The 53591-nt window shown below is 69.9% G+C and carries 68 protein-coding genes and 3 pseudogenes (1 of these 71 running past the window's edge); 17 read left to right on the plus strand and 54 right to left on the minus strand.

What is annotated here, in order from left to right:
- From C1I92_RS33785 to C1I92_RS13145, 8 genes are all read left to right on the plus strand, one after another.
- Positions 1-290, plus strand: a 290-nt coding sequence (locus tag C1I92_RS33785; RefSeq protein WP_158564113.1) for a hypothetical protein, incomplete at its 5' end; no start/stop codon positions are given.
- The gene (locus tag C1I92_RS13120) at positions 287-964 is read left to right on the plus strand and encodes a hypothetical protein (RefSeq protein ID WP_146605122.1); all 678 of its coding nucleotides are present in this window, start codon (positions 287-289) and stop codon (positions 962-964) included. The genes C1I92_RS33785 and C1I92_RS13120, both read left to right, overlap by 4 nt.
- 139 nt (positions 965-1103) lie before the next feature.
- On the plus strand, positions 1104-1589 hold the full coding sequence (locus C1I92_RS13125; RefSeq protein WP_111255111.1) for a hypothetical protein: 486 nt from the start codon (positions 1104-1106) through the stop codon (positions 1587-1589).
- Positions 1590-2046: 457 nt separating this feature from the next.
- Entirely contained in the window at positions 2047-2292 is a 246-nt protein-coding gene (locus C1I92_RS13130) for a hypothetical protein (protein WP_111255112.1), read from the plus strand.
- Positions 2289-2525 carry a hypothetical protein gene (locus tag C1I92_RS13135; protein WP_111255113.1) on the plus strand — a complete coding sequence of 79 codons (237 nt, stop codon included), beginning with the start codon at positions 2289-2291 and terminating at the stop codon, positions 2523-2525. Before C1I92_RS13130 ends, C1I92_RS13135 begins: the two co-directional genes overlap by 4 nt.
- Positions 2522-2692 (plus strand): hypothetical protein, encoded by a 171-nt coding sequence (locus C1I92_RS33790; protein WP_158564114.1) that lies wholly within the window; start codon positions 2522-2524, stop codon positions 2690-2692. Before C1I92_RS13135 ends, C1I92_RS33790 begins: the two co-directional genes overlap by 4 nt.
- Positions 2693-2911: 219 nt before the next feature.
- The gene (locus C1I92_RS33795; RefSeq protein ID WP_158564115.1) at positions 2912-3079 is read left to right on the plus strand and encodes a hypothetical protein; all 168 of its coding nucleotides are present in this window, start codon (positions 2912-2914) and stop codon (positions 3077-3079) included.
- Positions 3076-3375 (plus strand): hypothetical protein, encoded by a 300-nt coding sequence (locus tag C1I92_RS13145; RefSeq protein ID WP_111255115.1) that lies wholly within the window; start codon positions 3076-3078, stop codon positions 3373-3375. The genes C1I92_RS33795 and C1I92_RS13145 overlap by 4 nt, the downstream gene beginning before the upstream one ends.
- Positions 3376-3738: 363 nt before the next feature.
- Here the strand turns inward: C1I92_RS13145 and C1I92_RS13150 are convergent, their stop codons facing one another.
- The 28 genes and pseudogenes from C1I92_RS13150 to C1I92_RS13280 form a co-directional block, all read right to left on the minus strand.
- Positions 3739-3954, minus strand: coding sequence for a hypothetical protein (locus C1I92_RS13150; protein WP_111255116.1), 216 nt, complete (start codon positions 3952-3954; stop codon positions 3739-3741).
- Between the two features lie 178 nt (positions 3955-4132).
- A complete protein-coding gene (locus tag C1I92_RS13155; protein WP_111255117.1) occupies positions 4133-4318 on the minus strand; it encodes a hypothetical protein in 186 nt (61 codons plus the stop codon).
- Complete coding sequence (locus C1I92_RS13160) at positions 4315-4506, minus strand: hypothetical protein (protein WP_146605123.1); 192 nt, start codon at positions 4504-4506, stop codon at positions 4315-4317. Before C1I92_RS13160 ends, C1I92_RS13155 begins: the two co-directional genes overlap by 4 nt.
- The gene (locus C1I92_RS13165; RefSeq protein WP_146605124.1) at positions 4503-4859 is read right to left on the minus strand and encodes a nucleotide modification associated domain-containing protein; all 357 of its coding nucleotides are present in this window, start codon (positions 4857-4859) and stop codon (positions 4503-4505) included. The genes C1I92_RS13160 and C1I92_RS13165 overlap by 4 nt, the downstream gene beginning before the upstream one ends.
- 44 nt (positions 4860-4903) lie before the next feature.
- On the minus strand, positions 4904-5446 hold the full coding sequence (locus C1I92_RS13170; RefSeq protein ID WP_111255120.1) for an ATP-dependent Clp protease proteolytic subunit: 543 nt from the start codon (positions 5444-5446) through the stop codon (positions 4904-4906).
- Entirely contained in the window at positions 5447-6172 is a 726-nt protein-coding gene (locus tag C1I92_RS13175) for a hypothetical protein (RefSeq protein ID WP_111255121.1), read from the minus strand.
- Between the two features lie 89 nt (positions 6173-6261).
- Positions 6262-7002 (minus strand): ribonuclease H-like domain-containing protein, encoded by a 741-nt coding sequence (locus C1I92_RS13180; protein WP_146605125.1) that lies wholly within the window; start codon positions 7000-7002, stop codon positions 6262-6264.
- Positions 7003-7083: 81 nt separating this feature from the next.
- A complete protein-coding gene (locus C1I92_RS13185; protein WP_111255123.1) occupies positions 7084-7749 on the minus strand; it encodes a toprim domain-containing protein in 666 nt (221 codons plus the stop codon).
- A complete protein-coding gene (locus C1I92_RS34890; protein ID WP_233506963.1) occupies positions 7733-8344 on the minus strand; it encodes a helix-turn-helix domain-containing protein in 612 nt (203 codons plus the stop codon). Before C1I92_RS34890 ends, C1I92_RS13185 begins: the two co-directional genes overlap by 17 nt.
- A 16-nt stretch (positions 8345-8360) precedes the next feature.
- Positions 8361-8549, minus strand: a pseudogene (locus tag C1I92_RS35600) (CHC2 zinc finger domain-containing protein); the annotation flags it as partial.
- On the minus strand, positions 8537-8734 hold the full coding sequence (locus C1I92_RS13200; RefSeq protein ID WP_111255126.1) for a hypothetical protein: 198 nt from the start codon (positions 8732-8734) through the stop codon (positions 8537-8539). The gene C1I92_RS13200 and the pseudogene C1I92_RS35600, both read right to left, overlap by 13 nt.
- A 138-nt stretch (positions 8735-8872) precedes the next feature.
- Entirely contained in the window at positions 8873-9292 is a 420-nt protein-coding gene (locus C1I92_RS13205) for a hypothetical protein (RefSeq protein WP_111255127.1), read from the minus strand.
- A gap of 246 nt (positions 9293-9538) precedes the next feature.
- Positions 9539-9724: a hypothetical protein gene (locus C1I92_RS13210; protein WP_111255128.1), complete on the minus strand. Its 186-nt coding sequence runs from the start codon at positions 9722-9724 to the stop codon at positions 9539-9541.
- Positions 9721-9945: a hypothetical protein gene (locus C1I92_RS13215; RefSeq protein WP_111255129.1), complete on the minus strand. Its 225-nt coding sequence runs from the start codon at positions 9943-9945 to the stop codon at positions 9721-9723. The genes C1I92_RS13210 and C1I92_RS13215 overlap by 4 nt, the downstream gene beginning before the upstream one ends.
- Complete coding sequence (locus C1I92_RS13220; RefSeq protein WP_111255130.1) at positions 9942-10190, minus strand: hypothetical protein; 249 nt, start codon at positions 10188-10190, stop codon at positions 9942-9944. The genes C1I92_RS13215 and C1I92_RS13220 overlap by 4 nt, the downstream gene beginning before the upstream one ends.
- Positions 10190-10981 (minus strand): AAA family ATPase, encoded by a 792-nt coding sequence (locus C1I92_RS13225; RefSeq protein WP_146605126.1) that lies wholly within the window; start codon positions 10979-10981, stop codon positions 10190-10192. Before C1I92_RS13225 ends, C1I92_RS13220 begins: the two co-directional genes overlap by 1 nt.
- Before the next feature lie 3 nt (positions 10982-10984).
- A complete protein-coding gene (locus tag C1I92_RS33365) occupies positions 10985-11536 on the minus strand; it encodes an OB-fold nucleic acid binding domain-containing protein (protein ID WP_146605127.1) in 552 nt (183 codons plus the stop codon).
- A gap of 121 nt (positions 11537-11657) precedes the next feature.
- A complete protein-coding gene (locus C1I92_RS13235; RefSeq protein ID WP_111255133.1) occupies positions 11658-12038 on the minus strand; it encodes a hypothetical protein in 381 nt (126 codons plus the stop codon).
- A 3-nt stretch (positions 12039-12041) separates the two neighbouring features.
- Positions 12042-12236 (minus strand): hypothetical protein, encoded by a 195-nt coding sequence (locus C1I92_RS13240; RefSeq protein WP_111255134.1) that lies wholly within the window; start codon positions 12234-12236, stop codon positions 12042-12044.
- On the minus strand, positions 12236-12412 hold the full coding sequence (locus C1I92_RS33805; RefSeq protein ID WP_158564118.1) for a hypothetical protein: 177 nt from the start codon (positions 12410-12412) through the stop codon (positions 12236-12238). The genes C1I92_RS13240 and C1I92_RS33805 overlap by 1 nt, the downstream gene beginning before the upstream one ends.
- Positions 12412-12867: a hypothetical protein gene (locus C1I92_RS13250; protein WP_111255136.1), complete on the minus strand. Its 456-nt coding sequence runs from the start codon at positions 12865-12867 to the stop codon at positions 12412-12414. The genes C1I92_RS33805 and C1I92_RS13250 overlap by 1 nt, the downstream gene beginning before the upstream one ends.
- The gene (locus tag C1I92_RS35290; protein WP_267896743.1) at positions 12860-12988 is read right to left on the minus strand and encodes a hypothetical protein; all 129 of its coding nucleotides are present in this window, start codon (positions 12986-12988) and stop codon (positions 12860-12862) included. The genes C1I92_RS13250 and C1I92_RS35290 overlap by 8 nt, the downstream gene beginning before the upstream one ends.
- A gap of 104 nt (positions 12989-13092) precedes the next feature.
- Entirely contained in the window at positions 13093-13458 is a 366-nt protein-coding gene (locus tag C1I92_RS13255) for a hypothetical protein (RefSeq protein WP_111255137.1), read from the minus strand.
- 157 nt (positions 13459-13615) lie between these two features.
- Positions 13616-14380: a PD-(D/E)XK nuclease family protein gene (locus tag C1I92_RS13260; RefSeq protein ID WP_146605128.1), complete on the minus strand. Its 765-nt coding sequence runs from the start codon at positions 14378-14380 to the stop codon at positions 13616-13618.
- Positions 14377-14664 (minus strand): hypothetical protein, encoded by a 288-nt coding sequence (locus tag C1I92_RS33370; protein ID WP_146605129.1) that lies wholly within the window; start codon positions 14662-14664, stop codon positions 14377-14379. The genes C1I92_RS13260 and C1I92_RS33370 overlap by 4 nt, the downstream gene beginning before the upstream one ends.
- A complete protein-coding gene (locus C1I92_RS13265) occupies positions 14661-15050 on the minus strand; it encodes a hypothetical protein (protein WP_111255139.1) in 390 nt (129 codons plus the stop codon). The genes C1I92_RS33370 and C1I92_RS13265 overlap by 4 nt, the downstream gene beginning before the upstream one ends.
- Positions 15047-15430, minus strand: a complete 384-nt coding sequence (locus C1I92_RS13270; protein ID WP_146605130.1) for a hypothetical protein — start codon at positions 15428-15430, stop codon at positions 15047-15049. The genes C1I92_RS13265 and C1I92_RS13270 overlap by 4 nt, the downstream gene beginning before the upstream one ends.
- A 1353-nt stretch (positions 15431-16783) precedes the next feature.
- Entirely contained in the window at positions 16784-17263 is a 480-nt protein-coding gene (locus C1I92_RS13280) for a hypothetical protein (RefSeq protein ID WP_146605131.1), read from the minus strand.
- A 215-nt stretch (positions 17264-17478) separates the two neighbouring features.
- On the opposite strand from C1I92_RS13280, the pseudogene C1I92_RS13285 reads away from it, so the two are divergent.
- Positions 17479-18081 (plus strand): annotated as a pseudogene (locus C1I92_RS13285) (cyclase family protein); the annotation flags it as partial.
- Complete coding sequence (locus C1I92_RS13290; protein WP_111255144.1) at positions 18081-19703, plus strand: thiamine pyrophosphate-binding protein; 1623 nt, start codon at positions 18081-18083, stop codon at positions 19701-19703. The pseudogene C1I92_RS13285 and the gene C1I92_RS13290, both read left to right, overlap by 1 nt.
- Here C1I92_RS13290 and C1I92_RS13295 read toward each other — a convergent pair.
- Together C1I92_RS13295 and C1I92_RS13300 are read right to left on the minus strand one after the other, a co-directional pair.
- Entirely contained in the window at positions 19697-21121 is a 1425-nt protein-coding gene (locus C1I92_RS13295; protein WP_111255145.1) for an FtsX-like permease family protein, read from the minus strand. The two genes, C1I92_RS13290 and C1I92_RS13295, sit on opposite strands and share 7 nt — an antisense overlap.
- Complete coding sequence (locus tag C1I92_RS13300) at positions 21118-21876, minus strand: ABC transporter ATP-binding protein (RefSeq protein WP_111255146.1); 759 nt, start codon at positions 21874-21876, stop codon at positions 21118-21120. The genes C1I92_RS13295 and C1I92_RS13300 overlap by 4 nt, the downstream gene beginning before the upstream one ends.
- A gap of 181 nt (positions 21877-22057) precedes the next feature.
- Here C1I92_RS13300 and C1I92_RS13305 point away from each other — a divergent pair, with 181 nt between their 5' ends.
- The 5 genes from C1I92_RS13305 to C1I92_RS13325 all read left to right on the plus strand — a co-directional run bounded on the left by C1I92_RS13305 (position 22058) and on the right by C1I92_RS13325 (position 26666).
- Positions 22058-22495 carry a hypothetical protein gene (locus tag C1I92_RS13305; RefSeq protein WP_111255147.1) on the plus strand — a complete coding sequence of 146 codons (438 nt, stop codon included), beginning with the start codon at positions 22058-22060 and terminating at the stop codon, positions 22493-22495.
- 30 nt (positions 22496-22525) lie between these two features.
- Positions 22526-23782 (plus strand): sensor histidine kinase, encoded by a 1257-nt coding sequence (locus C1I92_RS13310; protein ID WP_199521190.1) that lies wholly within the window; start codon positions 22526-22528, stop codon positions 23780-23782.
- Positions 23779-24426, plus strand: a complete 648-nt coding sequence (locus C1I92_RS13315) for a response regulator (protein WP_111255191.1) — start codon at positions 23779-23781, stop codon at positions 24424-24426. Before C1I92_RS13310 ends, C1I92_RS13315 begins: the two co-directional genes overlap by 4 nt.
- Before the next feature lie 106 nt (positions 24427-24532).
- A complete protein-coding gene (locus C1I92_RS13320; protein WP_111255148.1) occupies positions 24533-26086 on the plus strand; it encodes an MFS transporter in 1554 nt (517 codons plus the stop codon).
- On the plus strand, positions 26073-26666 hold the full coding sequence (locus C1I92_RS13325) for a TetR/AcrR family transcriptional regulator (protein ID WP_111255149.1): 594 nt from the start codon (positions 26073-26075) through the stop codon (positions 26664-26666). The genes C1I92_RS13320 and C1I92_RS13325 overlap by 14 nt, the downstream gene beginning before the upstream one ends.
- Here C1I92_RS13325 and C1I92_RS13330 read toward each other — a convergent pair.
- Positions 26642-27535, minus strand: a complete 894-nt coding sequence (locus C1I92_RS13330; RefSeq protein ID WP_111255192.1) for a LysR family transcriptional regulator ArgP — start codon at positions 27533-27535, stop codon at positions 26642-26644. The genes C1I92_RS13325 and C1I92_RS13330 overlap by 25 nt on opposite strands.
- A 73-nt stretch (positions 27536-27608) precedes the next feature.
- Here C1I92_RS13330 and C1I92_RS13335 point away from each other — a divergent pair, with 73 nt between their 5' ends.
- Positions 27609-28208, plus strand: coding sequence for a LysE/ArgO family amino acid transporter (locus C1I92_RS13335; RefSeq protein WP_111255150.1), 600 nt, complete (start codon positions 27609-27611; stop codon positions 28206-28208).
- On the opposite strand, the gene C1I92_RS13340 is transcribed toward C1I92_RS13335, so the two are convergent.
- From C1I92_RS13340 to C1I92_RS13380, 11 genes and pseudogenes are all read right to left on the minus strand, one after another.
- Positions 28171-28896: an AfsR/SARP family transcriptional regulator gene (locus C1I92_RS13340; protein ID WP_146605132.1), complete on the minus strand. Its 726-nt coding sequence runs from the start codon at positions 28894-28896 to the stop codon at positions 28171-28173. The genes C1I92_RS13335 and C1I92_RS13340 overlap by 38 nt on opposite strands.
- Positions 28897-28999: 103 nt before the next feature.
- A complete protein-coding gene (locus C1I92_RS13345; protein WP_111255152.1) occupies positions 29000-30517 on the minus strand; it encodes an OmpA family protein in 1518 nt (505 codons plus the stop codon).
- Between the two features lie 13 nt (positions 30518-30530).
- Positions 30531-31832, minus strand: a complete 1302-nt coding sequence (locus C1I92_RS13350) for a hypothetical protein (protein WP_111255153.1) — start codon at positions 31830-31832, stop codon at positions 30531-30533.
- Positions 31833-31854: 22 nt separating this feature from the next.
- Entirely contained in the window at positions 31855-32361 is a 507-nt protein-coding gene (locus C1I92_RS13355; protein ID WP_111255154.1) for a hypothetical protein, read from the minus strand.
- Between the two features lie 21 nt (positions 32362-32382).
- Positions 32383-33648, minus strand: coding sequence for a hypothetical protein (locus C1I92_RS13360; protein WP_111255155.1), 1266 nt, complete (start codon positions 33646-33648; stop codon positions 32383-32385).
- Complete coding sequence (locus C1I92_RS13365) at positions 33641-35860, minus strand: hypothetical protein (RefSeq protein WP_111255156.1); 2220 nt, start codon at positions 35858-35860, stop codon at positions 33641-33643. The genes C1I92_RS13360 and C1I92_RS13365 overlap by 8 nt, the downstream gene beginning before the upstream one ends.
- Before the next feature lie 59 nt (positions 35861-35919).
- On the minus strand, positions 35920-36138 hold the full coding sequence (locus tag C1I92_RS33375) for a hypothetical protein (RefSeq protein ID WP_146605133.1): 219 nt from the start codon (positions 36136-36138) through the stop codon (positions 35920-35922).
- 75 nt (positions 36139-36213) lie between these two features.
- Positions 36214-37227: a glycerophosphodiester phosphodiesterase family protein gene (locus C1I92_RS35605; protein WP_369124097.1), complete on the minus strand. Its 1014-nt coding sequence runs from the start codon at positions 37225-37227 to the stop codon at positions 36214-36216.
- Positions 37204-38247, minus strand: a pseudogene (locus C1I92_RS35610) (glycerophosphodiester phosphodiesterase); the annotation flags it as partial. The gene C1I92_RS35605 and the pseudogene C1I92_RS35610, both read right to left, overlap by 24 nt.
- 85 nt (positions 38248-38332) lie before the next feature.
- Positions 38333-39010 (minus strand): response regulator transcription factor, encoded by a 678-nt coding sequence (locus C1I92_RS13375; protein ID WP_111255158.1) that lies wholly within the window; start codon positions 39008-39010, stop codon positions 38333-38335.
- Positions 39007-40209, minus strand: coding sequence for a sensor histidine kinase (locus C1I92_RS13380; protein ID WP_111255159.1), 1203 nt, complete (start codon positions 40207-40209; stop codon positions 39007-39009). The genes C1I92_RS13375 and C1I92_RS13380 overlap by 4 nt, the downstream gene beginning before the upstream one ends.
- A 131-nt stretch (positions 40210-40340) precedes the next feature.
- Here C1I92_RS13380 and C1I92_RS13385 point away from each other — a divergent pair, with 131 nt between their 5' ends.
- The gene (locus C1I92_RS13385) at positions 40341-42560 is read left to right on the plus strand and encodes an MMPL family transporter (protein WP_111255160.1); all 2220 of its coding nucleotides are present in this window, start codon (positions 40341-40343) and stop codon (positions 42558-42560) included.
- Between the two features lie 178 nt (positions 42561-42738).
- Here the strand turns inward: C1I92_RS13385 and ftsY are convergent, their stop codons facing one another.
- The 12 genes from ftsY to C1I92_RS13445 form a co-directional block, all read right to left on the minus strand.
- Positions 42739-43917: a signal recognition particle-docking protein FtsY gene (gene ftsY, locus C1I92_RS13390; RefSeq protein ID WP_111255193.1), complete on the minus strand. Its 1179-nt coding sequence runs from the start codon at positions 43915-43917 to the stop codon at positions 42739-42741.
- Positions 43918-44267: 350 nt separating this feature from the next.
- Positions 44268-44558, minus strand: a complete 291-nt coding sequence (locus C1I92_RS13395) for a hypothetical protein (RefSeq protein ID WP_146605135.1) — start codon at positions 44556-44558, stop codon at positions 44268-44270.
- A gap of 151 nt (positions 44559-44709) precedes the next feature.
- Positions 44710-48261, minus strand: a complete 3552-nt coding sequence (gene smc / locus C1I92_RS13400) for a chromosome segregation protein SMC (protein WP_111255162.1) — start codon at positions 48259-48261, stop codon at positions 44710-44712.
- Between the two features lie 46 nt (positions 48262-48307).
- Positions 48308-48526, minus strand: coding sequence for a hypothetical protein (locus tag C1I92_RS35615; protein WP_111255163.1), 219 nt, complete (start codon positions 48524-48526; stop codon positions 48308-48310).
- Between the two features lie 154 nt (positions 48527-48680).
- Positions 48681-49541, minus strand: a complete 861-nt coding sequence (mutM, locus tag C1I92_RS13410; RefSeq protein WP_111255164.1) for a bifunctional DNA-formamidopyrimidine glycosylase/DNA-(apurinic or apyrimidinic site) lyase — start codon at positions 49539-49541, stop codon at positions 48681-48683.
- On the minus strand, positions 49525-50262 hold the full coding sequence (rnc, locus tag C1I92_RS13415) for a ribonuclease III (RefSeq protein ID WP_111255165.1): 738 nt from the start codon (positions 50260-50262) through the stop codon (positions 49525-49527). Before rnc ends, mutM begins: the two co-directional genes overlap by 17 nt.
- A 22-nt stretch (positions 50263-50284) precedes the next feature.
- A complete protein-coding gene (gene rpmF, locus C1I92_RS13420; protein WP_046771403.1) occupies positions 50285-50488 on the minus strand; it encodes a 50S ribosomal protein L32 in 204 nt (67 codons plus the stop codon).
- A gap of 2 nt (positions 50489-50490) precedes the next feature.
- Entirely contained in the window at positions 50491-51093 is a 603-nt protein-coding gene (locus C1I92_RS13425; protein WP_369124096.1) for a YceD family protein, read from the minus strand.
- 76 nt (positions 51094-51169) lie between these two features.
- The gene (locus C1I92_RS13430; protein WP_146605136.1) at positions 51170-51820 is read right to left on the minus strand and encodes a F0F1 ATP synthase subunit B family protein; all 651 of its coding nucleotides are present in this window, start codon (positions 51818-51820) and stop codon (positions 51170-51172) included.
- A 30-nt stretch (positions 51821-51850) separates the two neighbouring features.
- Positions 51851-52330, minus strand: a complete 480-nt coding sequence (gene coaD, locus C1I92_RS13435; RefSeq protein ID WP_111255168.1) for a pantetheine-phosphate adenylyltransferase — start codon at positions 52328-52330, stop codon at positions 51851-51853.
- Positions 52331-52345: 15 nt separating this feature from the next.
- Complete coding sequence (gene rsmD / locus C1I92_RS13440; RefSeq protein ID WP_111255169.1) at positions 52346-52909, minus strand: 16S rRNA (guanine(966)-N(2))-methyltransferase RsmD; 564 nt, start codon at positions 52907-52909, stop codon at positions 52346-52348.
- Between the two features lie 4 nt (positions 52910-52913).
- On the minus strand, positions 52914-53591 hold the 3' portion of the coding sequence (locus C1I92_RS13445; RefSeq protein ID WP_111255170.1) for a magnesium and cobalt transport protein CorA. 297 nt of this gene lie beyond the right edge of the window; the window shows 678 of its 975 coding nt (coding positions 298-975); the start codon falls outside the window, past its right edge; its stop codon occupies positions 52914-52916.

Below are 53591 nucleotides of genomic sequence, written 5' to 3' on the forward strand. Positions count from 1 at the left end.
ACCCCACTCCCCATCCCGTCCCCGGCAGCGTCGCCATCGCCACCGTGCGGGTGGCAGACGCGGTGTACTCGAACGAACTGGTCTACCGGTTCTTGAGCGGCTGGGCCGCTATCGAACTCGGCTACAACGACCTCGCGGATGACGAGGTCACAGACGTTCAGCGCGCCGTCGTCGTGACGGAGGCGGATGTGGAAGACCTGCTGGGCGACTGGGATGACCAGTGGCCGGACGAGGCGTACGAGTACTTCCGCGAGTGGTTCGCCGCGAAGCTCGAAGGCGGTGCTGCGTGAAGGTACTCAACCCCACTCTGAAGATCTGCCAGTATGAGGAGTGCCGGCGTCCACTGGTGCAGAAGGACTATGAGGGCGCTTACAAGTTCAAGAAGCGCAAGTTCTGCTCGCCCGAGTGCCATCAGAGTCACCGCACCAAGCCGCAGACCAAGGTCTGTGAAGAGTGCAAGGCGACGATCTTCCGCAACAAGATGAACGCCGCCGATTGGGCGGCGCGAAGGTTCTGTTCCAAGAAGTGCCGATTCGCCAAGGGTCCACGCCCGGAGGATGAGAAGGTCTGCACGCTGTGCGGAGCTTCGTATTCTCGCGGTAGGCGCTCCATCGTGGACTTCACGGCACAGAAGTACTGTGGGCAATCCTGTGCTGCCATCGCACTGCGCAAAGAGGACCCGCCTCCGCTGGCGGGTCCTCACGTCAAGTACGACATCAACACCCCACCGCCGTGCTTCCTGAATGTTGACTTCTTCGAGCACGAGACTCGCCTGAAGCAGTCCATTCAGTACAACAAGGCTGGACCAGCGCGTGAGGCCAAGATCTCAACGCAGATGGACGAGATCAGGGATCGTTGGTGCCTGAACTGCCCGATCCTCAGCGAGTGCGAGGTGTGGGCCAAGGAAGAGGGCTACTCCGGCATTGCCGGCGGACATTGGTTCGCGGAAGGGGAAGCACAATGAGCAGCCCGACACTCGCCCGAGCGCTTCAGATTGCTGATGAGCTGGACAGGTTCGACGTACGTCCACGTGAGGTGATCTACGCGCTACTCGCAGCCGGGCTCTTCCCGGCCGAATCTCTGCCAGTAGAAGGGGAAGCACAGTGAATAAGAAGCAAGCTGAGGAGACCTGGAAAGAACTCCGTGAGCACTTCGTCAACGCGGAGGCGCTGATCAAGAAGATCATCGACAGCAAGGCGTGGGAGCCGCTTGGCTACGCGTCGTTCGCTGAGGCGTGGAACGACCGCATGGCTGGAGTGCGTCTGGCCACTGACGCAGCTCGGGCGTACGTGGTGTACGCCCTCTATGACTCTGGTCATACGCCGGACGAGGTTGCCGGGGTTGTGGCGGGCGTCTCCTTAAGTGGTGCTCGTCAGCTCGCCACGAGCAAGGCGGCGGGTACCCCGCCCGAGTTCGCGAAGACCTGGGGCCGCACGATCAACCCGGAACCAGAAACGCACCCGATCATCATCCGGAATATCCCCAAGGCGCTGTTCGAGCGTTACGAGGCCCTGGCCGCCAAGCATGACTCCACGCTAGAGAAAGAGGCGGCCAGGGCCGTACACGCGCACTTCGAAGCTCTCAAGTGAGGCACGGCACGGCGACGGGGTACTGCTACCACGGATGTCGCTGCGACGAGTGCACGGCAGCTAACGCCGCCAAAGTTAGGGAGTACATGCGAAAGCGACGCGCCCGAGATCCGGACGGCGAGCGAGAGCTGAAAAGGTCGCGTGAGAAGGGGCGGAGGCTTAGGCGGCCGGATGCGCTCTCGTTTAACTGGAAGGCGCGCTGGGCTGATCAGCCTGGGTATCTGCGCAGGCAAGGCCGCGCCAAGATGGCCCGAAGGCAGGAGGCCACCAAGGTACGAGCAACGCACCAAGCGATGCCTTGGACCGAAGCGGAGGATCTTGTCTTGTTGCGGCCGGACTTGAGTGTTATCGATATGGCGTTCGCCCTTGGGCGTTCGTACCAAGCCGTGGTGTTGCGGAGGTTCCGGCTTCGCCAGAAAGGGTTGCTTTGAAGCAGTTAGCGGATGAGCGCCGCCGCATGGCGGCGCTGCTGGACCAAGACTGGAGTGAGGACCTGGACTCCCTTGTGGACCAGGTCCTCAGTCTTGCGTACCAAATGAGGGACGAACGCGAAGAGCACGGGCTGCTCTTCTCCCAGGACGGCCTCTGGTTGGTCGTGCGTGGGTTCACCACGCCCCTACAGGCAGAGCGCTGGGGTACCAAGGCCGGCCTTGAACCTGGGCAGGCCGTGCTAGCCATTATCAAGACAGGAGATCAGGTGTGAGCGTGTTTAGTTATGAAGACATCAGTGGTAACTCGATGGAGATCTACGAATACTCGGATGACAGCGGAGACCTTCGAATGGAGGTTCACAACGGTGGCTACGAGTCGGCAGCCATCGAGCTTCCGAAAGAACCCGCTGTGATCGATGAGCTGACTCGGGTTCTGAACAGCAACCGCCGAAAGCTCACCGGGAAGGAATACCTCGACTACATTTTCGGACGTGGTGGCAAGTGACCGGCATCAAGTACTGCATGTGGTTCGACCAGGCGGGCACCTTCCGTGCCTGCAACCTGATGGCCAGACCGGACGACGATCTGTGCGCCACGCATCGTGGCCACGTTGATGCGCAGTTGCGCATGTTCCTGGTGGCCTACGATCGGGAGATCAGCAATGGACACTGAGGAGTGGGAGCCGGGAGACCCGGTCCACGGTGAGATCTATGACCCCGGGGTTCCTGGTATCGATCCGGTCTATCACCCGTGGGGCGGTCAGAGTGTCGCCGTTAGGCGCTGGATGTTCCAGCTCATTGAGGACCATAACGACGCCCTCTGCTTGTGCGGCACCAGCCACTGGTGCCCGCCTGGCAATTCAGCTATGACCGTGAGATTCAAGGAGGCAGCATGATCGAGGACCCCATTGTCCTAGCCCTGGAGGCGGAGGAGGCTCGCTACGACGAGTTGGCCGAGCGCATCCACCTCTACTATCACCTGGACGCAACCATCGACTCCGATGTCAAGGAGTTCGCTGAGCTGCGCAGGGTACTCGGGAAGGACCGTGAGGCAGCATGACGGAACCACTGTCGGAGGATTGGCCACTGATCGAGGTCAGCCCCGAGAGCCAGGCAACCGGCGAGGCCGTGTACATCATCAAGGCGGTGGACGGGAAGCGAGTGCCGGCCTTCACCCTGAGGCTTCGCCCTCGGGATGCGGGGCGTGTGCGAGCGGCGCTGCGCGCCGGCTTCGCTCAGGTGTGGGACGAGGGCTACTCCGAGGGCCACTGGGACGGTGAGCATGCGGATGACTCCCGGAACACTCCAAGTAGCAACCCGTACCGGCCCCTTGATCACACCGACAGCCCGAGCTAGCCTCTGTGGCAATCTATGCGCGGGGGGCGCTGATGCGACGCATCAAGGACACCAACCAGCAGGACACACAGAACCCGGAGTGGCCGCTCTTCCTGATCAGCCCTGACTGGCTGCACGGGAGACAGGCGTACCACCTCACAGCCCCGGACCGAGACCTACCGGGCATGCCGCCCTTCTGGCTCACGCCGAAGGAGGCGGACCACGTCCGCTCCACCATCCGAGCTGGACTGTCTCAGGCGTGGGTGGAGGGACGTAGCGGAGGGTGGCGTGACACGCCACTGACGAACAACCCATACAAGTAGGCACAAAGAGAAGCCCCAGCCTCCCTTGCGGGAGAGCTGGGGCCTTTTGTGCGTTCTGGGCTTAGTCGTCTGTGACGAACGAGTTCTCCCAGTCGAGGTCCGCTACGTGCTCCTCGCCCAGCTCTTCGCGAATCAGGTCCTGGGCCCACTTGAGCTTGTCTTCCTCACAGCAGTGGTCGAAGGAAAAGCTCTTCTCCTTGCCGTCCATCTGGATCACGTGACCGCAGCAGCCAGTGTCGCAGCCGTAGAAGGCGTGGTAGACAACGACCTTGCTCATGCTCAGATCCTAACCTCGGCATTGCTGGCAAGCTCCAGCACCTCATACGCCTGAGCGTCGCTCAGTGCCCCGTATTCGTACTCCAGTAGTTGGTGCACCTCGTGTACCGAGAGGCGCTCCAGATACTCACGTACGACGCGTGAGGCGGCTCTGATGAGGTCTTGTGGGGTGAGGGTCATCAGTCCGCCCTCAGTCGGTCAAAGTTCGGCTGGGTCGCGGCTTCTCGCTGAATCAGAACTTCTCCAGGCCCGTAGCCCTCGTTCACATCAAGGACCGTTCCGATGCAGTCGCAGCCCTCGATAAGGACCACGGCGCTCCGGTCCTCCACGTTGAGCAGCGCCTCGATCAACTCGCTGACAGTCACTTCTCCACATCCTCAGTTGTGGCGTACGCCAGGTGCGCCGTGGTCACGTCGGTCTCAGCGTTGTACTCGGTGGCGCGGATGACGAACAGCTCACCCATGCGATTGGGGCCAACAACCTGGCCCTCGATCTTGCCCCTGAGGTCACCGGGGTAGTTGAGCTTGGCCCACGATAGGTATTCGTTGCTCACTCCGGCCACTTCCCATCGAGCACCATCAGAGCGATGGCGCTGTAGTTGAGGAGATCGATGAACGAGTCGCGGAGCGACTCATTGCTGGGCTCTACGTCCTTGTCGACCAGGTTGTTGATCCGAGCCATCTTGTCCCACATGCGCACGCGCAGCCCATTGAGCGGGCCACCGGGACTGAGGCTGATGTTCTTGGAGCCGTAGTCGTGGTTCTTGCGGAGGAGTAGCTCCTCAGCCTCGGAGAACACATCCGAAGCGGCCTTGCCGAACTCCGAATCATCCGTCTCCTGGAGGAGGGTGGGCTTCTTCGGAGGCAACGTGTGCCCCAACGCTTCGGCCAGATCCTCGACGGACATGGCCGGCTCCGGGATCGGCTCATGCTGGCAACTCGGGTGGCAGCTCACTTCTTCCCCTCCACGGCATCAACGAACCCATAGCCGAGGGCTTCCTTGGCGCTCAGCCACACTTCCTTGCGGTCGAACATCTGGTAGATCTCCTTGGCCTTCAGCGTGGAACGCTCGGCGTACACCCTGGCGATGTCCATCTGTGCGCGCTCCAGGAACTCGACGTTCTCCCGGTGCCTATGTGTCTTCCCGTACGCACCATTGGCCGTCTCATGCATGTGCAGGTAGGACTGAGCACCGATCACCCTGTGATCGGCGGCCTGGAGCACGACACCAGCCATGCTGGCTGCCCTGCCACGGACAGTGATGGTCACGTGGTGGCCGTCCTTCGAGACGGCCCGCAAGGTGTCGAAGAGCCTCCAGCCGGCCCACAGTTCTCCGCCGGGAGAGTTCAAGTACATCAGCAGCTCTGCGTCAGGGTTCTTCAGCGACCACTTGGTGATCTTCTTGACGGCCTTGTCGACAGAGTCTTCCTCGATCTCCCCGAGGAACGAGCACACCAGCGCTTCAGCGGCAGGGGTTGCAGTCTTCTTGCCCATTCAGGCCACATCCCATCGCGCGTTGTGGTAGTCGTATCGCTCTTCGCCGTGCCAGTCGTTGTGGATGGCTGTCTCGATCTCCTTGGCGCTGGGGCGTCGGCCCGTGTACTCCTCCAGGCCCTTGAGCTGCTGTCCGTAGAACGCCTTGGCGTCCTCGTCAGTGGTGACCTCACCCTCGAAGGGTGTTTGGCCGTTGAGGAACCGACGCATCTTGTCCAGGTAGTAGTTGACCCTCGACCGAGCTGCGTCAGTGCCAATCGATGAGTAGTCCTCACTCATCCAGATAGCGCCCAGGACGTCGAAGTCGAAGCCTCGGTCTGCTGCCTGGAGAATGGCCTCATGCTGGTTCTCGGGCAGGCTGCCGAGGGCAGCCCTGACATCAGCAATGGAAGCTAGGGACTCCTCAGCCGGGTTCGGGTGGTAGTTGACCACCGCCTGGGGCAGAGCAGCCATGAGAGCCTTGCGACTCCAGCGGTACTGGACCTTCTCGTCCCCGTGAGGCGCGCCTGCTGCGCGCCACTCCTTGCGGCAGTACTTCACGCCCAGGCGCACCAGTGTGGTGTAGAGGCCAGGCTTGCCGGCCCTGAACTCCAAGACCTTGGGCTCGTGGGTCAACATCCACGTCAGCATCTCCTGCTGGATGTCGTCCGGGTGAATGCCGTAGGTGCGGGAGAGACTGGCGGCAGCGGCCCGAGCCGTACGCAGCTCGTTCTTGGTGAAGTCCATCTAGAACACCGACCGAATAAGCAGGGTCCAGGACACGATGTCCACGACAACGATGAAGACGATCAGGGTGATCATCAGCTTGAGATTCATCAGGCGCTCCGCAGTTCGACGCCAGCGATGCGCTTGCCACCCTGGAACCAGCTCTTGCACTCTTGGCACTGGTACTGCTGGAACAGAGACACGTTGGTGGCCTTCAGGCCACGCTTCTGCACATGGTCGGAGCCACACTTCGGGCACCCCTCGGTGCCGTCATAGAGGTTCACGTTCGGGTGCGCCGGCAACCACGGCAGAAGCTTCTCGTAGATGGGCTTCAGGAGCTTGACGTCCTGAATGCAGTACCGCTTCATGCGAGCCCAGGCCTTCTCATCCCCAGCCATGCAGTCCAGCCAGAGCTGAAAGCCCTCGTGCTGCACCTTGCCCGGAAGACCAAGCGCCCGACTTACGAACTCCAGCTTGTTCGACGCCAAACGGAACTGCTTCCGCGCGGCCAACATGAGGTCAATCTCCTTGATCGGAGCGGGCGGGCTCATGCCCGCCAACAGGAACTCCTTGTTCATGGTCTTGCTGTCGAAGGCTTTGCCATTCCACGAAACCAGAGCATCCGCCTCATTGATCAGGTCCCATGCGGCCTGGAGCATGGCCTCCTTGCCGTCATGATGGACGGAATGGAACTCCACCTTCTTGGAGTCCGCCCACTGGGCGGCAAAGCAAATGACTTCGCCCGGCTTCTCGATCTGGTTGAGGCCGACGTTTTGCTGGAAAAGGCCCCAGGTGTACGTCGCGTGAGGCGACGTCTCCAGATCCCACATTAGAACTCTGATCTTCCCCACCCCGATTCACATTCGCTAGGTTCGCGCCTTCACATATGGCGCCTGGACTAAGCGTAGCTCATTGTGGCCATAGTATACAAATCAGACCTGAAGAAGAGACCTGAACTCGTCAACACCACGCTCCATGAGAACGCTGTTCACATCAGAGTTCTTAGGCATGTACACTGCACGAGCGTTCTCCACGTCGTTCAGGACCTTCTCTGCGAAGTTCTTGCCAGGGTCATCGCCGTCGGCCAGGACCACAACAGACTCGTAATCCTCGAACAGTCGGAGCCAGTGGCGCTTGCTCCTTTTGGCCTCGTCCTCGTCCCGAGGGTGCTTCATGTTCCACGCCTGGACACCGGGGACTCCTACTGCCGGGAACCCCACCACCGTGGCGCTGATGGCGTCCAGTTCGCCCTCCGTGACATAGAGCGTGGAGTCGGCCGCCCTCAAGGCGGCCACGTTGTACAGGTTCACCTTCTGGCTGGGACCCAGGTACTTGGCACAGTTGGATTCCTTGCAGTCGTGGTCACGGAGACAACGGAACCTCATGTTCACCACCGCACTCGGCGTCAAATAAGGTACGACGAGCCGGCCCACGTAGGACTCGTGCCCAGGGATCGGGTCAACGACGACGCCAAGGAGATAGTCGTCGATCGTAGATCGGTCGTTGAGTCCTCGCGTCTCCAGGTACGGCAGGACGTTGTCAACTTGAGCGTGATACCGAAGCGCCGCCCGCTGAAGTGCTTCACGCTGCATCGACATGCCGCCATGACCTCCCCAGCGCGATGTAATAGACCTGGGTCTTGCTGATCCCAAACTCCAGCGCCAACTCACTGGCGCTCGCCGTGGCGTAGCGACGCCTCATCTCGCGAACGTCGTCCTCGGTGATCTTCGCTCGACCGTGCTTCTCCCCGTGAGCGTGGCGCCGACGCCCCACCGCATCAGCAGTGTTCTGCTTCCTGGTGCCAACCAGGAGGTGTGCTGGGTTCACGCACGGCGGGTTGTCGCACGCGTGGCGAGCGCAGAGCCCGTCCGCCACCCTCTCGCCCTTGAACATGATGAGACTCGCATGGGTGGCGCGACGCTGGAGGCCCTCAAAGAAGAACCTCCCGTAGCCGTTCTTATCCCGGCTCCCAATCCACTCCCAACAGTCGTCCACAACCCGAACTTGGAGCAGGAAGTTGTCAACGACGGTTCGGTGGGAGGAACCTCCCCGAACCCTGGGAAGCTCCCATCCGCCAAGATGGGATAAAACGGCCTCTTCGACCTGCTCCCACGGGACTCGGATCCCCGGCGTCTGCTCGTAGTTCAGCCTGCGCGATCTCGTTAGCGCCATTGAAATCAACCCCCCTATCATGCATGATCAATGTGTACACGTCGCCGCTCAGGTTGCACGAGAAGCAGTGATAGACGCCCTTCTGGGCGTCTACGGAGGCCGAGGGGCTGCGGTCCTGGTGCCCGATGCAGGAGACCTTCTGGTTCCCGTACTTTTCGGGATCGACCTCAACGCCCTTGGTGGCGAGAAAGGCGACCAGCAGGGCGCCCTTGTCTACTTCTGCCACCAGTACCGCCGCCGCTCAGCTTGCAGTTCCAGCTCCCGGACTCGATCAAAGAGGTTCTGGAGCAGGTCGTCCAGCGGACGACCGTGGACCGGGCTTCCGTCGACCGAAACGAAAACCACGATCTTGCAGTTCTCAACGACCTTCTGTAGGTGTTCGTCCACCAACTGTTCGATAGGCTTCGTCATCGGGCCACTCCTCCTCGGGGATCTCTCCTGCGTACTCAGGTACTTGCTTGCACTTGCCGCAACGTTGCCACGGGCCGCCCCAGCCGGGCATGGGCATGATCCAGTACTGACAGCAGAAGCCCCAGACGCTAGGCAGCCTCATGACGCACGCCCCGCCACGAGGCTCTTGACGGCCGCCTCCAGAATCAGCACCCGCGTGTCCAGGTTGAGAGCATCCTCGGGTGACATCTCCGGACCCTGATCGAACTCAATCTGCGTCATTAAGTCAGTGAAGTCAGCGAGTCGAAGAGCAACGATCCACTCACCGACACGCTCCTCCCCATAGCCGTCCGGGCGCCACACGACGAAGGGGGTCTCGTTCTCCCCGGTGTTTCGCTCTGCTTGCTTGAGGGCTCCCGTGAGGGAGCCATCCCTCGTGGCCTTGACCTCTGGCGCCCAGCCGGGCATCCCGTTGATGTCTTTGCCAGGGAGGGAGGCGGCAATGCTCTCCGCGTGGACCCAGCCGTGGTCCCTGAACCACTGGGCTACATCCGCCTGGGTTTTGCGACCCCTGCTCACTCGACTATTCGCCACGTCGGTTCAGTCCTTCGTTCATCAGCTCAGTAAGGTCAGGGTGCTCGTAGCATTCGGCGAACGCGCTCATCCGATAGCACGGATAATCCACGCCTTCGACAGGTGCGTCACAACGAACCGCGTCGCACTCCCTGCATAGGTCACGAGTGAATCCGGGCGGCTCGTCATGGATATAGACGACCTCCCCGCAGTGACAGTGTCCGACGATGTAGTCCTCCGAAACTAGTTCCATCAGTCCACCACCGGAAGTCCACGAACGAAGCGCTCATAGTCCTGCTCGTAAGCCACGGGACCGTGCTCTTCGCAGAGGGCCACGGTCTGGCCAGTCATCCATTTCGTGAACTCGTCCAGGTGGTCACCCAGACGCGATCGGAGTTCGTAGTAGGTCAATCCCAGCGGGCACTCTCGCTCGGTCATGACGCCCTCCAGGCTTCGAACTTCTCAGCCAAGCTGTCGTCCGCTTCCCAGATGATCTGGTCAGTGCGCTCTTCGGCCTCTGCGTCGTCATCCCACTCGGGCTCTATCTCAAGCCAGATGCGCCCCACCCCGGGGGCGCCACAGGCGCCATCCTCTTCAGGGTCTGCGTAGAAGCAGTAGTGACCCTTGCGGCACAGGTAGCCGATCTCGATACGCCTCATGAGCGCAGCCCCTCGATCTCCTTGGCTGCAATGGCCAGCCCACGGAACACGCCCTTAACATAGTCAGGACCCTCAATCGCGTCGTGCTCACGGGCCCAGTCATCGGCCACGTCCCATATGAGGAGAGCGTTCCGCTTGCTGGTGTAGGAGTGGAGTCGCGAGAGGAGGAGGTCGATCTCGTGCTGGTCGACGCCCTCAAGATTGATGTCACTGTCACGCAGAATGTCGTGCTGGTTGTAGCTCATCAGATCCCCAAGTCCTCGAAGCGCATGGACTGCGTGTCATAGCGCAGAGGGATGAATGTCTGGCCGGTCTTGTCGGACGGGCCGAACCTGTTCTTGACGATTGCAACTGGCTTCTCGCCAGCGCGGAACCCTTCGGCAGTGGTCAGAATGACGGCCGGCTTGGCTGCGATCTTGCCCATGATCGCTTTACGCGGAGGGCAAGGGTTGCTCTTCTCGGCCTCACTCGTGTGGTGCAGAACGACCACTGCCGCACTGGTGGTGCGGGCCACATAGGTCAGGGTCTTCATCACCCGGCGCAGCGCGCCGAATTCATCCGCATCCATCTGCTCGACGTCCGTGGCGTTGTCGATGATGAGGAAGTCCGGGAGCCGGCCCCATGCCTCCTCGTGAGCGCTCAGCTCCAGGTCGATCCCGTCCAGCGTGATCTCCGGGTCAAAGCACCAAGAGATGCCGTCCGTGGACTTGATGACCGCCAGCGCCTCGGGGTCGCCCGCCTGTAGGCGGGCTTCCATCTCCTTGACTGGAGTGCCGGACACCATTGCCCCGGTCCTGGACGCGGCCACCAGCTCGCTGCTGTCGGCCGAGAAGTAGATCCCCAGGTGCCCAGCCCCGGCCCAGTTGATGGAGAGCCAGAGCGCGATCATGCTCTTGCCGGCTCCAGGTTCGCCGGCAATCATCGTGACCTCGCCACGCCTGATGTGCGCACCAGCGCGGGCCAGAGAGGGCAGCACAGTGGGCATGGGCGCGCCGCCGGAATCGGCGCCCTTGATGGCTCTCGTCAGACTGCGCACCCTCTACCACCTCTCCAGCGTCTTCATGTTCGTGACCTTCAGGACTGGACTCTCGTCTCGTGTTTCCACCACGCCTCGAACCGTGACCACGGCACCGTCCACGACGTCTCTCGCCACGTCTCCGAAGGCAATTGCGGGACAAGTGCCCTCAAGGTCCTCCAGCGTGAACCGAGCCCAAAGAGAGCCACGGCGGGACGTTGCGACGTCTGCGTCAGAAACCACCCCTGAGACAGAAAGCCATCCTCCCGCTCGACCCTCACGAACATGAGCCGTCGTCTCAGACTTCGGAAGCTGAACGTGGTTGAGAGGGTGGCTGGAAATGTAGAACCGGAGTTCTTCTCGCTCACCGATCAGCCTCTCTCGAATGTCGTCTGGCAGTTCAGGGAACCGAGGCCAGGGAGGGGACGCCAGAAAGGCGTCCCACTCCGCAACCTTCTTTCGCTTTCTGGCCAGGGCCTTAGCCTCTTTAGCGTCCAGCGGTCCGGACTCCAGCTTTACGATCTCCGCCTTGAGCTTCTCCAGATCTTGGCGTCGCTCAACGATGAAGTCCGTCACCGCCAGCAGGCCGCGCCGGCTCACCGCAACCAGAGACCCAGGCCAATGGCAAGGGCGACCAGCACGGCGCCGAACGCGAGGTCAAGGGTCCAGCCCCAGCGCTCCAGCCAGTCGTCATCCATCACGACTCCCAGGGGGCCTTGGCCTTGGCGGGCTGGCTACCGCCAGCCGCGATCTCGAAGTCCTCGTCCGTGGGGTCGTTCAGGACGTAGTAGTTCTTGACCTTGGCCAGGCGACCGAGCACGCTCTCACCGATCTGCTCGCGCATCGCCTTGATGACCACCGTGCTGGTGATCTCAGCGTTCTCGTACGCCTTGCCGGCGTTCGGGCCAGTGAACACGGTGACGTCAGCGAACAGGGTGTCGCGGACCTCCTCGAAGCGGTTCTTGTAGTCCGCCTCGAAGCGGCGGACCTTGAACCCGACCAGTGCCCCGACGTTCTCCTTGGGCTTGAAGAACTCCGCGTTGCCGCCAGTGTTCTCGGGCTTGCTCCAGTCAGCCATTGCTCAGTTCTCCTTCTCGATGCGGTAAGGGTTCTCGCCCTCTTCGGGCCAGTTGTTGCCGGGATGTGCGTCGCGGTAGCCCTCGTCGTAGGCCATGGCCTTGATCTCACGGATGACCGACTCCGCCCACGGGAACGCCAGGCCCTTCTCTGCGATACGCTCGGCAGCAGCGCGCGCTGTCTTCTCGCGCATGGCCATCACGCCGCCTTCAGTTCACTCAAGCGCGCACGAGCGCGACCTGGGTCGTCGAGCACGCTCTCAAGCCAGCGATCGAAACCAGCCTGGGCTTCCTTGTAGGAAATCGAGCCGAGCTGAGCGACGTAGTCGCCATAGCTCGCGCGAACTGTCGCGGTCGTCGGCGTGTAGATGCTCATCACGCCGCCTTCAGTTCAGCAATGCGAGCCTTCACAAGCTCGGTCAGCTCGTCGGTCCACTCGTCCTTGCGCTGCTCGTGCAGCTCGTACATGAACTGCTCAGAGGGAGCGGTCTTGATGAGCTGGTCCAGGGGCGGGTCCTCGGTCTCGGTCTTAGCGGCCTTGGCCTGGGCGGCGAGGCCGCCCTTAGCGCCCTTCTTTGTAGCCGTGGTATTCATTCGAGACGTGCTTTCAGGGGCCGGCTCCTCCGCCTGAGGCCCCTTGTAGCCGATACGCTCAGCGGCGTTCATCATGTAGCGGATCTTCAGCGAGAACTCGATGATGTCCTCGATCAGGCCGATCTCGTCGGCCTTCCGGATCCAAGCCTGGATCTCCTCCGGAGTATCCCCGTGCGGCGTGAGCCACGGGTACTCGAAGCCACCACCGAATTTCAGCGTGGCGTTGCTGTCAGTCATCGATAACCTCATCCACGTGGATCAACGACGGAGCCAGACTGACCCTGTTCAGGATCTGATCAACGATCTCCTCCACGTGCTCGAACTCGACCGGGTTAATCTCAACGGTCACCTTGTACATCTCGCTCCTCCTCGCGAATCCATTCGTCAGTGTCGAACTGCTCCATCGCTTCCTCTCGCGTGAGAGGCCAATCGCCTACGTACTCCTGGAAGAACACGCTGAGGTCAGGCATCCTTCTTACCCGCCTTGTTATGCAAGGGGTCCTCCTCCGCAATCGCCTTCAACTCCGCCTCTTCGGAGGCAAGCCGAGTCTCGAACGGCTCCAGTCTCGTTCGCTCTTCATCCACATCGGGCCACCAGCGCTTCGTCGCTCTGTGCGTGGCCTTCCGCTGACTCCATGAATCCTGGTAGGTCCTGCCCACGTAGAGCAGGGCGCCGTCGCGATCATAAAGTCGATAGACATAACTTGCCCGGTTCATGGCGGGATTGTCCGCCAGGCGCTCTAGGCGCTTCCGTCTGTTGTATTGGCGAGCCCACTCGCTCGCCTTTTTCTTGTTGTGTTCAAGGTCGCGATACCTCTTGAGGTACACCAGGCGCTTGGCGCGGTTCCTCTGTTGGTAATCCTTGACAGACCGGTTCCAGCAGGGCTTACACCGATAGGTCAGTCCGCTGGGCCGACTTCTGTCGATGTAGAACTCCGAGCGGGGCGGGCGCTCGGAACCCTCGTGTCGCTTGTCGCGGCACGCTCTAAGATCCCCCTCCACTACAAAGCTCCTCACCGAAAAATGGACAATAAGAACAGAGTGCGCTCGGCTCCTTCTCTGGGATCTCGCCGTTCGCCACGTTCTCTTTCACGCTCTTGAGCCAGCCGATGGCCTCAAGGGCATTTGCTTCGTCGTACTTCTTGGTGAACACCTTGATGTCCCGGAACTTGCCATCGCGTGGAATGGCGACGAGTTCCAGCCTCTCGACTTCATAGCCAGCTCGATTGCAGAGGTATGCGTATACGTCGGGCTGATACCAGCGCTTGGCGCCCGGAAACCAGCGAAGAGACGCCAGCTTCGTGCTCTTCCAATCGGTGACGACGCCCGGTCTCCACCAGTCGATGTGGCCATCGCCAAGGCCGATCTCGGGAATACCCGGAACGGTGAGTTCCGGAATACCCTCAGCCTTGCCTTCGGCTATCGCAAGGTTCAGGGCTCGCTCGATATGGTCATGCATCGCGGTGCCGATCAGGGCGCCGAGCTTGTCCGTGTTGTGGTTGACGGTTTCCTGGCCGACAAGCTCGAAGAACACCTTCCTCGGGCAACCCATCAACTGCGATGGTCCGATGAGCGTCTGCTGGCTTCGCGCTCTCCCCTCGTCGAGCGCGACCCAAGCGTTGATCAGAATTTGCCGAGTTTCCTCGCCATCCCCAAGTCCGTCTTTCTGGGCTTTAGCCTGCTTTGCAGGCCATTTGGCGCCCCCATGAGGCCTAAAGCCCGAAGAGCTGGGCGCAACCCAAGTGGTCACCGGATGCGCTCGACGAAGGTCGCCTGGACCCCCACGGCGTGGGTCACTGAGTGACAATCCCGGCAGGCCAGTCCATAGCTCTCATAGCGGTCTTTGTGGTATGAGCACCAGAAGACGGAAGTCGGCGCAGCGCAACCACAAGGTCGGCGAATGTGAGCCAGATACTCGGCCTGGTTAGAACACCTGCTGCGAAGGGTGCCGGCGTCGCACGGCTTCTCGATCTCGTGGTTCAGCCAGGCTTCGAGGTCTTCGTTCTCGACCGGCGCCAGTGTCGTAGTGGTCATACCCGAGGCTCCAGGTCTGTGCCCTCGTGCTCCGGAACAACGATCTCTTCCGAGTGGCCGTTGGCCGCGAAGACGATCCTGTCGCCAGGCTTCACGCCCTCAATGGTGCAGTTCTCGAAGCTGAGGTTGAGATCAACCTCGTCACCCGAGGCCTGGGACCAGAAGTGAAAACCGTTGTCCAGGTCCCAGTCCCGGCGCTCAACCCGGTAGGGGTTGTCGTGCTCCTTGGCCCCAGCGATGTAGTCGTCGGCGTACTTCCAGGTGTAGTCCTCGCGCAGGACGACAAGCTCCCGGCCCACCTGAGCCACGACGCCCTTGCGGTCGAAGGAGTCGGTGACGTTGTCGCCCAGTTCCAGGGCCTCGAAGCCCAGTCGGTTGTCGCTCATGCCCGCGCTCCCAGCTCGTAGGCGCGCTTGGCGATCTCCCGCCAGACGGGAGTGCCGCCATTGACGCTAAGGGCCAGGGAGAGCGCCTCGATCTGAAGCTTCTCTGCCTGCTCCCGCTCAGCCTTCTCGGCGTCACGGGCCAGAGCATCGCGGTAAGCGGCCAGATCCAGCAGAAGCTGCTCCAGGTAGTAACCGGAGCTGTAGTCAGCAGGAATAGTCGGCAGGTGGTGCCCGGCCGCCTCCAGCACACGGGCCAGCAGGTCTGCTACCTCGGCATCAGTGGGGTCCTTCACCGTCTCGTCCCATACAGCCTGCGTGCCGGTAACGGTCCGGTGAAACGAGCCACCGCGATTCAGTAGCAACTTACGCTTTGTGGCCATAGTATACATTCACCTCCAAAGAGAAGGCCGACTCTCGTCGGCCCCTCCGGTTTAGGCGGCCTCGCCGGCCGCTCTAGGCTCCTGGTCGTCCAGCGCCAGGACCTCCTCCCACGTCAGGGTTGGCCTCCCCTCGAAGTACCTGTCCCAGAACTCTTCATCCGGATCCTTCCCACCCTGCACTCCACCCTCCCCTGCACTGGGGTCTTGCCGTTCGTCACAGGATCGGCGCGGGAGCCCTAGATTGCAAGGGAGCCAGAGTCACAAACCCTGAACGATTGAGCTGAGGCCAGCCTAGCGGCCACAGTAGACAAACGTCAAGGAGGATCCTGACCAAGATCAACTCGTGGGTCTCTCAGGAGGGCCTGGCGGCCCTCGGCGGCGACAGGAAGATGTGGGTTGCAGGGACTTGACGCCATAGTCTACAATCATGGTGGCGGGTGGGGCTGGGGGTCAGTACTCTTAGCTCTTTACTCTTAGAGCTATGATCATTGGCAAGGGCATTGGCTAAGAACTCTTAGAGAGAGAGTACTTCGTACTCTCTCAGCTCTTTGCTCTTAGATCTATGTCAAGGCTCTAGCTCTAAGAGACAGAGTCCTAGCTCTATGGCACTGAGGTCGGCCTCTACGCAGAGCAGGTACTCCGGCTCCGCCGGAGTCACGGGCGGAGGACTTGGCGTTGGGCTCTCCGTAGGAGGCCCCACCGTGGGACTGGGGCTTGGCTCTGGAGGCTGAGACGGAGTCTCAGACGGCGTTGGCTCTGGCTCCGGTGGCTCAGGCGTAGGCTCTGGGCCTACCGTGGCGCCGCCTGAGGGCGGCGAGTTCGGCTCTTCCGGAGGGTCCTGGACCTGGACACCAGCCCCTGGCGCTGAAGGTCCAGGGGGCGCCCCAGCGTCCCCCGTGGCGCTGGGGCGTGGCTCTAGACCCGGAGTCTTGGGCGGGACCTCGGGGGGCAACGTCCACGGAGCCAAGACCCCGGGCGCTCTTGGTGGGTCGCTGACGACCTCGCCATCGTCGCCGTAGATCTGACCCAGGATCAGCGCTCCGGAGAGTGCGCCGCCCATCATGGCGGCGCCACTGATCCCCGGATGCTTGCGGACCTTGTCGAAGGCCCAGGCTGCGCCGGCCACCAGGCCGCCGCCCTTGATCAGCGTGAAGATCGGGCGCTTCGGCTTGGGGAAACGCCGCTCCTCGATCTCCTCGATCTCCGTCCGGATGTCATCAGCCTCGGACTCAAGCGCCGTCAGGCGCTTGCTCAGTTCGACCAGGCGATCTTGGTCATTCACCTATGGCAAACTACCCCGTCGCTAGGCAAAGTCACCCACAGTGAGGGAATCTTTACAATCCGTGACCATGCTCAGCCAGCGCGCTGAGACTCCTCGACATCCTGAAGGGCCGCCAGCCGGCGGGAGGACTTCACGGTGTCAGCCTTCACGGCCTCCGCTCGGCGCTTGGCCAGCTCCAGGTGCTTGGCCTCCGGCGGGAGGATGGGCACCCTCGGGTCCGGGTGCAGGTAGTGCTCGGGCACCGTGTCCCGGTCGACGTACTTCCAGCCGTCGACCGGGCTGTAGTGAACGACCTGGTTGCGCAGATCTAGCCGCTGGAGCCAGGCGTCCAGGCGCTTCTCGGTTCTCGGCGTGAGCGGTAGCCCTCTCAGTCGCCGCCCCAGGGCGCGAAGCTGGATCACTGTCTCGTCGTGAGAGTGCTCGTTGTGCACCGTCCACGGGACGGTGTAGTCGTGCCTGGGGAGAGACCCTTCGTTCGAGAGACGCGCCCGCCTCATGCGGGTCGCGATGGCAGCCTTCGTCCAGGGCCAGCCGTACAGCTCGGTGGCCATGATTGCCATCTCTCCGTATGTCTTGCCTGACTCGCGCCAACGGCGCAGCTCGGTATCGTCGGGTCCAGGGTTCCTGGGCCGTCCCATAGCTTCCTCCAGGTCGTGGGCGTGCTTGCCTCGTTTGAACACACCTACGACGCTCAGGGTACCGCCTTGGTTTACAAAGACACCAGAGGGAGTGTAGATTCGTCTCAACGCGCTGGTCGCAACTGTGGTCCTGGTACTGGAACAACATCACCACCGGCGAGCACACCGGCACCCACTTCGACGCGCCCGTGCACTGGGTCAGCGGGCAAGACGGCGGCGACGTCGCGCAGGTGCCGCTCACCCGGCTGGTCGCGCCGGCCGCCGTCGTCGACGTCACCGAGCAGGCCGCGGCCGACCCGGACTTCCTGCTGGAGGTCGAGCACGTCAAGGAGTGGGAGTCCGAGCACGGGCCGCTGCCGGACGGCGGCTGGCTCCTGCTGCGCACCGGCTGGGACGCGCGCTCGGACGATCAGGAGGCGTTCCTCAACGCGAACGAGACCGGCCCGCACACGCCGGGCGTCAGCGTCGACTGCGCCCGCTGGCTCGCCGACGAGGCGCCGATCCTCGGCATCGGCGTCGAGACGGTCGGCACCGACGCCGGCGCGGCGCACTCGTTCGACCCGGCGTTCCCCTGCCACTCGTTCCTGCTCGGCGCCGGCAAGTACGAGCTGACGCAGCTGCAGAACCTGGCGTCACTGCCGCCGACGGGCGCGGTGGTGGTCGCGGCGCCGCTGCCGATCGTCGGCGGGTCCGGAAGCCCGGCGCGAGTGCTGGCGCTGGTCGAGCGCTGATGCTGGCCGGCGAGGCGGTCGGCGCGGCCCTGGCGGAGCTGGGGGTCCGGCAGGCCTTCGGTGTGGTCGGCAGCGGCAACTTCCACGTCACGAACGCGCTGGTCGACGGCGGTGCGCGGTTCGTGGCGGCGCGGCACGAGGGCGGCGCGGCGACGATGGCCGACGCGTACGCGCGGATGAGCGGCGAGGTCGCCGCCGTCACCGTCCACCAGGGCTGCGGGCTCACCAACGCGCTGACCGGGATCGCGGAGGCGGCCAAGAGCCGGACGCCGCTGCTGGTGCTGGCCGCCGAGGCGACGGTCCCCGGCTCCAACTTCTACGTCGACCAGCCGGCGCTGGCCGCGGCGGTGGGCGCGTCGTCGGTGCGGGTCGCGTCCGCGGAGACGGCGCTGGACGACGTCGCGCGGGCGTACGCGCTGGCCCGGCACGAGCGCCGCACCGTCGTCGTCAACCTCCCGCTCGACGTGCAGGGTCTGCCGGTCGACGACGGGGCCCGGGTGCGGCCCGCGGCGCCGCCGGCTCCCCTGCCGCCACCGTCGGTCGCCGAGCTCGCCTCGGTGCTCGCGGACGCCCAGCGGCCGGTGCTGATCGCCGGACGGGGTGCGCGGCACGCCCGCGCCGAGCTGCTCGCCCTGGCCGAGGCGTGCGGCGCCCTGCTCGCCACGTCCGCCGTCGCACGGGGGCTGTTCAACGGCAGCCCGTGGTCGCTGGACGTGTCCGGTGGGTTCGCCTCGCCGGTGGCCGCGTCGCTGATCTCGTCCGCCGACGTCATCGTCGGGTTCGGCTGCGCGTTGAACATGTGGACGATGCGGCACGGCCGGCTGATCGGGCCCGGTGCCCGGGTGGCCCAGGTGGACGTCGAGGCCGACGCGATCGGCCGGCACCGCCCGGTCGACGTCGGCGTCGCCGGGGACGCCGCGGTGGTGGCGTCCGCGCTGACGACGGCCCTGGGCGGCGCGCCCCGGCCCGGGTACCGCAGCGACGAGGTGCGGGCCCGGCTGTCCGCCGAGCTGCGCTGGCGCGACGTCGCGTACGACGACTGGGGCGGCGACGGCCGGATCGACCCGCGGACGCTGACGATCGGACTGGACGACCTGCTGCCGGCCGAGCGCGTCGTCGCGGTCGACTCGGGCAACTTCATGGGCTACCCGAGCATGTTCCTCTCCGTGCCGGACGAGTTCGGGTTCTGCTTCACGCAGGCGTACCAGTCCATCGGGCTCGGCCTCGCGACGGCGATCGGCGCGGCGCTGGCCCGCCCGGACCGGCTCCCGGTCGCCGCCCTCGGCGACGGCGGCGCGCTGATGGCCGCGGCCGAGCTCGACACCGTCCGCCGCCTCGGCCTCCCCATGGTCGTCGTGGTCTACAACGACGACGCGTACGGCGCGGAGGTGCACCACTTCGGCGCCGACGCGCCGCTGGAGACGGTGACGTTCCCGGACACCGACATCGCGGCGGTCGGCGCCGGCTACGGGTTCGACGCGGTCACCGTGCGGTCGCCGGCCGACCTCGGCGCCGTCCGCTCCTGGCTGGACGGCGCCCGCGGCCGGCCGCTGCTCGTCGACGCCAAGGTCGCCGCGCCGCAGGGCTCGTGGTGGCTGGAGGAGGCGTTCCGCGGTCACTGACCGCCGAACGGCACCCGCGCGGCGGCGGCCGCGGCGGACCCGGCCGCGACCGCGATCGCCACGGCCATGAGCGCCGGCGCCAGCCAGAGCCCGCCGTCGGGGAGCAGACCCTCGCCGCGCGCCCACGAGAACGGCACGACGGAGGTCAGCGCGGCCGCGAGGCCCAGGCCGGCGCCCAGGAACCCCGTCACCAGGCTCTCGACGACGACCGACGCGCGCACGGTGCGCGGCCGCGCGCCGATCAGCCAGAGCCGGCGCAGCTCCGGGCGCCGGTGCGCCACCGCCGCCGCCCAGGCGTTGACGACCATGATGCCGGCGAACAGCGAGATCATCACGACCACCACGACGTTGAGCAGGTTGGTCACCTCGTCGGCGGCCGCGCCCATCGAGCGGACGTCGATGTCGACCAGCCACAGCGTGCCGATCGACGTGCCGGTCAGCACGATCACCGGTGCGAGCGTCGCACCGAGCAGGTGCGAGCGGCGGGCCGCGTTCGACACGGCGAGCTCGGCCGCCGCGCCGCGGCCGCGCAGCCGCCCGGCGAACCGCCGCAGCAGCAGCGGCGCGGCCACGGCCAGCCCGATGCTCACCAGGACGCAGGCGTTCCCCGCGGTCATCATCGCGTCGTACGGCTCGGCCGACCGGCCGGTGACCGCGACCGTCACGACCGCGAAGCCCAGTCCGTAGAGCACCAGCGCCGCGGCCACGACGACCCGCCACCGGGGCATCCGGTACTCCCGGTCCCGGACGTCGCGCACCGGCCCACGGCTGGCCCGTGCCCCGGCGACGGAGGCCGCCACCCGAGCCACCAGGACGATCGCGACGACGGTCGCGATCAGGGCGAGGCCGCCGCCGCGGAACCGCACGTCGTCGCCGACAACGTCGCCGGACCGCAGCGCGTCCAGCAACGCCCGGGCGCCGAACCACGCCGGGACGGCGCCGAGCCCGGCCGCGACGGTCGCCATGACGAGGGTCTCGCCGCGCACCAGCGCCCGCACCTGGGAGCCGGCCGCGCCGATGGTGCGCAGCAGCACGATCTCCTCGGCGCGCTGCCCGACCGTGAGGCCGATCGTCGACGCCAGCGAGTACAGGACGATCAGCAACCCCCAGCCGCCGACCACGCCGCCCATGATGAGCAGGGCCAGCCGGTCCTCGCCGTCGCTGTACAGCGCGGTCTCGATCAGCGCGGCGAACGGCCCGATGACGGCCGTGCTGAGGAACACCGTCAGCGCCGCGGCCAGGAACGCCGCCGGCCGATGTCGCAGCGACGGCCGGGCCAGCCAGCCGACCCGCCCCAGCCGTCCGCCGGCGGGACCGTCCGGCCGCCGGTTGGCCGGCCGGGTGCCCGCCGGCGCCACACCGGCGGCCGCGCGCCGGGCCCGCTTGCTGGGCCGGGTCGCCGTCCGCGCCGCGCTCATCGGGCCACCGCCGGACCGGCCGCGACGAGCTGGTCGAGGTGGGCGAGCTGGCCCGCGACGGCGTCGACCGTGGGGTGCGCCAGGTGCCCGGCGACCCGGCCGTCGACGAGGAAGACGACGCGGTCGGCGTAGGCGGCGGCGACGGGGTCGTGCGTCACCATGACGATCGTCTGCCCCAGCTCGCCGACGGCGGTGCGCAGCAGGCGGAGGATGTCCTTGGCGCTGGCCGTGTCCAGGGCGCCCGTCGGCTCGTCGGCCAGCACCACGGCCGGCGAGGTGACGAACGCCCTCGCGATCGCGACGCGCTGCTGCTGGCCGCCGGACAGCTCCGCGGGCAGATGGGCGGCGCGCCCGGCCAGCCCGACCCGGTCCAGCAGGGTCCGGACCAGCTTCGGGTCGGCCTTGCGCCCGGCCAGCCGCAGCGGCAGCGCGACGTTCTGAGCGGCCGTGAGGTACGGCATCAGGTGGAAGCTCTGGAAGACGAAGCCGATCCGCTCGCGCCGCAGCTGCGTGCGGGCGTCCTCGTCCCAGAACGTGACGTTCTCGCCGTCGATCAGCACCTCGCCCTCGGTGGGCCGGTCCAGTCCGGCGACGCAGGACAGCAGCGTCGACTTGCCGGACCCGGACGGGCCCATGACCGCGGTGAAGGACCCGCGGGCGAAGTCGAGATCGACGCCGTCGAGGGCGCGCACGCCGCTTCGCTGGTCTCCATAGACGCGGGCCAGCCGGCGTACCTGTACGGCAGTGGTGTCCATCGTGGTCTCCGTTCGTGTCGATTGACCTCGACGCTACGGATCACCGCAGGTCAGGAGCCATACAGCTGGCTACCGACGTGGGGTGGAGAAAAGTCCACCCGGATCGGGGACCCAACCGGATCGAGGCCGGGACCGCGGCTCCGTAGCGTCGAAGACACCCGAACGAGCGAAGGAGAACACCATGGAACTCACCGATCTGACCCGGCACCTGCTCCGCCCCGACACCGTGCCGGCGAGCGCCGAGGACAGGACCCGGGCGGTGGCCGTCCTGACGCGGCCCGGCACCGGGCTCTCGGACGACGAGCTGCGGGCCCGGACGGCGGCGGTGCACGAGGCCGCCACCCGCAACGACGTCTACCTGGCGCTGGAGGGCCTCGGCGCGGGCGTGCCCCCGTGGGGCGTCACGATGGCGCTGCGGGTCGCGACCGGTGTCTGGATCGCCATGACGGCGGTGCAGATCGTCGTCTGGCTGGCGATCGGGATCGGCTCCGGCGGGCTGGACGTGCCGTGGTGGCTGTACTCGACGGTGGGCGGCGCCGGCGTCGTCGCGGCCCTGTGGTGGACGAACGAGTCCTACCATCGTGGTCCGGGCCGTCGACCTACCGGCGCGGTGGCATGAGGCGCGACGACGGCGGGCGGAGGTGATCCGGTGGTGGACCACGCGGGCGGCGGGCGGCCCTCGGGCCGGCCCGCCCCGGCCGTGGCGCTGCCGCTGTTCCCGGTCGACGTGCCGGGCCTGCTCGAGCGGCTCCGGCTGACCGCCGTCGCCACCGGGACCGCCGCGCTGGCCGTGCCCGCCTGGATCCTGCTGATCCTGGCGATCATGGCGGTGCCGCTCAGCGTCATCGGCATCGGGCTGTGGATCGCGCTGATCGTCGTGCACGGCACGGCGACGCTGGTGAACGTCCTGCGCACGATCGCCGAAGGGCTGCTCGACACCGACCTGCCCGACCACCCCGTCGACGGACCGCGGCGCTCGCCGCTGCGGCTGATCGCCACCTGGGTCCGCGACCCGCGGCGCTGGCGCGAGCTGGCGCTCGTCGGGTTCGCCGCGACCGGCGGGCTGGCGCTGTCGCTGCTCCCGGCCGGGCTGCTGCTGTCGTTGCCGGTGCACGGCACGATGCTGCTGGTCGACGGCGGGTCCGTGTGGCCGGTGTTAACGGTGCTCGCCGTGCCGATGACGGCGCTGTGGTGGGCCGGCACGCCGTGGCTGGTGCGGGCGCGGGCACTGGCCGACGCCGCGATCCTCGGCCACTCGCAGACCCGCCGGCTGGCCGAACGCGTCGTCGAGGTCGAGAAGACCCGGGCCGAGCTGATCGACCACTCCGCCGCCGAGGTGCGGCGCATCGAACGCGACCTGCACGACGGCGCCCAGGCCCGCATCGCCGCCGTCGGCATGAACGTCGGCCTGGCCGAGCGGCTGATGAGGACCGACCCCGCGGCCGCCGCCGAGCTGCTGCGCGAGGCGCGCGAAGGCACCGTCTCCGCCCTGGAAGACCTGCGCTCCGTGGTCCGCGGCATCCACCCGCCCGCACTGGCCGACAGCGGTCTGACCGGCGCCGTCGAGGCGCTCGCGGTGGCGCTGCCGGCGCCGGTGACGGTGACGCTGCGGCTGCCCGAGCGGCTCCCGGCCCCGGTCGAGTCGGCCCTCTACTTCGCCGTCGCCGAGTGCCTGGCCAACGCCGTCAAGCACGCCGCCGCCACCCGTATGTGGGTGACCGGCGTCGCCGAGCCCGGCCGCGTCCGCCTCGTCGTCGGCGACGACGGCCGCGGCGGCGCCGACCCGCGCGGGTCCGGGCTGGCCGGCATCGCGCGCCGGCTGGCGGCGTTCGACGGGACCGTCGCCGTGGAGAGCCCGGCCGGCGGCCCGACCACCGTGAGCCTGGAGGTGCCGTGGCAGAGCTGAGAGCGTTGATCGCCGAGGACCAGGCGCTGCTGCGCGTGGGGCTGACCCGCATCCTGGAGTCCGACGGCATCGAGGTCGTCGACGCGGTGCAGGACGCCGCCACGCTGGCCGCGGCGCTGGCCAAGGACGACTTCGACGTCGCGATCCTCGACGTCCGGCTGCCGCCCACGTTCACCACCGAGGGCCTGACGGCGGCGACCATGGCCCGCGCGTCGCGGCCGGCGCTGCCCGTCCTGGTGCTCAGCCAGCACGTCGAGCCGATCTACGCGCGCGACCTGCTCGCCGACGGTCAGGGCTCGATCGGCTACCTGCTCAAGGACCGCGTCGCCGACGTCGACGGCTTCCTCGCCGCGGTCCGTCAGGTCGCGGCCGGCGGCACCGTGCTCGACCCCGAGGTGGTGGCGGGCCTGCTGACCAGCCGTCCCGACCCGGTCGACCGGCTGACCGAGCGCGAACGCGAGGTGCTGACGCTCATGGCGCAGGGCCGCTCCAACGCCGCCATCGGCGCCCGCCTGCACGTCTCGGAGGGCGCGGTCACCAAGCACATCAACAGCATCTTCACCAAGCTAGACCTGCCGCAGGCCCCCGACGACAACCGGCGTGTGCTGGCCGTCCTGGCCTGGCTCGACGGCGCCGGCGGCTGACCCGGTCCCCCACCGTGACGCAGCCCACGTAGGCGGCCGGTTCGATTTCGAGACTGACGGGTCTAGCATCTCTCATATACGGAACCCTCCAGTCTCGGAAGTGCTCATGACGCTCACACCGCTCGACACCGAGTCCGCCGCCCTCCCCGACCGCGCCCACCGCCGCCGGTGGGCGACGCTCGGGGTGTTGTCGCTGAGCCTCGTGCTCATCGGGATGGACACGACCGTCCTCAACACCGCGATCCCGACCATGCAGCGCGACCTCGGCGCCACCGCCAGCGAGCTGCAGTGGATCATCGACGCCTACACGCTGGCGTTCGCCGGGCTGCTGCTGACGGCCGGGGCGTGGGGCGACAAGTACGGGCGCAAGCTGGCGCTGGCCGCCGGGCTGATCGTGTTCGCCGGTGCGAGCGTGTGGGGCGCGACGGCGAACGACCCCGGCACCGTCATCGCGGCGCGGACGGTCATGGGCATGGGCGGCGCGCTGATCATGCCGAGCACGCTGTCGATCCTCATCGACGTGTTCCGAGACCCGGCGGAGCGCAAGCGGGCGATCGGCGTATGGGCGGCGATGGCCGGCATCGGCATCGCCGGCGGGCCGGCGGTCGGCGGCTGGCTGCTGGAGCACTTCTGGTGGGGCTCGGCGCTGATGATCAACGTGCCGGTCGCCGGCGCCGCGCTGCTGCTCGGGTTCTGGCTGATCCCGGAGTCGCGGGACCGGCGGGCGCCGCGGCTGGACCTCGTCGGCGCGGCGCTGTCGTGCGCCGGGCTGGTCGCGCTCGTGTGGGCGCTGATCGAGGCGCCGGAGCGCGGCTGGACCGACGCCGTCACCCTGGGCGCGATCGCGGCGGCGCTGGCGATCCTGGCCGGCTTCGTGCTGTGGGAGCGCCGCCACCCGCACCCCATGCTGCCGGTCGAGTTCTTCCTCGACCGCCGCTTCAGCGTCCCCGCGATCTCGATCACGCTGGTGTTCTTCGCGATGATGGGCGCCGCGTTCTTCCTCTCCGTCTACCTGCAGACGGTGCTCGGCTACACGCCGCTGGAGGCCGGCCTGCGCATCCTGCCGCTGGCGATCGGCCTGGTCATCGGCGGTCCGCTCGCCATGGCGGTCGCGCAGCGGGTCGGCGAGAAGTGGCCGACGGTGTTCGGGCTGGCGCTGCTCGCGGTGTCGTTCTGGATCTTCACGGGGACGACGGTCGGCAGCGGCTACGCGCCGCGCGGCCTGACCGCGACGATCGTCATGGGGTTCGGCATGGCGTTCGCGATGGGCCCGGCGACGGAGTCGGTCATGGGCGCGGTGCCGCGGGCCAAGGCGGGCGTCGGCTCGGCGGTCAACGACACCGTCCGCCAGGTCGGCGGCGCGCTCGGCGTCGCGGTGCTGATCTCGGTGCTGAACTCCGTCTACGCTGCGCAGGTGGACGACGCCACCGCACAGTTGCCGGCCCAGGCCGCGCACGCCGTCGAGGACAGCATCCAGGGCGCCTACGCCGCCGCCGGCGAGCTGCCCGCCGAGCCCGCCGCGGCCCTCGTCCACGCCGCCGACGCCGCGTTCGTCGACGCCATGACCACGACGACCGCCGTCGCCGGGATCGTCGTCCTGGTCGGCGCGCTGGTCGCGCTGCTCTGGCTGCCCAGCCATGCCCGTGATGAACAGGACTGACGAGCCCCGCCGCGGCCGTCCCCGGGACCCGGAGGCGGACCGGCGCATCCGCGAGGCCGCCGCCGGCCTGCTGCTGGAACGCGGCGTCGACGGCATGACGGTGGACGCGGTGGCGGAGCGGGCCGGTGTCGGCAAGGCGACGCTGTACCGGCGCTGGGCCAGCAAGGACGAGCTGGCGCTGGCGGCCGCCGAGACGCTGTTCGCGCTGGAGGTGCGGGTCCCGGACACCGGCACGCTGCTCGGCGACCTCACCGAGGTCTACACCGACATCCTGCGCCTGGCCGGCAGCGACGACGGCCGGGCGTTCTTCCGGCTGGCCGCGACGGAGGCCGGCCGCGACCCCCGCGTCGGCGAGCTGTACCGCGCCTCGCTGGCCACCCGGCTGGCCGAGTCCGGCGCGGTGTTCGACCGCGCGATCGACCGTGGCGAGCTCCCGCCCGACGCCGACCGCCAGCTGATGTTCGACTGGTTCGCCGGGGTGATCGTGCTGCGCATCCTCACCAACGTCGCGCTCCCCCGGCCCGAGGACGCCGAGACGCTCGCGCGCACGACGATCTACGGCTTCGGCGCCCGCAGCTGACCGGCGGCCGCCGCGACGACGGCGTCGGTGAGGGCGGTGAGCAGCGGCGACGCCAGCTTCCAGCGCTGCCAGTAGAGCGGCACGTCGAGGTGGCGGCCGGGCGCGATCTCGACCAGCCGGCCGTCGTCGAGGGGCGCGCGGGCCATCGACTCGGGCAGCATCGCCCAGGCCAGGCCGAGGATGGTCGCGTCGGCGAACCCCACCGACGACGGCAGCACGGTGGCCGGCGGGTCGACGCGGCGGCCGGCGAGCTCGCGGGCGAACCGCGACTGCAGGGCGTCCTTGCTGTTGAAGACCAGCGTCGTGGCCATGCCGAGCGCCGCCGCCGTCGGGCCGTCCGGGAACCAGCGCCGGGCGAAGTCCGGCGTCGCGACGCCGAGGTAGCGCATCCGGCCGAGCGCGCGCACGCTGCAGCCCTGGACCGCGCGAGGATCGGCCGTGACGGCGGCCAGCACGGCGCCCTCGCGCAGCAGCGTCGCCGAGTGGTCCTGGTCCTCCTGGTGGATCTCGAACCGGGCGCCGCGCTCGCCGGCCAGCCCGGTCAGCGCCGGCAGGAACCACGTCGCCAGCGAGTCGCCGTTGACGGCCACCGCCAGCCGCACCTCGGCGTCGTCGGCGGCGAGCCCGGCCAGCGCCTCGCTCTCCAGCAGCCGCAGCTGCCGCGCGTACCGGGCCAGCACCTGCCCGGCCTCCGTCGCGCCGGTGGGCCGCGTCCGGGTGACGAGGACGCGGCCCAGCCGCGCCTCCAGCGCCTTCACCCGCTGGCTGACGGCCGACGGCGTCACGTGCAGCCGGCGAGCGGCCGCCTCGAAGCTGCCCTCGTCGACGACGGCGGCGAACGCGCTGAGCTGGGGGAGGTCGATCCGCATCATGAAGCCATGCTAATGAAGGCGTAGAAACTTTAGCTGGTCTTCGGGCGGCGACGACCCTAGCGTCGAGGGCATGTCCAGTGCCGCCGTCGGGTTCGTCACCTCGCTGTCGCTGATCGTCGCGATCGGCGCGCAGAACGCGTTCGTCCTGCGCCAGGGCGTCGCCCGCCGGCACGTCGTCCCGGTCGTGGCGGTGTGCGCGGCGGCGGACGCGCTGCTGATCGGCGCCGGGATCGCCGGGCTGGGCGCCGCGCTGACGGCGCGCCCGTGGGCGCTGGACGTCGCCCGGTACGGCGGCGCGGCGTTCGTGCTGGCCTACGGCGCGCTCGCGGCGCGGCGCGCGCTGCGACCGTCGTCGCTGGTGGCCGGGAACGGCGCGGCGACGACGGCGCGGGCGGCGGTGCTCGCGTGCCTGGGCTTCACGTTCCTCAACCCGCACGTGTACCTCGACACCGTCGTGCTGCTCGGCGCGCTGGCCAACCAGCACGGCGACGACGGCCGCTGGCTCTACGGACTGGGCGCGATGACGGCGTCGGTGACCTGGTTCACCGCGCTCGGGTTCGGCGCCCGGTCGCTCGGCTCGGTCTTCGAGCGGCCAGGCGCCTGGCGACTGCTGGACGGGCTGATCGCGCTGGTCATGGCCCTGATCGGCGTAGGCCTGCTGGTGGGCTGAGCAGCGCCTCGATCGTCTCGGACGGATCGACGCCCAGCTCGTCGGCCAGCAGCCGCCGGTACTCGCCGAGCTGGTGCGAGGCGACCGAGCGGTTGCCCTCGGCCAGGTGGGCGCGGATCAACGCGCACCACGCGGACTCCCGCAGCGGCTCGGCCGCGATCGCCCGGTACGCCACGTCGATGGCCGCGCCGAACCGGCCTGCCGCGGTGAGGCGGCGGCTGAGCGCCTCGAGGGCGTGGATGCGCAGCTGACGGTGCCGCTCGCGCTCCAGTTGCAGCCAGTCCTCGTCCCAGCCGGGGAGGATGTCGTCGGTGAGCAGGTCGGCCGAGTCGGGCAGCCGGTCACGGCCGGACGGGTCGAGCAGGCCGCGCGCGAGCCCCGCGCTCTCGGCGAGGTCGACCCGCACCGACGGCCGCAGCTGGAGCTCGTCGCGGCCGCTGCGAACCAGGCCGGCCGGGAGCTGGCCGATCCGCCACAGCGCCGTGCGCAGTCTCGCCCGCGCCTGCGCCTGCGGCACCCAGCCCCACAGCTGGCCCGTCACCGCGTCGCGGCGCTGCGCACCGCCGTTGACGGCGAGGTAGGCCAGCAGGCGCCGCGGACCGGCGGGCAGCGCGACCGGAACACCGGCGACGAGGACCTCGAAGGCACCGATGACGTGCAGGTCAGCAATCTGATTCACCGCAGCCATCAGCGACACCCCCCGTTTCGCCGGACCCACGCGATGGCTCGCGGATCCGGCTTAGTCACTGTTGTACTCGCATGATCGCGACTCGCCTAGGGTGTGCCCGCGCCTACTCCAGGAAGTCCTCCGCATAACAGCTGTAGATGCTCGCCTGATCCTTCAGCCGGTCGATGATCCACGCGTTGAACTGCTTGAAGGCCTTCGGCAGCGCCAGCAGCCCCAGGCCCCACTCGGCGCCGGAGGCGTAGGCGATGATCTGGCTCATCTTCACGATGCCGCCGGCGATGTCCTCGTCGAGCAGCCGCAGGTTGGTGGTGAGCCGGTCCTCGGGCACCTGCGGGCCGAACAGGTCCGGATGCAGCAGCCGGGACAGCACGCGGCTCCACTCCTCCGGCCTGGGCATCTGGTTGTCGCGCTTGATGAGAAACACCTGGGTGTCGCTGGCGAACCGGTCGTCCATGCCGGGCTGCTTGATCTTGGCCAGCACGCACTTCAGACGCTTCACCGCCTCCGGTGTCAGCGTGGGCGACGACAGCAGCGGCGTGACCCGCACGATCACCTCGTCCAGCACCAGCGGGTCCGGCGGCGGCGTGTAGTCCCGGTACACGGTGATCTCGACCCGGCGGTTCAAGGTGTGCAGTCGGGTCGAGAACGGCCGGTCCTCGCCGTAGCTCTCGATGACGTACTCGATCCGCTCCACCGTGCCGACGGGCAATCGGCCGGCCTGCTGGGCGACCAGCTCCTTGAGCCGGGCCGCCACCGCCTGGGCCCGGCGGCGGCCGAGGTCCAGGTTGTAGGCGCGGGTGCCGACGGGGTCGGTGTGGCCCTGCACGACGATCTTCGTCACGATACGCCGCGAGTACCAGCTGCGGACGATCTCGCGCGCCAGCGACGCGATCAGCCGCTCGTGCTCCTCCGTCAGGGTGGCCTTCGCGAACGGGAAGCCGCGCAGCGACCGCTGGTCCATCGGCGCCACGACCGCACCGACGGTCCGCGGCAGCAGCGCGTACACGACCAGCTTGTAGGTGGCCGCCTGGTCGACCGTCAGCTGGGTGGACAGCCCGGCTGCCGCGGCCAGCGAGCCGGGGGCGAGCTCCAGAGCCTCCTCCAGCCAGCGGTTCATCGTCCACGGCCCGACCGAGACCGCGTCGAACGGCGACACTTTCGGGTACGCCTTCTGGCAGAACCGCTGGAACGCCCGGAGCTTGTCCTGCTCATTGACGTCGAACGGCACCGCCTCGACGACCAGGACGTGCACGGTGCTGCTGGGCCCGGCCTTGGGGAGGTCGGGCAGGTCGACCAGCAGGCGGTCGCCCCAGCCCGGCTCCGCGCCCGTGTTCCCCCGCGCCCCCGCGATCATCCACAGGATCCGTTCGGTCCGCACGGTCACCTCGGCGCTCACCAGCGGTTTGGCCCGCAGCACGTCGGGCAGTTCGGCAAGTGCCGCCGGCGGGAAGGTCCGGGTCAGCCGCGACAGGGCGGGCGCGGCCTGCTCCTCGAAGGCCGGCTCGCCCGGCGCCTCGTAGAGGTGTCCCCACGACTCCTGCTCCCCGGCCGGCTCGGGCGTCGCCTCGGCCGGCGCGAACGGCGACTCCAGGAGGGTGGCGATGAGCGGTTCGCTCGTCATGACGGCCTCCGTCTCAGCCGCGGCCGTTGGTGGCGACGGCGGGCGTCGGCGCCGGGGCGGGCAGCGACGGCACGGGCGGCGGCGGTGCGGGGATGCGCAGCGGCTGGGCGCTCAGGCTCCCGACGACGCCACCGACGGGCCGGTCCTTCACCCGGTCCCCGGTCGCGGACTGCCACAGGTCGATGATCCGGTTCATGTCCTGCAGCAACTGGGCGTTGACGCCGCCGGCCAGCGGCACGTAGAGCGTCTCCGCCTTCTCGCCCGTGTCGAACACGCCCAGCTCGATCGCCCGCAGCATCGCCGACATCAGATCGGCCAGCTCGAACAGCTCGCGCGACCGCGCCGCCGGTTGTAGGCCGACCCGCTGAGCGATCTTCGCCAGCCGGTCCGCCGCGTTGGTCGCGTCGGCTCGCAGGTCGACCACGATCGGCGTGTCGGGGGTCTCGAGGGTCAGATGGAACCAGCTCATGGTGGCGACGTACACGAACTCCTCGCGCGCGAGCTGCCCGCCGCGGCGGCGCATGGCCATCATGTCCTTCAGCGCGGTGCACAGGAACGCCACGTACTCCTTGTCGGTGGCGTTCGGGCCGCTCTCGTTGCGGGCGTTCTCGATGCCGAGCCACACCTGCCGCAACAGCTCGGTCCACTTCTCCCGGAACCCGGTATTGACGCCGCTGCCGGTGTCGGACTTCCAGTCCTGCTCGCCGGCCGAGCCTGGCCTGGCCCAGCGCGCCGGGATCGGGTGCGGGAGGTCCATGCCGAACATCCGCCACATGCAGTTGCGCCGGTTGACCCGGTCGTCCGGCCGCACGGCACTGGTCACGCCGCCGATGGAGAACAGCGGCGGGTCGCGGAAGAACAGCTCCTCGGTGGCCCGCACCCAGCGCAGTCCGCCGGCGGAGAGCGTGTCCAGGGTCTCGCCGGTGACCAGGCGGCGGATCACCTCGGCCAGCACCTCGAACACCCCGGTTGACTCCACGAGGTACGCGTACGCCAGATGGTCCCACGCCAGCCCGCTGGCCTGCGGCCGCAGCGCTTGGCCGCCGAAGACGTCGGGGTCGGTCAGCACCACACCGGACGGCGCGACCTCGGCGCCGGTGGTCACCTGCGGCCGGGGCAGGTTCAGCGTCTCCACGACGTCGGCCGCGCCGAGGAACGGTTCGAGGGTGGTCGGGTCGCCGAACGCGGGCACCGTCCGGGCGCTGTCCCACGCCTCGTCGAGCCAGCGGCTGAGCTGGATCGGGTGGACGAGGAACACGTCCCGGCGGTCGCGGCCGGGTGTCGCGGCGAACAGCTGGGCAAGGTTTCTGAACATGTCGTGGGCCCCCTTCGGCTGGTCAATCGACCGGGGTCTGGGACGGCAGGCGCGGCAGCCGGGGTCCCAGCCGGATCGGCTGGCCGGCGCCGTTCCACACCTCGAGGCGCGCGATGTCCTTGCCGCGGGTGCGGTCGAGCGTGACGGTGCCGGAGGAGCCGGAGCCGCGGTCGATGCCGAGCAGTTCCTGCTCCTTCTCGCCGGCGGCCTGCACGGCCACCCGGGCCGCGGACGGCGGCAGCGGCTGCAGCTCGATCCGTTCCCGGTCCTTGTCCTGGAACCGCCGCGCGCTCACCAGGACGCCGCCCGGCGCGAGCCGGCCGGTCAGGGCGCCGAGCACCCGGTAGTCGAGGACGGCGCGCCGCTGGGCCGCGGAGGCAGGTCGATCCCCGTCGCCGCGACCCCGGCCGTCGTGCGGCTCGTCCGAGTGCCGGGTGATCGCGGTGGCGACGTCCTGCAGGGCCCGCACGAACTCGCGCAGCGTCGCCTCGGACGGCAGGCCGCCGTCCGGTGGGCGGTCAGCGGACATGTCGATCTCCTTCTCCGATGGTCAGGCGGCCCGCGCGGGCGCCTCGGGCGAGAGCCGGGCCAGCCAGGCGAGCACGGCCCGGCGGTGGGCCGCGCCGTTGACCGGGTCCGTGAGCGGCCGAATCGCGAGCCAGGCCAGCACGGTCAGCGGCTCGCGGCGGGCGAGGTACTGCGAGGTCAGCAGCGACGGCCCGGCCCGGCGGGCCAACTCGTCCAGCGTGGCGGGCGAGCGGCGGGCCGGGTCGGCGAGCGCGGACAGCGGCTGCCCGCCGAACGCCGCCATCGGCCGGCGGGTGCAGACCCGCACGATGTCGTCGAGCGCGTCGACGCTCAGGCGGGCCAGGCCGGCGATCTCGGCCGGCGCCCGTTCCGGCGGGTGGCGGCGCGCCCATGCCTCGGCCAGGCCGTCCCACGGACCGGCGCCGAACCAGCTCCGGCACAGGGCCGCGTTGACGATCACCCTGATCCACGGGAACGGGTGCGGATCGCCCGGTACCGCCGTGTACACCGCGGTGGTGTCGCCGTCGACCACGTTGGCCAGCGCCGGCACCGGCGCCCAGCCTGCCTGGGCGAAGGCGTGGACGTCGGCCGCCAGCTCGCTCGACCAGCCGCGCCATGCCTCGGCCAGCTCGCGTGACCGTGGCGCCAGCGCCGCCGCGAGCGCATCGGCCAGCTCCGCGTTCCAGCCGGTCAGATGCCCGACCTGATGGCCGCACTCGTGCAGGATGGCGGTCGGATAGCTGAGGTTGTGGCGGGTGAGCTTGATCGCCGCGACGGGCGACGGGCTGGTCCGGTCCCAGAGCCGGACGTCCGCGCGCAGGATCGCCGCTCCCAGGCCCTTGTCGAGGTAGACGACGGCCGGTGGCGCCGCGATGCCGAGCCGGCCCAGGATGACGTCGAGGCTGTCGCCCGCGATCACGTCCAGCCCGCGCAGGACGGCGGCCAGTGCCGGGTTGGTGCGCGAGCCGACGGCGTCACCGTAGAAGTCCAGGATGGTCTCGACCTGCAGGTAGCGGCGGCGCAGCGCGAGTACCCGGCGGCGCACCGCGCCGCTGTCGTCGCCGCGGGTCAGGGCCGCCGCGCACTGCGCTGCCTCAAGCGAGAGGTCAGCGACGGCGGCGGCGAGCCGGTCGCGCACCCGCATGCGCAGGTACTCCTCCAGACCCGCCCAGGCGGCGGGCGAGGCGATGGTGTCCAGGTCGGCCAGCGCGTCGGCGGCGTGGCGCCAGTGCGCGATCTCCGCCGCCAGCTGCACGCGCTCGGGCTCGGCCGCGGCGGGCTCAGCCATGGCGCAGCCCCGGCCGGATCGCCAGTACGGGTGTGCCCGGTGTGCCAGCCTCGAGGGCGGCACGCCCGGCGAACGGGAACGTGAACGTGAGGGTCAGCCCGGCGGCGGGGTCCTGGGCGGCCCGCGCCAGGGTCGGGCCGGCGGCCGGCAGTTCCTTGGCCAGCGCCGTGGTCATGCCCTCCGCCAGCGCCTCCGCCAGCGCGCGGCGGCGCTCGGGCGGCATGGGGCGCGGCGTGTTCAGGGCGCGCGACCGGCCCAGCCGCTGCGTCAGCCAGTCCCGGGCGGGCGACCCCAGGAGCCGCCGGACGGCCGCGACGACCTGCGTGTGCGCCCGGCGGTCCAGCTGCGTGGCCAAGGCGTGCGCCGTGCGTTCACCGATGCGCAGGTGCACCCGCAGCCGCGGCGCGGGGCCGCTCAGGTCGACGCGGACGGCCAGCCGCCGCACCCGCCGCGCGCGCCCCGGGCGTCCGGGGACGACGACGCGGAAGAACCGCTGCCCGGGCGTGGCGGGAGCGCCTGGGCGTGCGCCGCCGGTTCCGAGGGCGCCGGCCGCGCCGGCTCCGGGCCGGCCACCGAGTGCGGGGCGCTGCAGCAGCGTGCCCGCCACCTGCGGGGTCAGCTCGCCGAACTCGTCCGGCGACAGCGTGCCGTCTTCGCCGGCGGCCGCGGCCAGGTGCCCCCGCAGCGTGCCCGGCATCGCCTCGAACAGCTGCACCTCCACCTCGGCCGGCCAAGCGCCGACGCCGTCGTCGAGCAGCCGTTCCTCGAGCGTCTCGTCGCCGCTGACAACGATCGCCCGGGCCGCAGGGCGGCTGAGCAGCACCCGGTACGGGTGCGTGTACGCGCGGTAGCGGTAGCGCGGGCGCGGGCCGCGCGGCATCATGATCCACCCACCGGCCTCGGGCTCGGCCTGGTCCTCCCCCAGGTCGGCGCGGAGCACACTCGGCGGCAGGTAACGGGCGGCCGCCTCCGCGAACGCCTCCTGCACCTCGGCGGCGACGCGGACGTCGTCGGCCAGCGACTCCGGTGGCAGCGACACCACCTGCCGCACGGTCTCCTCCAGCGTCGACACGAGCGCCTCCGACCCGAGCACCGCGGGCTCCTCGTGCTCCAGGCGCAGCAGCCGCAGCCCCGTGTCCGCGATCGGCGGGGCGAGCGACTGCGCCGCCTGCCGGCCGACGAACGGCGCGATGAAGGCGGCCAGCGGCTCGGCCAGCAGCCGCTTGACGCGGTCGCGCCCGATCAGCCGGACCGCGGTGCGCACCAGCGGCATCGCGGCCGTGACGGCGGGGACGAACTGCTCCACCGGCGCGACAGGCGCCTCCCCCGGCGCCGCCGCGGCCAGCTCAGCGGCCAGCCGGACCCGCGCGGCGTCGAGGTCGGCGACCGGGTCCTCCCCGGCGGGCCGGCCGGCGTCGGCGGCGGAGAGCAGCAGGTCCTCGGCTGCCGCCTCGTCGGTCACGGTGAGCGCCTGCGCGTACTGCCGGTCGAAGTCCTGCGCTACCTCGCGGCCGGTCTCCGGCGCGCGGAGGCCGAGCTTGGCCGCCAGCGCGGCCGCCGGCCCCCGCAACGACGCCGGCAGCCGGTTGCGCGCGGCGTTGAGCACCCGCGTGACCAGCGGCTCGACCAGCTTCTTCAGGATGCCGGTGAGCTGGCCGAGGCCGGTGATGCGGCCCAGCACGCCCAGGCCGGTCCGCGCCACCGCGGCGGCGGCACTCTTGACCTTCGCGAAGCCGCTCTTCACCTTGTCGACCAGGCCGCCCAGGAACTGCTCGGCGGCCGGGCTCATCGTGTCCGTGCGCGCCTGCGCCGCGGTCAGCTCGATCTCGTCCTCGGTGACCGACTCCGGTGTGCGGCCGGCGAAGGTCTCCTCGAGATGGTCCAGCACACGCCGCGACTCGTCGAGCAGCCGGGCCGACCACGCCTCCAACTGAGCGTCCCGGTCCGACGCCTCACCGTCCCACGGCGTGGTCAGGTGCACGGCCGCGGCCTCGTCGACCAGCGCCTCGACGGCGTCGTCGAACGCCTCGTCCTCCAGCTCGGCGAGCAGCTGCTCGAACAGCTCGCCGTCGTCGGCGGACGCTTCCAGCCGGCTGATGGAGAACGGGGAGAGCAGCCCGGGCAGCGACGACTCGTCCGCGCCGGGTTCGGCCGGACGCTCGGCCCGCAATGCGCTGCCGGCGAAGGGCGACACCATGGCGGGCGTGTTCATGACGACCTCCAGGGGACGACTACGGCAAGGACCGTAGGCGCCGTCCGTGTGTGTGATCGTCACCGTGGCGTCTCCGGCTCGTCTCCGGTGCCGTGGTCCGGTGCCGGCTCGAGCGCCAGCAGGGCGGTCAGCCAGCTGCCCAGTTGCTCGCTGGCCGCCGCCGCGGAACCGCGCACCAGGCGCCCCTCGACGTCACCGGTCGCCAGCATCCGGACCTTCAGGTCCTCGCCGTCCACCCAGCAGCGGACGACGACGACACACCAGCGCGGACGGGACATACGGCCAGCCTGACGCGGCGGCGTCTGCCGACCGTATGCCCGCCCGTCACGCGCCCCGTCGACGGGGCGGCCCGCTCAGCGCAGGCCGTTGAGCGTCGCCACCTCGATCAGCAGATCCGGGTCGTCGGTGATGATGCCGTCGACGCGCAGGTCGATGAGGCGCTGCATGACCGACGCGTCGTTGATCGTGTACGGGACCACCTTGACGCCCTGACGCTGCAGCTCGGCGACCGACGGCCCGTGGAAGTACGACGGGTCCTCGCGCAGGTACCAGTCCGGCGACACGACGGTGCCCTGGGCCGGGTCGTGCACCTGCCAGTTCGCCGACACCGTCGCGGCGCCCGCCCGCCGCGTCATGCGGCCGAGGTCCTGGATCCGCCACCAGTCGATCCCGTCCGTCCACGGGCTCTTGACCGACGGGTCGTCGTAGGACGCCCGCAGCGAGCACTCGTCGGCCAGTGTCGCGCACTCCGCGGGACCGTACTGCCAGACCAGCGCGACGGTCTCGATGTCGCGGTCGAGCCGGCGGGCGTAGCGGATCGTGCGCCAGTCGAACGACTGGATCGTCGCCCGGTCCACCAGCCCCGCGTCCTGGATCGCGGTCACCAGCAGCCGGGTGAACTCGCGGTACGGCGCCGTGTCGTCCACCAGCGGGCTGATCTTCGTCTCGATGTTGAACCGGATGTCGTCCCGGCCGCTGGCCTCGACCAGGTCGAACACCTCGTCCAGCGTCGGGATCCGGGCGCCCGGCGCGGGCACCTGCTCGGGCAGCTCCGGCAGCGTCTTGGTGCCGCAGTCGACGGTCTTGACCTGCGCCAGCGTGAGGTCACGGACGAGGTCGCCGACGTACGGGTACTCCGGGTCGCCGGGGGTGGCCGGCGCGGTGTCGACGCAGTGCGAGCCGTTGATCGCCCGGTCGTGGGTGACGACCAGCACGCCGTCCGCCGTCACGCCGGTGTCCAGCTCCAGCGTGGAGATCGCCGGGTTGGCCAGCGCGTGCTCGAACGCCGGCAGCGTGTTCTCCGGCCGGTCCCAGCGCCCGCCGCGGTGCGCCTGGACGTCCAGCGGCGACGCGATCGGCTCCGGCAGCTCGAGGCCGCGGCCGGCCATGACGGTGCGCAGCCGGTCCGGGTAGTCCGTGATGATGCCGTCGACGCCGTCGTCGATGAGCTTCTCCATCGTCGCCGGGTCGTCGATCGTCCACGGGACGACCTCGATGCCGTTGCGGTGCGCGTGCCGGACCATCTCCCGGGTCACGTAGGGCCGGTAGTCCGGGTCGTTGACCGAGCCGCCCTGCGGGAAGCCGTGCACCGGCGAGAACGCGTCGGCGCCGAAGGACGTGATCGCCGCGATCGGGTCGTCGTCGAAGTCGTCGATGTCGATGCCGCCCAGCCACGGCGACGCGCCCGGCCGGTCGACCTGCAGGAAGTCGTAGTTGGTGAGCGCGACCAGCGGCAGCCGCGGCGCGACCTCGCCCATCCGCATCAGCGCGCCCCAGTCGAACGACTGGATGGTGACCTGCTTGTCCATCTTCGCGTCGCGGATCTCGGCGGCGACGACCTGCACGAACTGCTCGCGCGGCGCGGTCTCGTGCGGCGCGCCGGCCTCGACCTTCGTCTCGATGTTCAGCATGACGTCGTCGGCGCCGTACCGCTTCACCAGGTCGAACACCTCGCTGAGCAGCGGCATCCCGGCGCCGGGCACGACCTGCTGCTGCGGATACCCGGCCAGCTGCCGCGAGCCGCAGTCGAGCGTGCGCAGCTGGGCCAGCGTGAGGTCCTCGATGTAGCGGCCCTGGGCGTACGGGAACTGCGGGTCGCCCGGCGTGACCGGCGCGGTGTCGGCGCACTTGGCCGGGTTGATCCGCCGGTCGTGGGTGACGACGGCCTGCCCGTCGCGGGTGATCTGGATGTCCAGCTCCAGCGTCGTCACGCCCAGCTGCAGGGCGTTGCCGAACGACGCGAGCGTGCTCTCGGGGCGCAGCCCCAGGCCGCCGCGGTGGGCCTGCAGGTCGAACTCCGGCGCCGGCTCGGCCTGCGCCGGAACGGCGAGCAGGCCGGCGCCCAGGACGGCCGCGGCGAGGGCGGTCCGCACGATACGCATCGACATGGCGCCGATCGTGTCCATGCCGGTTGAACACCACGGGGTGGTCAGGTGACCGCGAGCCGACCGGCAGCCATATACATCACTGGCATCAGGTCACGGGGCGTGCGCTCACCAGTCCGGTCTGGTAGGCGATGACGACCAGCTGCGCCCGATCGCGCGCGCCGAGTTTGATCATCGCCCGGCTGACGTGCGTCTTCGCCGTCGCCGGACTGAGCGACAGCGCGTCGCCGATCTCGGCGTTGGAGAGGCCGGTGCCGACCAGCGCCAGCACCTCCCGCTCCCGCTGGGTCAGCACGCCGAGCCGGTCCTCGGCCACCTGGTACGCCGCGCGGGCGGCGGTGAACTGGGCGATCAGCCGCCGGGTGATCTTCGGCGCGAGCAGCGCCTCGCCGGCGGCGACGACGCGGATCGCGTGCAGCAGCTCCTGCGGCCCGGCGTCCTTGAGCAGGAACCCGCTGGCGCCGGCCTCCAGCGCGTCGAACACGTACTCCTCGGTGTCGTACGTGGTGAGGATCAGCACCTTGACCCGCTCCAGGCCGGGGATCGCGGCGATCCGGCGGGTCGCCTCGATGCCGTCGAGGTCGGGCATTCTGATGTCCATCAGCACGACGTCCGGGCGCGACTCGCGGCAGCGCTCGATCGCCTCCGCGCCGGTCGCGGCCTCGCCGACGACGTCGATGTCGTCCTCGACGTCGAGCAGCACCCGGAAGCCGGCCCGGACCAGCACCTGGTCGTCGACGAGCAGCACCCTCACCAGGTCGGTCATCGGGTGACGGCCTCGACGCGGTGCAGCGGCAACCGGGCGCACACGCGGAAGCCGTTGCCCTCGGGGCCGGACTCGAACGAGCCGCCGAGCAGCTCGCAGCGTTCCCGCATACCGGCCAGGCCGCGGCCGGGCTCCACCGGCGGCCCGGCCGGTCCGGACAGGTCGCCGCCGTCGTCGGCGACCTCGACCCGCAGCTCGCCGTCGCCCAGCTCCAGGCCGACGGTGACCCGGGCCGGCCCGGCGTGGCGGATCACGTTGGTGATGCCCTCCTGCACGATCCGGTACGCGGCCTGGTCGACGGCCTCCGGCAACGAGCCCGCGGGCACCGAGCCGGACACCGTGACGTCCAGCCCGGCCCGCCGCGCAACGGCGAGCAGCTCGTCCAGCGCGGCCAGGCTCGTGCCGGGCGCGCCGTCGTCGTCGCCGCGCAGCACGCCGAGGACCGAGCGCATCTCGCGCAGCGCCCGGGCGCTGGTCTGCTCGATCGTGAGCAGCGTCTCGCGGGCCCGTTCCGGCCGCTTGTCCAGCACGTGCGCCGTCACACCGGCCTGCACGTTGATGATCGCAATCGCGTGCGCGACGGTGTCGTGCACCTCGCGGGCGATGCGCAGCCGCTCGGCGTCGACGCGGCGGCGGGCCTCCTCGTCGCGGGTCCGCTCGGCCACCTCGGCCCGCCGGACGGCGTCGGCGGCGATGACGCGGCGGGAGCGTACCGACTCCCCCAGCGCCGCCGCCATGATCGTCGCGCCGATCCGGAACGCCAGCCAGCCGATGCGCTCGCGCTCGTCGAAGTCGGTGGTGGCGAGCCAGACGATCGCCAGCACCCCGAGCGAGTTGGTGAGGAAGACCAGCGAGCGGCGGCCGTCGCCGTGCGCGGCCACCGTGTAGATGGCCACGAACAGCGAGATCCAGCCGGGGCCGTCGGGGTATCCGCCGGCGAAGTAGACCACGCTGATCAGCGCCGTGACCACGAACACCGGAACCGGCCAGCGTCGGCGCACCAGCAGGCTCAGGCCGCTGAGGATCAGCAGCCCGTGGCCCACGACGCCGAGGACGTCGAACGGGGCGCCGGTCGACTCGGGGTCGGCCAAGATCGCCGAGTGCGTGCCCTGCACCTGCAGCAGTGTCACGAAGCCCGAGATCAGCACGTCCTGCGTGCGCGCCGACAGTGTCGGCAGGCGTCGTATCAACCGCTCCATGCCATGGATCGTAGCCAGATGGACCGACGCCCGGCGTCGGCTCGGCGGCGCAGCGGCCTACTCCCGGTGGCGTAGCGGGACGCGCTCCACGGCGGACGACGACGCGGCCGGCCCGCTTCGAGGATCGTGGTATGACGACTACACACAGGCCGGGGCCGCTCGGACGGCTGGCCGGCGTCGCGTTCCGGCACCGTTGGCGGGTGCTGCTCGGCTGGGTCGCCGGGCTGGCCGTCGCCGTCGGTCTGGCCGCCGGCTTCGGCGGCGACTACGAGGTCGACTACTCCAGCCCCGGCAGCGACTCGCAACAGGCGCAGCGGCTGCTCGCGGACCGGTTCCCGGCCCAGGCCGGCGAGCCGGTCGACGTCGTGGTGCATTCCGACACGCCCGTGACCGACCCGGACGTCCAGGCCGATGTCACCGCGCTGCTGGCCGAGCTGCGCACGATGCCCCACGTCATCGCCGTCGACGATCCATACACGACGCCCGGCGCGCTGGCGCCGGACGGGCAGACCCTTCAGGCGCGGCTGAGCCTCGACGTCGACGCGCCGGAGGAGCTGCCGGTCGCCGACGCCGAGCTGATGCTGGCGGCGGCCGAGTCGGCGTCACGGCCCGGGCTCGACGTCGCGCTGGGCGGCGACGCGATCCGGCAGGCGGAGAGCGGCGAGGTGGGCAGCGAGATGATCGGGCTGATCGCCGCCGCCGTGATCCTGCTGGTGACGTTCGGGACGGTGGTCGCGGCCGGGCTGCCGATCGCCGTCGCCGTCGCCGGGCTCGCGGTCAGCTCGATGCTGGCCGGCGTGGTCGCGGCGATCATGGACGTGCCGAGCTGGGCGCCGATCCTGGCGTCGCTGATCGGGATCGCGCTGGGCATCGACTACGTGCTGCTGATGGTGACGCGGTTCCGCGAGTGGCGCGCCGCCGGGCTGTCGCCGCACGACGCCACCGTCGCGACGCTCGACACCGCCGGGCGCGCCGTCATGGTGGCCGGCGGCACCGTCATGATCAGCATGTTCGGGCTGTTCGCGATGGGACTGTCGTTCATGCGCGGCGCGGCGGTGGTGACGATGGTCGCCGTCCTGATCGTGATGGCGGCCGCCGCGACGCTGTTCCCGGCGCTGCTCGGCTTCTTCGGGCACCGGATCGAGCGGTGGCGGCTGCCGATCGGGCGGCGGCGCGGCGCGGTCGCCGTCAGCGAGGGCGGGCACGTCGAGCCGTCGCGGGGCTGGCTGCGCTGGAGCCGCCTGATCGAGCGTCGCAACATCCTGGCCGCCGCGCTGGGCGCCGTGCTGATGCTGGTGCTGGCGGCGCCGTTCCTCGGCGCGCGGTTCGGCTTCCCCGACGCCGGCAACGACCCGGCCTCGCACTCCAGCCGGCAGGCGTACGACCTGCTCGCCGACGGCTTCGGAACGGGCGCGAACGGGCCGTTGCTGCTGGTCGCGGACCTGGCCGGTGGCGGGGCCGACGCCGGCTCGCTGCCGGAGCTGAGCGAGGCCGTCGCCGCCACGCCGGGTGTCGCCGCCGTCCTGCCGCCCGTCGTCACCGACGCCGAGGACGCCGCGCTGCTCACCGTCATCCCCACGACCGGGCCGCAGGACGCCGCGACCGAGGACCTCGTCCACACGCTGCGCGACGACGTGCTGCCGGCCGCGCCCGTGGACGTGCACGTCGGCGGCGTGACGGCCGCGGCGATCGACGTCAACGAGTCGATGGCCGGCGGGCTGCCACTGCTGATCGGCGGTGTCGTGACGGTGTCGATGGTGCTGCTGCTCGTGTCGTTCCGCAGCGTCGTCATCACGCTGACCGCCGCGGTGATGAACCTGCTCTCCGTCGCCGCCGCGTACGGGGTGGTGGCGCTGGTGCTGGAGGGCGGCTGGGCCGGGCAGCTGATCGGCGTCGAGAACGAGACGCCGATGCCGGCCTACGTCCCGATCGTGATGTTCGCGGTGCTGTTCGGGCTGTCGATGGACTACGAGGTGTTCCTGATCAGCCGGATGCGCGAGTCGTGGCTGCGGACCGGCAGCAACGCGCGCGCGATCATCGACGGGCTGGCCGGGACCGGCCGGGTCATCACGGCGGCGGCCGCGATCATGGTGACGGTGTTCGCCGCGCTGGTGCCCAGCCCGGACGTCGTGCTGAAGTCGCTCGGGCTCGGCATGGCGGCCGCGATCCTCATCGACGCGACGCTGGTGCGGATGCTCCTCGTCCCGGCCGTGATGCACGTGCTGGGCCGGGCCAACTGGTGGTCGCCGCGGTGGCTGGACCGGCGGATCCCGCAGCTCTACGTCGAGGGCCGGCCGGAGCTCTTCCTGCCTACGGCCGGTGAGCGGGAGCCAGAACCGGCGCGGACCTAACCGGCGGCGCAAGAAGCCCCGACGCGGGACCGTAGTAGCACGCGCCGGGGCCTCAGCCGGGATCACCGGTGTAGACGCACCTCCCCCGGCCGTCACCCACTCTAGACGCGGTCCCATCGGTGCCCTCAGATCGGGCGAGAGCCGGTCCCCTTCGTGCGTCAGATCTCAGCGCGATCGATCAGCCGAGGATGCCGTCGACGAAGGCCTCGGCGTCGAAGGGCGCCAGGTCGTCGGGGCCTTCGCCGAGGCCGACCAGCTTCACCGGGACGCCCAGCTCGCGCTGCACTGCGACGACGATGCCGCCCTTGGCGGTGCCGTCGAGCTTGGTCAGCACGATCCCGGTGACGTCGACGACCTCGCCGAACACGCGGGCCTGGACCAGGCCGTTCTGGCCGGTGGTGGCGTCGAGGACGAGCAGGACCTCGTCGACCGGGCCGTGCTTCTCGATGACGCGCTTGACCTTGCCGAGCTCGTCCATCAGGCCGACCTTGGTCTGCAGCCGGCCGGCGGTGTCGACGAGGACGACGTCGACCTCCTGCTCGATGCCGGCCTTGACGGCGTCGAACGCGACGCTGGCCGGGTCGCCGCCCTCGGGGCCTCGGACGGTGACCACGCCGACGCGGTCGCCCCAGGTGGTGAGCTGGTCGGCGGCGGCGGCCCGGAACGTGTCGGCGGCGCCGAGCACGACGTCGCGGTCCTCGGCGACCAGGACGCGGGCCAGCTTGCCCACCGTCGTCGTCTTGCCGGTGCCGTTGACGCCGACGACGAGGACGACGGCGGGCCGGCCGTCCTCGAGGTGACGGTCGGTGCGCAGGGCCCGGTCCAGCGACGGGTCGACGAGGGCGAGCAGCTCCTCGCGCAGCAGCGTGCGGGCGGCGTCGGGGTCCTGGATGCCCTCGACGCGGGCGCGGGTGCGCAGGCGCTCGACCAGCTCCTGCGTCGGCGTGACGCCGAGGTCGGCGGTGAGGAGGGTGTCCTCGATCTCCTCCCACGTCTCGTCGTCGAGGCGCTCACGCGACAGCAAGCTGAGCAGGCCCTTGCCGAAGCCGGACTGCGAGCGGGCCAGCCGCGACCGCAGCCGGACCAGCCGGCCGGCGGCGGGCTCCGGGCGCTCCAGCGCCGGCGCCTCCGGCTCGACGGGCGCGAGCGGCGCCTCCGGCAGCTCGACGTCGCGGATCGGCGTCCGCGGCGCCTCGACCGGCGCCGTCGCGTCGTCGCCGACCCCGGGCTGGTAGTCCACCCCGGGCCGCGGCGGCGGCGCCGCGACCTCCCCCCGCCGTCGACGGGGGATCAGGAAGGCCGCCAGGGCAGCGCCCAGGACGACCACGACGGCTACGACGATGACGATGTACTCCACGGCCGCCATCCTCGCACGTTCCCATGATCATCAACCTTTTCGGTCGCCCCGACGACGCAGATGGTTGATGATCATGGGAATCCACAGCCCGCCAACGCGGCGGACGTCGGCTCATGAAGCCGGCATACGTGGGCCGGTGCCTCCGACGGGCGTCGCCACACTCCCCCGTCCCCCTGATAGCTGCCCGTTCTTGGCCGGGACGACGCGGGTCAAGTACGCGCCCCACAACCACAGACCACCCAAGCCACAACGGGCGCGGACTTGAGGCGCGCCGGCCCGGCTAAGACAATCGGGCAGCAGGGGGACGACCAACGGTCGCAGCCCTACAAGCCAACGGCAGCAGCGCGCCGTCAAGCGGCTCGGTGCGTCACCTCGGACGTACCGCCGATCCGGGACACCGCCGCAGAAGGAGCGGGCGCCGGGCGGGCCAGCCGCCGCGCCAACCCGCGGCGCACGATCCGCAGCCGGTGGAATGTGGCCGCACGCCAGTCGTCCAGGCGGGCCACCACGAGGAATCGCCACCGCCGCAGCCGGCGCCGCACCGCCGCCGACTCGGACAGGTGGTAGTACACGCCGACGGCGGCCAGCACGGCCGTCGCCACCATCACGATCGCCAGCATCGCCACGACCACAGTCGTCATGTGACACCCCCGTTGGTCACATCAGTAACATCTTTCACTCTTGCACCACGACGGTAGCGCAGGAGCAACCTCGTCACCCGTATGACGCACGGCGTGTCCGCGGGGTTGCGGGCACGTCGCCGGACCTCACCAGTACCCAGCCGAGCCGAGCTCAGACCGGTTCGGACTCACGAATCCGCTGGGAGATGACGGCCGTGACGCCGTCGCCGCGCATCGAGACGCCGTAGAGGGCGTCGGCGATCTCCATCGTGCGCTTCTGGTGGGTGATGACGATGAGCTGGCTGCGCTCGCGCAGCTCCTCGTAGATGTTCAGCAGCCGGCCCAGGTTGGTGTCGTCGAGCGCCGCCTCGACCTCGTCGAGGATGTAGAACGGGCTCGGCCGCGCCTTGAACAGCGCCACCAGGAACGCGACGGCCACCAGCGAACGCTCGCCGCCGGACAGCAGCGAGAGCCGCTTGACCTTCTTGCCCGGAGGCCGCGCCTCGACCTCGATGCCGGTGGTGAGCATGTCGTCGGGCTCGGTGAGCACGAGCTTGCCCTCGCCGCCGGGGAACAGCCGGGAGAAGACGTCGGCGAACTCGCGGGCGGTGTCCTCGAACGCCGAGGCGAACACCTGCTGCACCCGGTCGTCGACCTCCTTGACGATGTCGAGCAGGTCGGCGCGGGTCTTCTTGAGGTCCTCCAACTGCTCGGTGAGGAACGCGTGCCGCTCCTCCAGCGCCGCGAACTCCTCCAGCGCCAGCGGGTTCACCTTGCCCAGCGCCGCCAGCCCGCGCTCGGCTGCCTTGAGCCGCTTGAGCTGCTGGTCACGCACGTACGGGATCGGCTCGCGCGGCTCGCCGTCCTCGCCCGGCGGGACGGGGACGGGCAGGTGCGGGCCGTACTCCTCGACCAGCGTCGTGGGGTCGACGCCCAGCTCCTCCAGCGCCTTGGTCTCCAGCGCCTCGACCCGCATCCGATGCTCGGCCCGGGCCAGCTCGTCGCGGTGGACGCTGGAGGTGATGTCGTCGAGCTCGGCGGCCACCTCGCGCACGCGGACCCGCTCGGCGGCCAGCGACTGCTCCCGCGCCGTGCGCAGCTCCTGCACCTCGTCGCGTTCGGCGGCGGCCAGCTCCAGCGACCGCTCCAGGTGCCGCAGGACGGCCTGCGCCCCACGCGCGACGGCGGCGGCGACCCGGGCCTCGGCGGCGCGACGACGGGCGGCGACGACGGCGGCCTCGCGGGCCGCGCGCTCCTGCCGGGCTGTCCGCTCCAGGCTCTCGGCCCGGCCGGTCAGCGCCCGGGCCCGCTCCTCGCCGGTGCGCAGCGCCAGCCGCGCCTCGGTCTCGGCCTGCCGCGAGGCACGGGCCCGCTCGGTCAGCCGGTCGCGCTCCTCGGTGGACGGCTCGACGTCGTCGTCACCGGTCTCCTCGGCGGCGGCGAGCCGTTCCTCCATCTCCTCCAGCGCGCCGAGGTCGCGGTCGCGCGCCTCCTCGGCCCGCGCGACGGAGTCAGCCAGCCGCTCGGCCTCCTCGGTGGCGGCGCGGGCGGTGCCGCTGAGCCGGCCCAGCTGCTCAGCGACCGCGGACAGCTCGGCGTCGGACTCGCGCAGCTTGGTCAGCGCGTGCGACTCGGCGGCGGCCGCCTCGGCCCGGGCCCGCTCGGCGGCGGCCAGCTTGCGGCCCAGGTCCTCGGCCTTGCCGGTCACGATGGCCAGCCGGTCCGCCGCGTCGTCGACGGCGGCCTGGACCTCCAGCAGGCTGGGCGCGCTGCTGGACCCGCCGTAGGCGCGGTCGCGGCCGAGCAGGTCGCCGTCGCGGGTGACGGCGACGAGGTCGGGCAGCTCGGCGACCAGCGCGCGGGCGGCGGCGAGGTCGTCGACGGCGGCCAGGCCGCGCAGCAGGTGCGTCAGCGCGGGCCGCAGCTCGGCCGGCGCGGTGACGAGGTCGACGACGTAGCGCAGTCCGCCGGGCAGCGGCTGCCACGAGGCCGGGTCGTCGTACGGCGCGCCGCCGATCAGCAGCCCGGCCCGGCCGAGGTCCTCATCGCGCAGCAGCCGCAGCGCCGCGACGGCGTCGTCGACGGACTCGACGGCGACAGCGTCGGAGGCGGCGCCCAGCGCGGTCGCGACGGCGGCCTCCCAGCCGGACTCGACGGTGAGCAGCGCGGCCACCGAGCCGAGCACGCCGGACAGCCGGTCCGACGCCGCCAGCAGCGCCTCGGACCCGTCGCGCCGGGCCAGCCCCATCTGGAGGGCCTCGTGCCGTGCCACCAGCGCCGCCCGCTCGCCCTCGGCGGCCCGCTCCTGCTCGCGCAGCTTGGTCAGGACGTCGTCGGCGGCGGCCAGGGCGGCGGCGGCCCGTTCGTGCTCGCTGTCCAGCCCGTCCTCTCCGACGGAGAGCCCGGCGATGGTCGTCTCCAGTGCGGTGTACTCGTGCTCGGCCGCGGTCGCGCGGCGCAGCGCCTCCTCGCGGGCGGCGCTCAGCCGGGTCAGCTCGGCCTCCGCGGCGGCGGCCCGGCGGCGGGCGCCCTCGAGCTGGCCGGACAGGCGAGCCATGCCCTCGCGCCGATCGGCGTTCGCACGGGCGGCGGCGGCCAGCCGGCGCTCCTCGGCCTCGGCCGCTTCCTCGGCGGCACGGCGGGTCTCCAGCGCCTCGTCCAGCGCCTCGCGGGCGGCGGCGATCTGCTCCTCGAGCTCGGCCTCCTGCTCGCGGACGGCGGCGGCCTCCTGCTCCAGTTCCTCCGGGTCGCGGCCGCTGCGCTGCACCTCGCCTGCCTCGGACAGGTGCCGGGCCCGCTCGGTGGCCAGCGACGCTGTGCCGCGGACCCGCTCGCGCAGGCCGGACAGCTGGTACCACGCGTCGGAGGCCTGGGTCAGCCGCGGCGCCACCTGGGCGACCTCGGCCTCCAGCCGGGACTCCGCGGCGCGGGCCTGCTCCAGCGCGCGGGTCAGCTCGGCCTGCCGGGTCTTCAGCGCCGTCTCGTCGGCGACCTCCTGCTCGAGGCTGGCGCGCGCCTGTACGAGCTCGTCGGCGAGCACCCGCAGCCGGGAGTCGCGCAGGTCGGCCTGGATGGTCGCGGCCCTGCGGGCGAGCTCGGCCTGCCGGCCCAGCGGCCCGAGCTGGCGGCGCAGCTCGGCGGTGAGGTCCTGGACGCGGGTGAGGTTCGCGCCCATCGCCTCGAGCTTGCGCAGCGCCTTCTCCTTGCGCTTGCGGTGCTTGAGGACGCCGGCCGCCTCCTCGACGAAACCGCGGCGGTCCTCGGGCGTGGCGGACAGCACGGCGTCGAGCTGGCCCTGGCCGACGATGACGTGCATCTCGCGGCCGATGCCGGAGTCGGACAGCAGCTCCTGCACGTCGAGCAGCCGGCACGCCTGGCCGTTGATGGCGTACTCGGAGCCGCCGTTGCGGAACATCGTCCGCGAGATGGTGACCTCGGAGTACTCGATCGGCAGCGCGCCGTCGGTGTTGTCGATGGTGAGGACGACCTCGGCCCGGCCGAGGGCGGGGCGGCCCGCGGTGCCGGCGAAGATGACGTCCTCCATCTTGCCGCCGCGCAGGCTCTTCGCGCCCTGCTCGCCCATGACCCAGGCGAGCGCGTCGACAACGTTCGACTTACCGGAACCGTTGGGCCCCACCACACAGGTGATGCCCGGTTCCAGGCGCAGCGTCGTTGACGACGCGAAGGACTTGAATCCCCGTAACGTCAAGCTCTTCAGGTGCAATAGACCGACTCCCCTGCATGTGGGGGCCAGCCTACAACCGCGACCTTCAGGTCAAGGCCGGTTGCGGCACATGCGTGTCGGCGTGCACAGTGTCGTCGAGGGTGAGCCGGCCGTGCTCGACAGCCGCCTCGGCGAGGTGGTCGTTCTCCACCTGGAGCCGCAGCACCTGCGCCTCGAGGTCGGTCACCCGCCTGCGCAAACGCTGTACTTCTGTAGCGAGCCTTGGATCAGTTCCCCCGACATAACCCAACAGCGCCTTCGCCATTGTCGAAGCCCTCCAGAAGGCTTGAGAAGTCAATGATCACAATCTGTAGGAGGCGGCACCCGTCTGACCGTAGACGCACAGGCCGCAACGCATACCAGCATCCCACCGGACGGGCCTCTCGGTCAACTCGTTCCGAGGAATCGGGTACAACGTCTCACCAGCGCGCATGCCGCGGACGGGGCTGGCAGCGGGGGCATGTGTAGGACGACCGGTTCATGAACGGGTCGCGCCGGATCGGGGTGCCGCAGCGGCGGCACGAACGACCCTCCTGACCGTAGGCGTCCAGCGACCGGTCGAAGTAGCCGCTCTCGCCGTTCACGTTGACGTAGAGGCTGTCGAACGACGTGCCGCCCTGCGCCAGCGCGGCGCCCATCACCTCGCGGACGGCGGCCAGCAGCCGGGCGACGTCGGGACGGCGCAGCGTCTCGGTGGCGCGGGCGTAGTGGAGCTTCGCGCGCCACAGCGCCTCGTCGGCGTAGATGTTGCCGACGCCGGAGATCAGCGACTGGTCCAGCAGCGCCCGTTTGACACCGGTGCGGCGCCGGCCCAGCGCCAGCCGGAACGCCTCGTCGTCGAACGCCGGGTCCAGCGGGTCCGGCGCGATGTGCGCGATCGGGACCGGCACGCCGCCGGGCCCGAGCTCGGCGACGGCCAGGCCGCCGAACGTGCGCTGGTCGACGAAGCGCAGCTGCGGGTCGCCGTCGGCGAAGACGAACCGGATCCGCAGGTGCGTCTCGTCCGGCACCGCGGCCGGCTGGACCAGCAGCTGGCCACTCATGCCGAGGTGCCCGACGACCGCGCGGACGCCGTCGTCCAGCGGCAGCCAGAGGTACTTGCCGCGCCGGCGCGCGTCGGTGAACACGGCCTTGACCAGCGAGTCGGCGAAGTCTGACGGGCCGGCGACGTGCCGGCGGACGGCGCGTCCGTGCGCGACGTCGACGTGCTCGATGGTGCGGCCGAGCACGTGCGCGGAGAGGCCGCGGCGGACGACCTCGACCTCAGGGAGTTCGGGCACCGGAGTCGCCGGCCGCGCGCGCGGCCTCGGCCGCGTCGTTGAGCGCCTTCCAGGCCAGCTCGGCGGCGCGCGCCTCGGCCTCCTTCTTGCTCCGGCCGGTGCCGGTGCCGCGCACCTCGCCGCTGACGATGACGTCGGCGGTGAAGGTCTTCGCGTGGTCCGGGCCGTCCTCGGCGATGCGGTACTCGGGGACCCCGAGCGCGTGCCGCGAGGTCAGCTCCTGCAGCGACGTCTTCCAGTCCAGCCCGGCGCCGAGCAGCGCGGACGCCTCGATGAGGTCGTCGACCAGGCGGTGCACCAGCGCGGAGGTCTCGACCAGCCCGCGGTCGAGGTAGACGGCGCCGATCAGCGCCTCGACGGTGTCGGCGAGGATGGACGACTTGTCCCGTCCGCCGGTGGTCTCCTCGCCGCGCCCGAGCCGGACGAACCGGCCGAGCTCGAGCTCGCGGGCGACGGAGGCGAGCGCGCGCATGTTGACCACGGCGGCCCGCAGCTTCGCCAGCTGCCCCTCGGACAGATCGGGGTGCAGCCGGTACAGCGCGTCGGTGACGACCAGGCCGAGCACGGCGTCGCCGAGGAACTCCAGCCGCTCGTTGGTGGGCAGCCCACCGTTCTCGTACGCGTACGAGCGGTGGGTCAGCGCCAGCTGCAGCAGCCCCGGTTCGATGGGCACGCCAAGACGCCCCTCCAGCACGGACAGGGGTGGAGTCTCGGCCGTCACCTGGGGGCTCCTACACGAGCCCTCAGACGTCGCCGACCTGGCGACCGTTGTACTCCAGGAACAGCGGCGTGCCCTGGGAGTCCTCGACCACCGTGGCGCGGTGCGCGACGACCCAGGTGGTGCGCCCGTTGACGGTGCGCTTCTGGACCTGCGGCAGCTTCGCCTTCCACTGCGAACGGCGGTGGCGGGTGTTGCTGCGCGACATCTTCCGCTTCGGGACGGCCACGGCTAGTTCTCCTCCGTCGGGCCGGCCCTGTGCGAGCCGGACTCATTCGTGTCGTCGGTGACCAGCCCGGCCAGGGCCGCCCACCGTGGGTCGGTGCTCTCGTGCGCGTGGTCCGGGTCGTCGGCCAGCCGGGCTCCGCAGTCCGGGCACAGGCCCGGGCAGTCGTCCCGGCAGACCGGCGACTGCGGCAGTGTGAGCACCACCGCGTCCCGGACCGGTTGTTCGAGGTCGATCAGGTCGTCCTCGACGCGCAGTTCCTCGTCGTCGGTCTCGGTGTCGGGGTCGTCGGCCCGTTCCGGGTAGACGTACAGTTCCTGGACCTCAGCGACGACCTCGCCGTCGACGGGCTCCAGGCACCGCACGCACTCGCCCGAGTACGGCGCCCGGACGGTCCCGGACACCAACACACCCTCCATGACCGACTCGAGCCGCAGGTCCAGCTCGACGTCCGCCGCTTCGGGCACCCCGACCACGCCGCCGAGATCGAGACCGGCAGGCGCCGGCACAGTGATCGCGACCCGCTGGGTCGACCCTGGCCGACGTCCGAGCTCGTGTGTGGCGAGAACGAACGGGGCGCGCGGATCGAGCGTGCTCAGCGTAGTCAACTCTCGTACTGGTATGGGCATGCCAATCGTGACCTCGACGTGAGGCCGACGACGAATACTACTAGACGCGCGGCCGCTACCCCAAACCCGACGTCAGCTTGTCAGGCTGCGAGTCGCGGCCCGCGGCGCGGGGCTCGTCGTCGGACTCGTCGGCGTCCGGGCCGAACCGCTCGGCCTTGCCGTCGGAGCCGGAGCTGAACTCCTCGGCCAGGTCCGCGGTGCCGTCGAGCTGCGGCACCACGACGGGGTTGCCGTTGCGGCGCTGCGACAGCTCGCCGTAGGCGGTGGGATGGCGCAGCTGCTCGCGTCCGTCGCGAACCGTCTCGACGATGCGCGCGGCGGCGATCTCCAGCCGGGCCAGCTTGGCGTCGACGTAGTCGTCGGCGTCGCTGCGGATGTTCTCGGCCTGCTCCCGGGCCTGTTGCACGATGTCCTCGGCCTCGACGCGGGCAGCCTGGGTGACGGTGTGGTCGGCCACCAGGCGGGCCTGCTCGGACCGGGCGTTGGCCAGGATCCGCTCGGCGTTGCCGCGCGCCTCGATCAGCAGCGCCTCGCGCTGTCCGAGCACGGCCTCGGCCGCCTGCAGGTTCGCCGGCAGCCCCTCGCGGACCTCGTCGAGCAGGGCGAGCACCTGCTGCTTGTTCACCATTGCAGTGGACGACATGGGCATCGTCCGCGCCGAGTCGACGAGTGCGACGATCTCGGCGATCTTGTCATGAACCTCCATGACCATCCCCCTAGGTGTGCCGGCGCGCGTTCACCGGCGTCCCAATCTTTCGTGCAACCGCTTGAGCACGACATCCGGCACCAGGCCGGAGACGTCACCGCCGTAGGACGCTACCTCTTTGACCAACGAGGACGAAAGGAACGAGTAGTCGGGATTGGTCGCCACGAACAGCGTCTCCAGTCCCGTCAGGCGGTGGTTCATCTGTGCCATCTGTAGTTCATAGTCGAAATCGGTGACCGCTCGCAGGCCTTTCACGACAGCGGGAATGTCGTGCTGACGGGCGAAATCGACCAAGAGCCCCTCGAAGCTCACGACCCGGACGGCGGGCAGGTGCGCGCACGTCTTCTCCAGCAGGTCGATGCGTTCCTCGAGGGAGAACAGTCCCTTCTTGGACACGTTCACCAGCACGGCGACGACGACCTCGTCGAACAGGCTCGCGGCCCGTTCGATGACGTCGAGGTGACCGTTCGTGACAGGGTCGAACGAGCCGGGGCACAGACAGCGGCGCACGTGTCCTCCTGCGTGTCACATCCGGCCGTGACCGTACCAGAGCACGGTCTCGCCGTACCGGCGCTCCCTCCCGGCGGTGATGCCGTCGGGCCAGGTCACCGGCGCGCTGCGACGGTCGCGTTCGACGACGACCAGCGCACCCGGTGCGAGCCAGCCCGCCGTCAGGGAGACGAGTACCCCGCTCAGCTCCGCGTCAACCATCGCGTACGGCGGATCGGCCAGCACGAGGTCGTACGGGTCGTCCGGCGGCGCGGCCAGGATCCGCTCCACCGGCGACGCGGCGACGACGGCTCCCGGCAGCCCGACGGCCTTGACGTTCGACCTGATCACGGCCGCCGCACGGGCGTCGGACTCGACCAGCAGGCAGTGGCCGGCGCCGCGCGAGAGCGCCTCCAGGCCGAGCGCGCCGCTGCCGGCGTAGAGGTCGAGCACGCGCAGCCCGCCGAGGCCGCCGCCGAACGTCGCCTCCAGCGACGAGAACAGCGCCTCGCGCACCCGGTCCGACGTGGGCCGGGTGCGGTTGCCGGGTGGTACGGACAACCGTCGGCCGCCGGCGGCGCCGGCCACGATCCGCGTCACGAGGTCAGAGCCAGCCGCTGCGGCGCAGCTTGCGATGGAGCACCAGGCACGCGCCTATCATGACGCCCACGATCAGCGGGTAGCCGAACGACCAGTGCAGTTCGGGCATGTGGTCGAAGTTCATGCCGTAGATCCCGGCGATCATCGTCGGCACCGCGACGATCGCCGCCCAGGCCGAGATCTTGCGCAGGTCGATGTTCTGCTGCATCGTCACCAGCGACAGGTTGGCCGCGAGCGCGCCGGTCAGCAGTTCGCTCTGGGCCTCCACCTGCCGGTCGACCCGCAGGACGTGGTCGAGCACGTCGCGGAAGTACTCGCTCAGCCCCGCGCACAGCGCGATACGGCCATGCGCGAGGTCCTCCATGACCGGGACCAGGGGGTCCACGGCGATGCGGAACTGCAGCACGTCGCGCTTCAGCTCGTAGATGGTCTCGGTCGCGTCGGCACCGCCGGGCTGGAAGACCAGCCGCTCGGCGTCGATGACGTCGGCCTCGTACTGCCGGACCAGCCGCAGGTAGTTGTCCACGACGAGGTCGCAGACGGCGTACAGCACCCCGGGCGGGCCGGCGTCGAGCAGCTGCTTCTCCGTCTCGACCCGCCGCCGCGCCGCCGCGAGCGGGTTGACCGACCCGTGCCGGACGGTGATGACGAAGTCGTCGCCGACGAACAGCATGATCTCGCC

Origin of the sequence: Jiangella anatolica (genome assembly GCF_003236295.1) — a bacterium.
Lineage (GTDB): Bacteria > Actinomycetota > Actinomycetes > Jiangellales > Jiangellaceae > Jiangella > Jiangella anatolica.

Bases quoted from the DNA above. Each gene is read 5' to 3' on its own strand.
- C1I92_RS13130 (WP_111255112.1), top strand. From the start codon at position 2,047: ATGGCGGCGCTGCTGGACCAAGACTGGAGTGAGGACCTGGACTCCCTT.
- C1I92_RS33795 (WP_158564115.1), top strand. From the start codon at position 2,912: ATGATCGAGGACCCCATTGTCCTAGCCCTGGAGGCGGAGGAGGCTCGC.
- C1I92_RS13145 (WP_111255115.1), top strand. From the start codon at position 3,076: ATGACGGAACCACTGTCGGAGGATTGGCCACTGATCGAGGTCAGCCCC.
- C1I92_RS13150 (WP_111255116.1), bottom strand. From the start codon at position 3,954: ATGAGCAAGGTCGTTGTCTACCACGCCTTCTACGGCTGCGACACTGGC.
- C1I92_RS13165 (WP_146605124.1), bottom strand. From the start codon at position 4,859: ATGTCCGTCGAGGATCTGGCCGAAGCGTTGGGGCACACGTTGCCTCCG.
- C1I92_RS13170 (WP_111255120.1), bottom strand. From the start codon at position 5,446: ATGGGCAAGAAGACTGCAACCCCTGCCGCTGAAGCGCTGGTGTGCTCG.
- C1I92_RS13175 (WP_111255121.1), bottom strand. From the start codon at position 6,172: ATGGACTTCACCAAGAACGAGCTGCGTACGGCTCGGGCCGCTGCCGCC.
- C1I92_RS13185 (WP_111255123.1), bottom strand. From the start codon at position 7,749: ATGTCGATGCAGCGTGAAGCACTTCAGCGGGCGGCGCTTCGGTATCAC.
- C1I92_RS34890 (WP_233506963.1), bottom strand. From the start codon at position 8,344: ATGATAGGGGGGTTGATTTCAATGGCGCTAACGAGATCGCGCAGGCTG.
- C1I92_RS13200 (WP_111255126.1), bottom strand. From the start codon at position 8,734: ATGACGAAGCCTATCGAACAGTTGGTGGACGAACACCTACAGAAGGTC.
- C1I92_RS13210 (WP_111255128.1), bottom strand. From the start codon at position 9,724: ATGACCGAGCGAGAGTGCCCGCTGGGATTGACCTACTACGAACTCCGA.
- C1I92_RS13215 (WP_111255129.1), bottom strand. From the start codon at position 9,945: ATGAGGCGTATCGAGATCGGCTACCTGTGCCGCAAGGGTCACTACTGC.
- C1I92_RS13220 (WP_111255130.1), bottom strand. From the start codon at position 10,190: ATGAGCTACAACCAGCACGACATTCTGCGTGACAGTGACATCAATCTT.
- C1I92_RS13235 (WP_111255133.1), bottom strand. From the start codon at position 12,038: ATGGCTGACTGGAGCAAGCCCGAGAACACTGGCGGCAACGCGGAGTTC.
- C1I92_RS13240 (WP_111255134.1), bottom strand. From the start codon at position 12,236: ATGGCCATGCGCGAGAAGACAGCGCGCGCTGCTGCCGAGCGTATCGCA.
- C1I92_RS33805 (WP_158564118.1), bottom strand. From the start codon at position 12,412: ATGAGCATCTACACGCCGACGACCGCGACAGTTCGCGCGAGCTATGGC.
- C1I92_RS13250 (WP_111255136.1), bottom strand. From the start codon at position 12,867: ATGACTGACAGCAACGCCACGCTGAAATTCGGTGGTGGCTTCGAGTAC.
- C1I92_RS35290 (WP_267896743.1), bottom strand. From the start codon at position 12,988: ATGTACAAGGTGACCGTTGAGATTAACCCGGTCGAGTTCGAGCACGTG.
- C1I92_RS33370 (WP_146605129.1), bottom strand. From the start codon at position 14,664: ATGACCACTACGACACTGGCGCCGGTCGAGAACGAAGACCTCGAAGCC.
- C1I92_RS13265 (WP_111255139.1), bottom strand. From the start codon at position 15,050: ATGAGCGACAACCGACTGGGCTTCGAGGCCCTGGAACTGGGCGACAAC.
- C1I92_RS13270 (WP_146605130.1), bottom strand. From the start codon at position 15,430: ATGGCCACAAAGCGTAAGTTGCTACTGAATCGCGGTGGCTCGTTTCAC.
- C1I92_RS13280 (WP_146605131.1), bottom strand. From the start codon at position 17,263: ATGGCCACCGAGCTGTACGGCTGGCCCTGGACGAAGGCTGCCATCGCG.
- C1I92_RS13290 (WP_111255144.1), top strand. From the start codon at position 18,081: ATGCTGGCCGGCGAGGCGGTCGGCGCGGCCCTGGCGGAGCTGGGGGTC.
- C1I92_RS13295 (WP_111255145.1), bottom strand. From the start codon at position 21,121: ATGAGCGCGGCGCGGACGGCGACCCGGCCCAGCAAGCGGGCCCGGCGC.
- C1I92_RS13300 (WP_111255146.1), bottom strand. From the start codon at position 21,876: ATGGACACCACTGCCGTACAGGTACGCCGGCTGGCCCGCGTCTATGGA.
- C1I92_RS13305 (WP_111255147.1), top strand. From the start codon at position 22,058: ATGGAACTCACCGATCTGACCCGGCACCTGCTCCGCCCCGACACCGTG.
- C1I92_RS13320 (WP_111255148.1), top strand. From the start codon at position 24,533: ATGACGCTCACACCGCTCGACACCGAGTCCGCCGCCCTCCCCGACCGC.
- C1I92_RS13325 (WP_111255149.1), top strand. From the start codon at position 26,073: ATGAACAGGACTGACGAGCCCCGCCGCGGCCGTCCCCGGGACCCGGAG.
- C1I92_RS13330 (WP_111255192.1), bottom strand. From the start codon at position 27,535: ATGCGGATCGACCTCCCCCAGCTCAGCGCGTTCGCCGCCGTCGTCGAC.
- C1I92_RS13335 (WP_111255150.1), top strand. From the start codon at position 27,609: ATGTCCAGTGCCGCCGTCGGGTTCGTCACCTCGCTGTCGCTGATCGTC.
- C1I92_RS13340 (WP_146605132.1), bottom strand. From the start codon at position 28,896: ATGGCTGCGGTGAATCAGATTGCTGACCTGCACGTCATCGGTGCCTTC.
- C1I92_RS13345 (WP_111255152.1), bottom strand. From the start codon at position 30,517: ATGACGAGCGAACCGCTCATCGCCACCCTCCTGGAGTCGCCGTTCGCG.
- C1I92_RS13350 (WP_111255153.1), bottom strand. From the start codon at position 31,832: ATGTTCAGAAACCTTGCCCAGCTGTTCGCCGCGACACCCGGCCGCGAC.
- C1I92_RS13355 (WP_111255154.1), bottom strand. From the start codon at position 32,361: ATGTCCGCTGACCGCCCACCGGACGGCGGCCTGCCGTCCGAGGCGACG.
- C1I92_RS13360 (WP_111255155.1), bottom strand. From the start codon at position 33,648: ATGGCTGAGCCCGCCGCGGCCGAGCCCGAGCGCGTGCAGCTGGCGGCG.
- C1I92_RS13365 (WP_111255156.1), bottom strand. From the start codon at position 35,860: ATGAACACGCCCGCCATGGTGTCGCCCTTCGCCGGCAGCGCATTGCGG.
- C1I92_RS33375 (WP_146605133.1), bottom strand. From the start codon at position 36,138: ATGTCCCGTCCGCGCTGGTGTGTCGTCGTCGTCCGCTGCTGGGTGGAC.
- C1I92_RS13375 (WP_111255158.1), bottom strand. From the start codon at position 39,010: ATGACCGACCTGGTGAGGGTGCTGCTCGTCGACGACCAGGTGCTGGTC.
- C1I92_RS13380 (WP_111255159.1), bottom strand. From the start codon at position 40,209: ATGGAGCGGTTGATACGACGCCTGCCGACACTGTCGGCGCGCACGCAG.
- C1I92_RS13385 (WP_111255160.1), top strand. From the start codon at position 40,341: ATGACGACTACACACAGGCCGGGGCCGCTCGGACGGCTGGCCGGCGTC.
- C1I92_RS13395 (WP_146605135.1), bottom strand. From the start codon at position 44,558: ATGACGACTGTGGTCGTGGCGATGCTGGCGATCGTGATGGTGGCGACG.
- C1I92_RS35615 (WP_111255163.1), bottom strand. From the start codon at position 48,526: ATGGCGAAGGCGCTGTTGGGTTATGTCGGGGGAACTGATCCAAGGCTC.
- C1I92_RS13430 (WP_146605136.1), bottom strand. From the start codon at position 51,820: ATGGAGGTTCATGACAAGATCGCCGAGATCGTCGCACTCGTCGACTCG.